The 57,671-nt window shown below is 69.5% G+C and carries 46 protein-coding genes and 1 pseudogene (1 of these 47 running past the window's edge); 28 read left to right on the forward strand and 19 right to left on the reverse strand.

Translation table 11 applies throughout. The features are described 5' to 3' along the window. Positions 1-31 precede the first annotated feature (31 nt). The 3 genes from AB0L65_RS31520 to AB0L65_RS31530 form a co-directional block, all read right to left on the reverse strand. On the reverse strand, positions 32-862 hold the full coding sequence (locus AB0L65_RS31520) for a hypothetical protein (protein WP_364252464.1): 831 nt from the start codon (positions 860-862) through the stop codon (positions 32-34). Between the two features lie 73 nt (positions 863-935). Then, positions 936-2,006: a CU044_5270 family protein gene (locus tag AB0L65_RS31525; RefSeq protein WP_364252467.1), complete on the reverse strand. Its 1,071-nt coding sequence runs from the start codon at positions 2,004-2,006 to the stop codon at positions 936-938. After that, a complete protein-coding gene (locus AB0L65_RS31530) occupies positions 1,999-2,565 on the reverse strand; it encodes an RNA polymerase sigma factor (protein ID WP_364252470.1) in 567 nt (188 codons plus the stop codon). The genes AB0L65_RS31525 and AB0L65_RS31530 overlap by 8 nt, the downstream gene beginning before the upstream one ends. A 222-nt stretch (positions 2,566-2,787) precedes the next feature. On the opposite strand from AB0L65_RS31530, the gene AB0L65_RS31535 reads away from it, so the two are divergent. After that, positions 2,788-3,807, forward strand: coding sequence for a LacI family DNA-binding transcriptional regulator (locus tag AB0L65_RS31535; RefSeq protein ID WP_364252473.1), 1,020 nt, complete (start codon positions 2,788-2,790; stop codon positions 3,805-3,807). A gap of 89 nt (positions 3,808-3,896) precedes the next feature. Here the strand turns inward: AB0L65_RS31535 and AB0L65_RS31540 are convergent, their stop codons facing one another. Then, positions 3,897-5,552, reverse strand: coding sequence for a glycoside hydrolase family 43 protein (locus tag AB0L65_RS31540; RefSeq protein ID WP_364252476.1), 1,656 nt, complete (start codon positions 5,550-5,552; stop codon positions 3,897-3,899). A 125-nt stretch (positions 5,553-5,677) separates the two neighbouring features. Between AB0L65_RS31540 and AB0L65_RS31545 the strand changes: the two genes are divergently transcribed. From AB0L65_RS31545 to yicI, 4 genes are read left to right on the forward strand one after another with little or no spacing between them, the layout of a single operon-like run. Next, complete coding sequence (locus AB0L65_RS31545; protein ID WP_364252479.1) at positions 5,678-7,027, forward strand: extracellular solute-binding protein; 1,350 nt, start codon at positions 5,678-5,680, stop codon at positions 7,025-7,027. 51 nt (positions 7,028-7,078) lie between these two features. After that, the gene (locus tag AB0L65_RS31550) at positions 7,079-8,005 is read left to right on the forward strand and encodes a sugar ABC transporter permease (protein ID WP_364252482.1); all 927 of its coding nucleotides are present in this window, start codon (positions 7,079-7,081) and stop codon (positions 8,003-8,005) included. Next, positions 8,002-8,886, forward strand: coding sequence for a carbohydrate ABC transporter permease (locus tag AB0L65_RS31555; protein WP_350732938.1), 885 nt, complete (start codon positions 8,002-8,004; stop codon positions 8,884-8,886). The genes AB0L65_RS31550 and AB0L65_RS31555 overlap by 4 nt, the downstream gene beginning before the upstream one ends. A 7-nt stretch (positions 8,887-8,893) precedes the next feature. Then, positions 8,894-11,131, forward strand: a complete 2,238-nt coding sequence (gene yicI, locus AB0L65_RS31560) for an alpha-xylosidase (RefSeq protein WP_364252486.1) — start codon at positions 8,894-8,896, stop codon at positions 11,129-11,131. 8 nt (positions 11,132-11,139) lie between these two features. Here yicI and AB0L65_RS31565 read toward each other — a convergent pair whose 3' ends face one another. Further along, positions 11,140-12,756, reverse strand: a complete 1,617-nt coding sequence (locus AB0L65_RS31565; RefSeq protein ID WP_364252489.1) for a CocE/NonD family hydrolase — start codon at positions 12,754-12,756, stop codon at positions 11,140-11,142. Then, positions 12,753-13,331: a helix-turn-helix domain-containing protein gene (locus tag AB0L65_RS31570; protein ID WP_363982583.1), complete on the reverse strand. Its 579-nt coding sequence runs from the start codon at positions 13,329-13,331 to the stop codon at positions 12,753-12,755. The genes AB0L65_RS31565 and AB0L65_RS31570 overlap by 4 nt, the downstream gene beginning before the upstream one ends. Before the next feature lie 71 nt (positions 13,332-13,402). On the opposite strand from AB0L65_RS31570, the gene AB0L65_RS31575 reads away from it, so the two are divergent. Further along, a complete protein-coding gene (locus AB0L65_RS31575; protein WP_364252492.1) occupies positions 13,403-14,929 on the forward strand; it encodes a carboxylesterase family protein in 1,527 nt (508 codons plus the stop codon). 407 nt (positions 14,930-15,336) lie between these two features. On the opposite strand, the gene AB0L65_RS31580 is transcribed toward AB0L65_RS31575, so the two are convergent. After that, positions 15,337-16,353, reverse strand: coding sequence for a LacI family DNA-binding transcriptional regulator (locus AB0L65_RS31580; protein WP_364252495.1), 1,017 nt, complete (start codon positions 16,351-16,353; stop codon positions 15,337-15,339). Positions 16,354-16,550: 197 nt separating this feature from the next. On the opposite strand from AB0L65_RS31580, the gene AB0L65_RS31585 reads away from it, so the two are divergent. From AB0L65_RS31585 to AB0L65_RS31600, 4 genes are read left to right on the forward strand one after another with little or no spacing between them, the layout of a single operon-like run. Next, positions 16,551-17,819: an extracellular solute-binding protein gene (locus tag AB0L65_RS31585; protein WP_364252498.1), complete on the forward strand. Its 1,269-nt coding sequence runs from the start codon at positions 16,551-16,553 to the stop codon at positions 17,817-17,819. A gap of 29 nt (positions 17,820-17,848) precedes the next feature. After that, on the forward strand, positions 17,849-18,775 hold the full coding sequence (locus AB0L65_RS31590) for a sugar ABC transporter permease (RefSeq protein ID WP_364252501.1): 927 nt from the start codon (positions 17,849-17,851) through the stop codon (positions 18,773-18,775). Then, complete coding sequence (locus AB0L65_RS31595) at positions 18,772-19,578, forward strand: carbohydrate ABC transporter permease (protein ID WP_364252504.1); 807 nt, start codon at positions 18,772-18,774, stop codon at positions 19,576-19,578. The genes AB0L65_RS31590 and AB0L65_RS31595 overlap by 4 nt, the downstream gene beginning before the upstream one ends. 17 nt (positions 19,579-19,595) lie before the next feature. Beyond that, positions 19,596-21,263: a hypothetical protein gene (locus AB0L65_RS31600; RefSeq protein ID WP_364252507.1), complete on the forward strand. Its 1,668-nt coding sequence runs from the start codon at positions 19,596-19,598 to the stop codon at positions 21,261-21,263. A gap of 3 nt (positions 21,264-21,266) precedes the next feature. Here the strand turns inward: AB0L65_RS31600 and AB0L65_RS31605 are convergent, their stop codons facing one another. The 5 genes from AB0L65_RS31605 to AB0L65_RS31625 all read right to left on the reverse strand — a co-directional run bounded on the left by AB0L65_RS31605 (position 21,267) and on the right by AB0L65_RS31625 (position 26,624). Further along, on the reverse strand, positions 21,267-23,072 hold the full coding sequence (locus AB0L65_RS31605) for an RICIN domain-containing protein (RefSeq protein WP_364252510.1): 1,806 nt from the start codon (positions 23,070-23,072) through the stop codon (positions 21,267-21,269). Positions 23,073-23,237: 165 nt separating this feature from the next. Continuing rightward, positions 23,238-24,473: an MFS transporter gene (locus tag AB0L65_RS31610; protein ID WP_364252513.1), complete on the reverse strand. Its 1,236-nt coding sequence runs from the start codon at positions 24,471-24,473 to the stop codon at positions 23,238-23,240. Positions 24,474-24,507: 34 nt separating this feature from the next. Then, a complete protein-coding gene (locus AB0L65_RS31615; RefSeq protein WP_364252516.1) occupies positions 24,508-25,068 on the reverse strand; it encodes a TetR family transcriptional regulator in 561 nt (186 codons plus the stop codon). Further along, on the reverse strand, positions 25,065-25,649 hold the full coding sequence (locus AB0L65_RS31620) for a sugar O-acetyltransferase (protein ID WP_364252796.1): 585 nt from the start codon (positions 25,647-25,649) through the stop codon (positions 25,065-25,067). Before AB0L65_RS31620 ends, AB0L65_RS31615 begins: the two co-directional genes overlap by 4 nt. A gap of 195 nt (positions 25,650-25,844) precedes the next feature. Then, a complete protein-coding gene (locus AB0L65_RS31625; RefSeq protein WP_364252519.1) occupies positions 25,845-26,624 on the reverse strand; it encodes a TetR/AcrR family transcriptional regulator in 780 nt (259 codons plus the stop codon). Positions 26,625-26,709: 85 nt separating this feature from the next. Between AB0L65_RS31625 and AB0L65_RS31630 the strand changes: the two genes are divergently transcribed. The 8 genes from AB0L65_RS31630 (at position 26,710) to AB0L65_RS31665 (ending at position 35,383) form a co-directional block, all read left to right on the forward strand. Continuing rightward, on the forward strand, positions 26,710-27,654 hold the full coding sequence (locus tag AB0L65_RS31630) for an ATP-binding cassette domain-containing protein (protein WP_364252522.1): 945 nt from the start codon (positions 26,710-26,712) through the stop codon (positions 27,652-27,654). Further along, positions 27,651-28,469: an ABC transporter permease gene (locus AB0L65_RS31635; RefSeq protein ID WP_364252525.1), complete on the forward strand. Its 819-nt coding sequence runs from the start codon at positions 27,651-27,653 to the stop codon at positions 28,467-28,469. Before AB0L65_RS31630 ends, AB0L65_RS31635 begins: the two co-directional genes overlap by 4 nt. A 376-nt stretch (positions 28,470-28,845) precedes the next feature. Then, positions 28,846-28,977, forward strand: coding sequence for a hypothetical protein (locus tag AB0L65_RS31640; RefSeq protein WP_364252528.1), 132 nt, complete (start codon positions 28,846-28,848; stop codon positions 28,975-28,977). Further along, complete coding sequence (locus AB0L65_RS31645) at positions 28,977-29,873, forward strand: EamA family transporter (RefSeq protein WP_364252531.1); 897 nt, start codon at positions 28,977-28,979, stop codon at positions 29,871-29,873. Before AB0L65_RS31640 ends, AB0L65_RS31645 begins: the two co-directional genes overlap by 1 nt. 26 nt (positions 29,874-29,899) lie before the next feature. Beyond that, a complete protein-coding gene (locus AB0L65_RS31650; RefSeq protein WP_364252799.1) occupies positions 29,900-31,321 on the forward strand; it encodes a PLP-dependent aminotransferase family protein in 1,422 nt (473 codons plus the stop codon). A gap of 295 nt (positions 31,322-31,616) precedes the next feature. Next, positions 31,617-33,791 (forward strand): beta-L-arabinofuranosidase domain-containing protein, encoded by a 2,175-nt coding sequence (locus AB0L65_RS31655; protein ID WP_364252534.1) that lies wholly within the window; start codon positions 31,617-31,619, stop codon positions 33,789-33,791. A gap of 77 nt (positions 33,792-33,868) precedes the next feature. Next, positions 33,869-34,003 (forward strand): hypothetical protein, encoded by a 135-nt coding sequence (locus AB0L65_RS31660; protein ID WP_364252537.1) that lies wholly within the window; start codon positions 33,869-33,871, stop codon positions 34,001-34,003. A gap of 75 nt (positions 34,004-34,078) precedes the next feature. Next, positions 34,079-35,383 (forward strand): family 43 glycosylhydrolase, encoded by a 1,305-nt coding sequence (locus tag AB0L65_RS31665; RefSeq protein ID WP_364252540.1) that lies wholly within the window; start codon positions 34,079-34,081, stop codon positions 35,381-35,383. Positions 35,384-35,526: 143 nt separating this feature from the next. On the opposite strand, the gene AB0L65_RS31670 is transcribed toward AB0L65_RS31665, so the two are convergent. After that, on the reverse strand, positions 35,527-36,372 hold the full coding sequence (locus AB0L65_RS31670) for a DeoR/GlpR family DNA-binding transcription regulator (protein WP_364252542.1): 846 nt from the start codon (positions 36,370-36,372) through the stop codon (positions 35,527-35,529). A gap of 295 nt (positions 36,373-36,667) precedes the next feature. Between AB0L65_RS31670 and AB0L65_RS31675 the strand changes: the two genes are divergently transcribed. From AB0L65_RS31675 to AB0L65_RS31695, 5 genes are read left to right on the forward strand one after another with little or no spacing between them, the layout of a single operon-like run. Then, positions 36,668-37,975 (forward strand): sugar ABC transporter substrate-binding protein, encoded by a 1,308-nt coding sequence (locus AB0L65_RS31675; protein ID WP_364252545.1) that lies wholly within the window; start codon positions 36,668-36,670, stop codon positions 37,973-37,975. Between the two features lie 29 nt (positions 37,976-38,004). Continuing rightward, positions 38,005-39,000: a sugar ABC transporter permease gene (locus tag AB0L65_RS31680; RefSeq protein ID WP_364252548.1), complete on the forward strand. Its 996-nt coding sequence runs from the start codon at positions 38,005-38,007 to the stop codon at positions 38,998-39,000. After that, positions 38,997-39,848, forward strand: a complete 852-nt coding sequence (locus tag AB0L65_RS31685) for a carbohydrate ABC transporter permease (RefSeq protein WP_350732893.1) — start codon at positions 38,997-38,999, stop codon at positions 39,846-39,848. The genes AB0L65_RS31680 and AB0L65_RS31685 overlap by 4 nt, the downstream gene beginning before the upstream one ends. A 54-nt stretch (positions 39,849-39,902) precedes the next feature. Beyond that, on the forward strand, positions 39,903-40,763 hold the full coding sequence (locus AB0L65_RS31690; RefSeq protein ID WP_364252551.1) for a ketose-bisphosphate aldolase: 861 nt from the start codon (positions 39,903-39,905) through the stop codon (positions 40,761-40,763). 1 nt (position 40,764) lies between these two features. After that, a complete protein-coding gene (locus AB0L65_RS31695; RefSeq protein WP_364252554.1) occupies positions 40,765-42,003 on the forward strand; it encodes an ADP-dependent glucokinase/phosphofructokinase in 1,239 nt (412 codons plus the stop codon). Between the two features lie 220 nt (positions 42,004-42,223). On the opposite strand, the pseudogene AB0L65_RS31700 reads toward AB0L65_RS31695, so the two are convergent. Continuing rightward, a pseudogene (locus tag AB0L65_RS31700) lies at positions 42,224-42,646 on the reverse strand (MEKHLA domain-containing protein); the annotation flags it as partial. Between the two features lie 256 nt (positions 42,647-42,902). Here AB0L65_RS31700 and AB0L65_RS31705 point away from each other — a divergent pair. After that, positions 42,903-43,463, forward strand: coding sequence for a CHRD domain-containing protein (locus tag AB0L65_RS31705; RefSeq protein ID WP_364252557.1), 561 nt, complete (start codon positions 42,903-42,905; stop codon positions 43,461-43,463). A gap of 74 nt (positions 43,464-43,537) precedes the next feature. Here AB0L65_RS31705 and AB0L65_RS31710 read toward each other — a convergent pair whose 3' ends face one another. Further along, the gene (locus tag AB0L65_RS31710; RefSeq protein ID WP_364252560.1) at positions 43,538-43,837 is read right to left on the reverse strand and encodes a hypothetical protein; all 300 of its coding nucleotides are present in this window, start codon (positions 43,835-43,837) and stop codon (positions 43,538-43,540) included. A gap of 262 nt (positions 43,838-44,099) precedes the next feature. Between AB0L65_RS31710 and AB0L65_RS31715 the strand changes: the two genes are divergently transcribed. Then, positions 44,100-45,350, forward strand: a complete 1,251-nt coding sequence (locus tag AB0L65_RS31715) for an MFS transporter (RefSeq protein ID WP_364252563.1) — start codon at positions 44,100-44,102, stop codon at positions 45,348-45,350. A gap of 366 nt (positions 45,351-45,716) precedes the next feature. On the opposite strand, the gene AB0L65_RS31720 is transcribed toward AB0L65_RS31715, so the two are convergent. Continuing rightward, positions 45,717-46,115 (reverse strand): hypothetical protein, encoded by a 399-nt coding sequence (locus AB0L65_RS31720; RefSeq protein WP_364252566.1) that lies wholly within the window; start codon positions 46,113-46,115, stop codon positions 45,717-45,719. On the opposite strand from AB0L65_RS31720, the gene AB0L65_RS31725 reads away from it, so the two are divergent. Then, complete coding sequence (locus AB0L65_RS31725) at positions 46,093-47,865, forward strand: right-handed parallel beta-helix repeat-containing protein (protein ID WP_364252569.1); 1,773 nt, start codon at positions 46,093-46,095, stop codon at positions 47,863-47,865. The genes AB0L65_RS31720 and AB0L65_RS31725 overlap by 23 nt on opposite strands. Positions 47,866-49,581: 1,716 nt before the next feature. Here the strand turns inward: AB0L65_RS31725 and AB0L65_RS31730 are convergent. The 3 genes from AB0L65_RS31730 to AB0L65_RS31740 form a co-directional block, all read right to left on the reverse strand. Further along, positions 49,582-53,670, reverse strand: a complete 4,089-nt coding sequence (locus AB0L65_RS31730; protein WP_364252572.1) for a DddA-like double-stranded DNA deaminase toxin — start codon at positions 53,668-53,670, stop codon at positions 49,582-49,584. 89 nt (positions 53,671-53,759) lie between these two features. Then, the gene (locus tag AB0L65_RS31735; protein WP_364252575.1) at positions 53,760-56,132 is read right to left on the reverse strand and encodes a trypsin-like serine protease; all 2,373 of its coding nucleotides are present in this window, start codon (positions 56,130-56,132) and stop codon (positions 53,760-53,762) included. 92 nt (positions 56,133-56,224) lie between these two features. Continuing rightward, positions 56,225-56,377, reverse strand: a complete 153-nt coding sequence (locus AB0L65_RS31740) for a hypothetical protein (protein ID WP_364252578.1) — start codon at positions 56,375-56,377, stop codon at positions 56,225-56,227. A 190-nt stretch (positions 56,378-56,567) separates the two neighbouring features. Here AB0L65_RS31740 and AB0L65_RS31745 point away from each other — a divergent pair, with 190 nt between their 5' ends. Both AB0L65_RS31745 and AB0L65_RS31750 read left to right on the forward strand, forming a co-directional pair. Then, entirely contained in the window at positions 56,568-57,119 is a 552-nt protein-coding gene (locus tag AB0L65_RS31745; RefSeq protein ID WP_364252581.1) for an RNA polymerase sigma factor, read from the forward strand. Further along, positions 57,116-57,671 carry the 5' portion of a hypothetical protein gene (locus AB0L65_RS31750; RefSeq protein WP_364252584.1) on the forward strand. 302 nt of this gene lie beyond the right edge of the window, so 556 of the gene's 858 nt are visible here — the first part of the coding sequence; it begins with the start codon at positions 57,116-57,118; its stop codon lies beyond the right edge, outside the window. The genes AB0L65_RS31745 and AB0L65_RS31750 overlap by 4 nt, the downstream gene beginning before the upstream one ends.

The raw sequence follows: 57,671 nt of genomic DNA on the forward strand, positions 1-57,671 counted from the left end.
GCGGATGGCATGGTCCGCCGGGCAACGACGCTCAGAGCGCGAAGTCCAGCGCGAACTCCTGGTACACCCGCTCCGCGATCGCCCGCGCCCGGGGCGCGTACGCCGGGTAGAAGGCCTTGCCGCACTCAAGGTCGGCCAGCGCCGCCGTCACCTCCTTGTCCAGGTACGGCTTGGCCTGCTCAGGCTTCAGTCGGGGCAGCGCGACGGCCCCCTTCGGCAGCGAGCCCTTGCCCTGGCCCCTGGCGACCTCGGTGGCTTCCTTCGCGAACGCGGCCCGTCCCCGGTCGGCCAGCATCGACGGCCTGGTCTCGGCGACCTTCAGGCAGCCGCCGAACTCCTTGCCCAGCGCGGCCACCTTGGCGTCGGTGTCGAGCTCGCGCTGCCCCTTGGCGAGCGCCGAGTTCACGTCGGCGAGGAAGTCGTCCTGCGAGGTCACCGTCTTGCCCAGCACGGTCTTGACGGCCTTGGCGAAGCACTTGTCGTCCGCCGCCCGCCAGGCCTTGAGGTCCTTGGCCGACAGCGACATGAGGAGCTTGTCGTTCCTGCTCTCCCCCATGTCCCGGTCGACCGCGGGGTCGCCGGGGAAGACGAGCCTGGACCAGACGCCGAAGCCGTACTTGGCGCGGTAGGCCCGCATCGCCTCGTGGTCGCCCGCGAGCCGGGCGCGCTCCTCCTTCGTCCGGTCGCGCTTGACGACCTTCTCAGGCAGGTACGTGAGCCCCTGCTCCTTCATGCAGGCGGCCCGCGCCGATTCGATCCTGGCCTTGTTCTCGTACGCGGTCTCGGTCCCCGGCGTGGCCGTGGCCAGGCCGCCGAACGAGGTCGCGAGCAGGGCGGCGGCGACCGCCTTGGCAACGAACATGATGATTTCCCTTCATTTCCGGACATGCGAAACAGAACTCCCGGCGCAGAAGGCGCCGGATCGGGGGAAGGTCTCAGCAGGGGATGCGCAGCCGCGACGCCTTGGGCGACACCTCCGGCAGGGCGGTGGCCAGGTCGACCGTGAGCACCGCGGTGCCCACCGCCGCCCCCTTCGGCGTGGTGTAGACGCCCCCGGACGTCTTGACCGCCACGTCCCTGGTGTTGACCGTGCGTTCGCCGAGGTAGCGGTAAGTTCGCCGGTCGAAGATCAGCTCGGAGCGGCGGCCGTCGCCCTCGTCCATGGCCACGGCGACGCCCGGCCGGCCCGCCGCGTCCACCGCGTCGCCGATCAGGTGGATTCCGTCGATCTCGGCCGCCACCTGGAAGAGCGCCGCGCTGAGGCTCGGGCGCACCACCGACTCCGCGATCAGTTGCTTGAGCTCGGACCACTGGCGCATCGGATCGCGCCCGGCCTGGGTCGCGAGCTTCGCACGCACCCCTTCGACGTCGGTGGGCCAGGCGCCCAGCCGCACGTAGGCACGATGCCCGGGGCAGGAGGACTCGTACAGGGTGTCCTCGACGCCTTTGTCCCACAGCCACCGGGGCACCGGGTCGCCCGTGGCGGACTCCGCCCGCTCCCGGAGCAGCCAGGGCGCACCCGGGTCCGCGGGCTCCCAGCGCTCCTCGTCCGCCGTCACCAGGGTGGACAGCAGCCGCTTCGTCGACGGGTTCTGCGTGTACAGCATGCCCCGGACCCGCGTCTTGGTGTGCACGTACTGACCGGGCCCGGGCACCAGGTCCCGCTGGTCGGCGGCGGCCTGGGCGGCCCGCTCCAGCACCGCCTGGGCGTTGGCCGGCGGCGTGGCCGACCCGCCCAGGACCACCTGCCCCGCGATGATCACAGTGGTGAGCGCCGTCGCCAGCAGGCCGACGGCGGCCAGCCGGAAGGCGTACCGGCGCCTCGTCGGCGTGCCCGGACGTGTGCCCGGACGTGTGCCCAGAAGTGTGCCCAGAAGTGTGCGCGGTGGCCGGCCCGGCGGGCCCGCTGCCCAGGCCAGCAGCGCGACGCGGGCGGCGGCCAGGTCACGCTCGGTGGCCTCGGGCGTGTCGGCCCACAGGCGGTCGAGCTCCGCCATCTCATCCATGATCGGTTCCCTCCAGGGCCTGGCGGACCTTCTTGCGCGCCCGGTTGAGCCGCGAGCGGACCGTCCCGATCGGGATGTCCAGCGCGACGGCCACTTCCTCGTACGTCAGCCCGACCCACGCCACCAGCAACAACGCGTCCCGGTCCCCGGTGCGCAGCCGGGCCAGCGCCGCGACCAGCGGCCGGTTGACCGCCAGCGTCGCGACGCCGTCCTCGACCAGGCCGCCGCCGATCTCCGCCGGGTCCAGACCGCCACGCGCGTACGCCCGGTACCTGGCCAGCTCCCGGCGGTGCCGCTTGCCGATCACGTTCGAGGCGATCCCGTACAGCCAGGGCCGGGCATCGTCCTGGCCGGGCTGAAAGCGGTGCCGGTGCTCGAAGGCCGCCAGGAACGTCTCCGACACCACGTCCTCGGCCGCGTCGGCGCCCAGCCTGCGGGCGGCGTAGCGGTGCAGCGCGGGGGCATGGCGGTCGAACAGCACGGCGAACACCTCGGGCTCCTGCCGGGATCTGCGGATCAGGTCCGGGTCGGCGGCCTCGGCCGTCGCCGGTTCTGCCATGAAACGGTCAGCTCCTTCATGCGGTGCCTTCCTCGGTGGGCACGGTCGCCTGTACTTACCGCCACGGCGCGAAAGAGTTCACGGACGACTCCGATGCCATGACCGCTTTGGGCGGGAGCGCCCGGCGGATGTGGCACCATCGAATCGGCACCGCGGCGCGCGGCAACCGGACGCTCGGGCATACGGGGCCAGCACGGTGGTGGAGGCCGGGAAGCGAAGGACATGAATCGGGCACCAGGCATGGTGGATGTGGCACGCGAGGCGGGCGTGTCGCACGTGACCGTCTCCCGCGTCCTCAACGACCACCCGTCCGTCCGCCCGGAGACCCGGGCTCGCGTCGAGGCCGCCATCGAGAAGCTCGGCTATCGCCGTAACAGCGTCGCCCGCGCGCTCAAGAGCCGCCGTTCCTCGACGATCGGGGTGGTGCTCGCCGGGGCCGAGCTGTACGAGCTGCCGCGCATCCTGCGGGGCGTGCAGACGGCGGCGCAGCGGGCCGGCTACTGGGTCAATATGGCCAGCTGGCAGGGCGGCACCACCAGAGACCTGGCCGAGACCCTGCAGCGGCTCACCGACCAGGCGGTCGAGGCCATCGCGGTCATCGCCGACCGGCCCATGGTGATGGACGCCCTGGCCGACATCGTGACCGGTGTGCCGATGACGGTGGTCATGTCCGGCAACGTGCCCAACCCGGATGTCGGCTTCGTCGAGCTCGATCAGGAGCTGGGCGCGCGGCTCGCCGTACGGCATCTGGTGGAGCTGGGGCACCGCCACATCGTCCACCTGACCGGTGCGCTGCGTACCTTCGACGCCCGAGCCCGCGTCGAGGGCTGGCGGGCCGCGCTGGACGAGGCGCCGGAGGCCGGCGGCGAGTTCTTCGAGGGCGACTTCACCGGCAACAGCGGCTACCGGCTGGCCCACTACCTCGTCACCCGCCGCGCCGGCGAGCCGCCGACGGCGATCTTCGCCGGCAACGACCAGATGGCCATGGGGGTGCTGGCGGCCTTCGCCGAGCTCGGCGTGAAGGTGCCCGGCGACGTCTCGCTCGTCGGTTTCGACGACATCGCGGGAGCGGCCTACCAGGTGCCCGCGCTGACCACGGTCCGCCAGGACTTCGTCGCTCTCGGCGCGCGCTCCATCGAGCAGGTGCTGCGCATGATGCAGGGCGAGCCGGCCTCGTGCGAGCGGATCGCTCCCGAGCTCGTGATCCGGCGCAGCACGGCGCCCCCCAAGCCGTCCCGCTAGGCACGGCACCGCCCGAGCCGTCCCGCTGAGCGCAGCGCCGCCCGAGCCGCCCAGCCAGGCGCAGCACGGCTCTGCCCAAGCCGCCCCGCTTAGGCGGCCGTTTCGGGGTCGGGCTGGTATTCGAACCAGTGGACCCGCGCCCGTCCGTCGCTCGCCTGGCCGTTGCCGGTGGCGTACAGACCCAGATAGACCCCGACGAAACCGCCCGCGCGTTCGGTGCTGAAGAAGGACCGTTCGATCGTGGCCAGGCTGATCCACTGCGCCGCGGTGAGGTCCCTGACGCGGAAGGTGTAGCCGGCCTCGTCCCCGTCGACCGCCAGCAGCACCTCGCCGGTCGAGACCGGGACCGAGGCCCGGCGGGTGCTCGTGCCCGCCTCCCGGACCGTCAGCACGACCTGCGCCTGCCCGCCGTCGTCCACGGTGAGGGCGAGCGTGGCGTGGTGGTCCTGGTGCTGGAAGACGGCCAGGCCGGCCTCCTCTGACGGGCGCGCCGCGGCGAAGCTGATCCGGGTCCGCGCGCCGAAGCGGACGTGCTGCTGGCGCCGGCCGAGGAAGGCCGGCACGCCGGTGGAGCTGAGGGCCTCGGGGGCGAGGTCGAGGTCGAGCCCGGACCCGTCGGCCGTGGGCCTGACGCGGCCGCCGGCGGGGCCGCGCAGGCTGTTCCACTCCAGCCCGCCGAAATGCGCCCTTCCGGCCGGAACAGCGGTGTCGCCGTCCGGTTGTCCGGTCGGTACGGCGGTGTCGCCGTCCGGTTGTCCGGTCGGTACGGCGGTGTCGCCGTCCGGTTGTCCGGTCGGCACGGCGGTGTCGCCGTCCGGTCGGCCGGAGGCGATCGACGGGAGCCGCTCCGACAGCCGCACGGCTCCCGATTCGGGGGCGAAGACGGGCCCGTGCGCGGTCCAGGTCACGGGCACCAGGAAGACCTCCCTGCCCAGCGTGTGGGTGCCCGCGATCGGCCGCACGCCGAGCGTCACCGCCCACCACTCGCCGACGGGGGTGTCCACCAGGTCGGCGTGGCCGACGTTGTGGATGGGCTCGCCCGGGCCGCGGTGCCGGTGGGTCAGCAGAGGGCTGCGCGGGTCGGTGACGTAGGGTCCGGTGACGGTGCCGGAACGCGCCGCGGTGACGCTGTGGTTGCTCTCGGTGCCGCCTTCCGCGGCGATCAGGTGGTACACGCCGTTGCGCTTGTACAGGTGCGGCGCCTCCACCCACGCCCCGCGCACCGCGCCCTGCCACAGCACGTGCGTGGGGCCGACGAGCTTGAGCCGGTCCAGGTCGAGTTCGCGCATCCACAGCTCACCGGGACCGCCCTGGACCGCGTCGCGGCAGGCGGTGAGCCAGCACCGGCCGTCGTCGTCGAAGAACAGCGACGGGTCGATGCCCTCGGCCTCCAGCGGCACGGGGTCCGACCACGGCCCGGCGGGGTCGTCGGCGGTCACGACGAAGGTGAGGCTGCCCTGCCGGTTCACGGCCAGCGTGGAGACCACGTAGAAGGTGCCGTCGTGGTGGCGGATGGTCGGTGCCCAGAGGCCGTCGGAGACGTCCAGGCCCTCCAGCGTGAGCAGCCCGGGCCGGTCCAGCACATGCGTGAGCTGGCGCCAATGCACCAGGTCACGGCTGTGGAAGAGGGGGAGTCCAGGAAAATAGGTGAATGACGAGGTGACCAGGTAGAAGTCCTCGCCGACCCGGCAGATCGACGCGTCCGGATAGCACCCGGGCAGGACCGGGTTGCGGAAAGCAGGCACGGGGGCTCCGAGAGATCTCACAAAGAGGGGGCTTGACAGGATGACAACGTTAACATCAGGTTAGATCCCAACGCACGACCCGGCATTCCCGCCGAGGCGCACCACCCCTCGCCCAGGAGATCGTCATGACCCCACCGACCCCGCCCCGACGCCGCCGACCCCGGACGAAGCTCGGCGCCGCGGCGCTGGCGCTCGCTCTGGCGGCGTCGCCGGCCGCCTGCTCGTCCGCCGAAACCCCCTCCGCGGAGACGGCGAGCGCAGGCGGGCCGGTCACGCTGGAGTTCTGGACCTGGAGCCTGAAAGGCAGCGATCCGGCGGCCAAGGCGATCGTCGACAAGTACCACCAGGAGCACCCCAACGTCACGATCAAGCTTTCGGAGGTCGGCGGAACCGCCGACACCGCCTCCAAGCTGCTGGCCGCGGACAAGGCCGGCGACACCCCCGACGTGGTGCAGCTGGAGTACCGCGGCCTGCCCGCCCTGGTCGTGGCCGGAGCCGTCAAGGACGTCACCGCCGACGTGGCCGGCGCCAAATCCGGCATCGACCCCAACGTCTGGGCCTTGACCACGTTCAACAAACAGGTCTACGGCGTGCCGCAGGACATCGGGCCGATGATGCTCACCTACCGCAAGGACCTGTTCGACAAGTACGGCGTCAAGGTCCCCACCACCTGGGCCGAGTACGCGAAGGCCGCCGAGCAGATCCACAAGAAGGACTCCGACGCCTACATCGCCGCCTTCGCCGCCACCCAGTTCGAGTTCTTCGCCGCCCAGGCCGCCCAGGCGGGCGCCCGGTGGTGGAGCACCGACGGCAACGCCTGGACGGTCGGCATCGACGGCGAGCCGTCCCTGAAGATCGCCGACTTCTGGGCGGACCTCGTGAAGCGGGACCTGGTCAAGGTCGAGCCGCTGCTCACGCCGGAGTGGAACGCCCAGGTCAACAAGGGCAAGATCCTCAGCTGGGCAGCCGCCTCGTGGGCGCCCAGCGTCATCCACTCCGTGGCACCCGACACCGCCGGCAAGTGGGAGTCCGCGCCGCTGCCGCAGTGGACGCCGGGCCAGACCTCCGTCCCGTTCCTGGGCGGGTCCGCCTACCTGGTGCCGTCCAAGTCCAAGCACGCCAAGGAGGCCGCGGCCTTCGCCGCCTGGCTCGGGGCCTCAGACGAGGGCTCCAAGCTGCTCCTCGGCCTTGACATCTTCCCCGGCGGCAACGCGGGCCGCCAGGCGACGCTGACCCACGAGCCGCCTAAGCTGATGCCGCAGCAGAAGGACTTCTACCAGGTCACCGACCAGGTGATCAAGAACACCACCATCCCGGTGACCTGGGGACCCAACGTGAACGTCGCCCAGAGCGCCTTCGGTGACGCGCTCAACAAGGCCGCGCTCGACAAGACCTCCTTCCGCCCGGTCTTCCAGGCCACGCAGCAAGCCGTCGTCGCCGACCTGCAGAAGTCCGGCTACACCGTCACCAAATAAGACGCCGAGGGCCCGGCCGGGCCCTCGGTTCGACCCCTCCCTGGACATCTCATGCCCGCCAGCTCCACCGGGCGACGCCTGCGCGTCCGCGCCGTCGCCACCCCGTGGCTGTTCGCCATGCCCGCGATCGTCTTCTTCGCCCTGTTCCTGATCATCCCGATCTGCTACGCCGTCTACCTGAGCTTCCGCGGCTTCCGCATCGAAGGCGGCGGCGCGTTCGGGCGGCGGGTGGAAGCCTTCATCGGGTTCGACAACTACGCCGCCGCGCTCTCCGACCCCGAGTACCTCGCCGGGCTCGGCCGGGTCCTGCTCTACGGCGTCATCGCCATCCCCAGCGTGCTGGGCCTGGCCCTGCTGTTCGCGCTGCTGCTCGACACCCCCAGGGTGCGGGCGCGCGGCTTCACCCGCACCGCGATCTTCCTGCCGTACGCGGTGCCCGGCGTGATCGCCAGCCTCCTGTGGGGCTTCCTGTACCTGCCCAGCACCAGCCCGCTCACCTACATCGCCCGGCAACTGCAGGCCGGGCCGCTGGACTTCTTCGGCTTCCCCGCCCTGTACTTCTCGCTGGCCAACATCGCGCTGTGGTCCGGCGTCGGCTTCAACATGATCATCATCTTCACGTCGCTGCGCGCCATCCCCACCTCCATCTACGAGGCGGCCCGCATCGACGGGGCGAGCGAGTGGCAGATCGCCTGGCGCATCAAGATCCCGCTGGTCGCCCCCGCGCTCGTGCTCACCGGCCTGTTCTCCGTGATCGGCACCCTGCAGCTCTACAGCGAACCGGCCACGCTGCGGCCGATGACGACCACGATCAGCGCCACCTGGGTGCCGCTGATGAAGATCTACCAGGAGGCGTTCATGAACGACAACCTCGGCGGAGCCGCCGCCGCCTCCGTCGTGCTGGCCCTGGGCATCCTCGCCATCTCGCTGCTCCTGCTGCGCTTCTTCCAGCGCCGGACCTTCGGGGACAACGCATGACCGCCGTACCCCGCACCGGTGACCGCCAGTTCCACCGCCGCCGCCCGGGTGCGGCGCGGCGGCCACGCCTCCCGCTGGTCGTGCTGCTGCTCGGCGCGCTGTACTGCCTGACCCCGGTGGCCTGGGTGGTCATCGCCTCCTCCAAGACGCCGCGCGAGCTGTTCACCACCTTCTCCTTCGCGCCGGGCACCGGCATCCTCGACAACCTGGCCAACCTGAGCGCCTACGGCGACGGCCAGTTCTGGAAGTGGGGGCTCAACTCGCTGCTCTACGCCGGCGTCGGTGCGATCCTGTCGACGATGGTGTCGGCTATGGCCGGCTACGCGCTGGCCAAGTTCCGCTTCCGCGGGCGTGAGTTCCTGTTCTCGGTGATCCTCGCCGGCGTGCTCGTGCCCGGCATCGTGCTGGCGGTCCCGCAGTATCTGCTGATGGCCGCCGTCGGCCTGGCCGGGACCCACTGGTCAGTGCTGCTGCCGGTCATCATCAACCCGTTCGGCATCTTCCTGTGCCGGGTCTTCGCCGCCGCCTCCGTACCGCAGAGCACGCTGGAGGCCGCGCGCCTGGACGGCGCCGGGGAGACCCGGATCTTCGGCGCCATCGTGCTGCCCATGATGGCGCCAGGGCTCGTCACGGTGCTCCTGCTGCAGTTCGTCGGCATCTGGAACAACTTCCTGCTGCCCTTCATCATGCTCTCCGACCAGGACAAATACCCGATCACCCTGGGCCTGTACACGTTCCTGGGCAAGGGCGCCGGGGACAGCGACCTGTACCCGCTGGTCATCATGGGCTCGGCCGTCTCCGTCATCCCGCTGATCGCCCTCGTTCTGGTGCTGCAGCGGTTCTGGCGCGCCGACCTGCTGGCCGGCGGATTGAAGGGATGACCTGCCGATGAAGTTCACCGACGGGCTCTGGCAGCTGCGCCCCGGCGTCACCGCGCTGTACGCGGCCGAGGCGTACGACATCCAGGCCGGCGAGGACGCGTTCACCGTCACCGCGCCCACCACCGTGATCAACCGCCGGGGCGACACCCTCAACCGGCCGGTCCTCTCGCTGCGGCTGTCGTCACCCCTGGAGAACGTGATCCGCGTCCGCGTCGAGCACCACCTGAGCGACGACCGCGGCTTCGACCTCGTCGGCGCCGAGGACGGGCACGGCATCGTCAAAACGGACGGCGCCACGACGCTCACCAGCGGCGCGCTCAGCGCGACCATGGTCCCAGGAGCCCCCTGGGACCTGTCCTTCCACGCCGACGGGCGCCCGCTGACCTCCAGCGGCCCCAAATCGATCGGCCACTTCCGGCTCGCCGGGGACGCGCAGGTCGATCCGGCGCCGGTCGGCGGCGCCCGCGCCTCCGTCCACCTCGCCCAGCAGCTCGCGCTGGACGTGGGCGAGGTGGTCTACGGGCTGGGGGAGCGCTTCGGGCCGCTGGTCAAGAACGGCCAGACGGTGGAGATCTGGAACGCCGACGGCGGGACCTCCTCGGAGCAGGCCTACAAGAACGTGCCGTTCTACCTCACCAACCGCGGATACGGCGTCTTCGTGAACCACCCGGGGCACGTCTCGTACGAGGTCGGGTCGGAGACGGTGCAACGCGTGCAGTTCTCGGTCGCGGGGGAGAGCCTCGAATACTTCGTGATCTACGGGCCGACCCCCAAGCAGATCCTGGAACGCTACACCGCGCTCACCGGCCGCCCCGCGCGCCTGCCCGCCTGGTCCTACGGCCTGTGGCTGTCGACCTCGTTCACCACCGACTACGACGAGCAGACGGTGACCTCGTTCATCGACGGCATGGCCGAGCGCGACCTGCCGCTGTCGGTCTTCCACTTCGACTGCTTCTGGATGCGCGAGTTCAACTGGTGCGACTTCCAGTGGGACCCGCGGGTCTTCCCCGACCCCGAGGGCATGCTGGCCCGCCTGCACGCCAAGGACCTGCGCGTCTGCGTGTGGATCAATCCGTACATCGCCCAGCGCTCACCGCTGTTCGCCGAGGCCGCCGGGCGGGGTTTCCTCCTGAAGCGCCCGGACGGGTCGGTCTGGCAGTGGGACCTGTGGCAGGCCGGGATGGGACTCGTGGACTTCACCAACCCCGACGCGACGCGCTGGTTCCAGTCGAAGCTGCGCGCGCTGCAGGACCAGGGGGTCGACGCGTTCAAGACCGACTTCGGGGAGCGCATCCCGCTCGACGTCGCCTACTTCGACGGCTCCGCGCCCGAACGCATGCACAACCTCTACACCCACCTCTACAACACGGCGGTGTTCGAGGTGCTCGAAGAGCGCCGCGGCCGGGGCGAGGCGGTGCTGTTCGCGCGGTCGGCGACCGCGGGCGGCCAGCGGCTGCCGGTGCACTGGGGCGGCGACTCGGGATCGACGTACGGGTCCATGGCGGAGAGCCTGCGCGGCGGCCTGTCGCTCGCGTTCTCCGGGTTCTCCTTCTGGAGCCACGACATCGGCGGCTTCGAGGGCACTCCCGACCCCGGCGTGTTCAAGCGCTGGGTCGCCTTCGGGCTGATGTCCTCCCATTCGCGGCTGCACGGCTCCACCTCCTACCGCGTTCCGTGGGCCTTCGACGAGGAGGCCGTGGAGGTGACCCGGCTGTTCACGAAGCTCAAGCTGCGCCTGATGCCGTACCTGTTCCAGGCGGGCGTCCAGGCGCACGAGAGCGGGACACCCCTGATGCGGCCCATGGCGATGGAGTTCCCCGGCGACCGCAACGCCGCCCACCTCGACACCCAGTACATGCTCGGCCCGGACCTGCTCGTCGCGCCCGTCTTCACCCCCGATGGGAAGGTTGAGCTCTACCTGCCCGACGGCACGTGGACGAACTACCTGACCGGGGAGCGCGTCGAGGGCGGGCGCTGGTGCACCGAGCGGCACGGCTTCACCTCGATGCCGATCTACGTGCGCGAAGGCGCCGTCCTGCCCGTCGGCGCCAGGGACGACCGGCCGGACTACGACCATCTCGACGGCCTGACCCTGCGCGTCTACCCGGGACCGGACGGCGAGACCACCCTCACCGTCACCGATCACGCCTCCGGCGAGCCCGCCCGGTTCACCGTCATCCGCTCCGGCGGCGAGGTGCGGGTCTCCTCCTCCCTCGCCTCCGGCTGGACGTACGAACTCGCCTGACGGCGCGGTCAGCGCACCGGGAGGAGCACCGCCGACGGGTGTTGCGGGTCGTGGAAGACCTGCTGGTCGGCGGTGCGGAGGGTGGTGGCGGTGGCCCGGGGCTCGCCGGTGCCGGGGTTGCGGTTGTAGCGGGGGAAGGCGCCGCTGGAGACCTGGACGCGGATGCGGTGGCCGCGCTTGAAGCGGTACGCGGTCGGCCACAGGGTCACCGTGGCGGGGGTGATCTCGTCGGCGCCGGTGAGGCTGATCAGGCCGTCGCAGACGTTGGTGGAGCGGCCGTCGGCGTCGACGTCGCACAGCCGGACGAAGACGTCGGCGTAGGGGAGGCTGGAGCGGAAGAAGATCTCGGCGCTCACCTCGCCGACGACCTCGGCGTCCTCCTCCAGTACGGACGTCGTGTACGTGAGGACGTCGGGCCGGGCCTCCAGAGCGGCGTTGTCGACGCGGCCGGCCTTCTCACCGAAGGCCATGCGGACGCCGCCGAGGGCCGGGGTGGGGTCGGCCGGGTCGTAGCGGTAGCCGTCGGGGGACGAGCCGGCGGGAGCCTCGGTGGACAGGGCGCCGCCCGGCTGGAGGTGGAAGCGCCGGGGCTCGTATCCCGGCGGCGGCCAGGACGGGAAGTCGCGCCACTTCTCCTCGCCCATGACGAACAGGCGGACCGGGGCGCGCTCGGCCGGCTCCGCGCCCCGGGCCAGCGCCAGGCCGAAATCGAGGGCCTCGGCGGCGGCCGTCCGCCCGACGCCCATGGAGACGTGGGCCCAGGGGCCGACGGTGAGGCGGGCGAGGGGGTGTCCGGCGTCCTGCAGGGCCCGGTGATCGCGGATCTGGCCGGGCAGGAAGATGTCGTACCAGCCGCCGACGCTGCTCACCGGCACCCGGATGTCGGAGACCCGGTGCCGGTGGTCCAGGCCCTGCCAGAACGGGCTGCCGGCGTCGTGGACGAGGATGTTCTGGATGTAGCCGTCGTGGTGACCGAGGGCGGCGGTGTCGGCCTGGGCCAGCGGCAGCGTACGCAGGGCACGCTGGACCTTCTTGGCCCGGAGCAGCTGGCGCGGCATCGCGAGCGGGCGTTCCTGGCCGGCGACCTGGACGCCCCAGACGAACGGGGTCTCCAGGGAGAAGGCGTCCCCGCGCAGGAAGTCCAGGGTGAGCGCCGATTCGGAGACCCCGGGGATCATGGCCTTGACCTGGGGCGGTACGGCGTCGGCGACCGCCCACTGGACGAAGCCCAGGTAGCTGGAGCCGTACAGGATCATCGACTCGCCGAACCACGGCTGCCGGATCACCCAGTCGAGGGTGTCGAGCCCGTCCTCGCGCTCGCGGCGCAGCGGGTCGAAGGGGCCCTCGGAGCCGAAGGTCCCGCGGGTGCTCTGGATCAGCACCTGGAAGCCCCGTTCGGCCAGCGGGCGGGCCATCGGGTCCGCGGTCATGCCGGCCCGGCCGTAGGGGACGCGGATGAGCGCGGTCGGCAGGCCGTAGCCGCCAGACTTGGGCGCCCAGCGGTCGGCCAGCAGGACGGCTCCGTCGCGCATCGGGACGCGCAGGTCGCGTTCGACGGTCAGATCCCTGGTGAGGGGCGGGGGCAGGCGCAGCAGGCGCTGGACGAGGTGGCTGTTCAGGTTCATCGCGGGCGACCTCCGGGGGTGCGGGCGAGGGTGGTCGAGAGGCGCAGCAGGCGGTCGGCCAGTTCGCCGGGGTCGAGGGGGTCGTCGGCGTCGATCAGCCAGTCGTTGACGATCGTGCCGGTCCCGCCCGCGATCAGCGCGGCCAGGTCCTGCGCCGTGGCGTCGTCGAGGTCGCCGAACACCTCGCGCAGGCCCGTCACGGTGATGAGCGAGCCGAACAGCCTGTTCAGGTCCCGGGTCATCGGGAACGCGCAGGATCCGGTGAGCATCGCGCGGTAGAAGGGGCGGTGCCGGGCGAAGTGCCGGGCCATCGCCAGCATGCGCGCGCGAGGCGGCGCGCCCTCGTCCCCGGCCTCGGGGAGGAGCTCCCGTTCGACCAGGTCGGTCGCGGCCGCCACGAGGAGCGCGTCACGGTCCCCGAACTGCAGGTACACCAGTTGCCGGCTGACATCCGCGGCGTCGGAGAGCTCGCCGACGGGAAGGGCCGTGGTGCCGCGCTCGGAGACCAGGCGTACGGCGGCGGCCATGAGGGCGGCACGGGAGCGGCGCACCCGGCGGTCTTGTCGATCCTGCACGCCCGCAACTCTAGACATGTGTTAAAAAATGGACAACAGTTAAATCAGTCGATTTAGGCAAAGGAGCCGCCATGTCCGCAGCCGAGGAGCCCGAGGTCCGTACCGCCGCCGGCGTGGTGCGCGGCCGCACGGAGGACGGCCTGGCCGTCTTCCGCGGCATCCCGTACGCCGAGCCCCCGATCGGCCCGGCCCGTTTCCAGGCGCCGCGGCGCGTGCGCGGCTGGGACGGCGTACGGGAGGCGTTCGCCTTCGGCCCGCCGGCCCCGCAGGACGCGAGCATGGCCGGCCGCGGCGGCGGAGACCTCTTCAAGGGCACGGGCGACGACTGGCTGACGGTCAACGTCTGGACGCCCGACCCCGACCCGGCGGCCCGCCGCCCGGTGATGGTGTGGATCCACGGCGGCGCCTACAAGCACGGCCTCTCCGGCAGCCCCGGCTACGACGCCCGGCACATCGCCCGCGACGGCGACGTGGTCTTCGTGTCGCTGAACTACCGCCTCGGCGTCGAGGGCTTCGCCCATATCGACGGCGCGCCCGCCAACCGGGCGCTGCTCGACCAGGTCGCCGCCCTGGAGTGGGTGCGGGAGAACATCACGGCGTTCGGCGGCGACCCCGGCCAGGTGACCGTTCTCGGCGATTCGGCCGGCGCCGGGTCCATCGCCGCGCTGATGGTCATGCCGAGCGCGGCGGGCCTGTTCCGGCGCGCCGTCGGGCAGAGCCTGCCGGGCACGTACTTCTCCGACGCCCTGGCCCGGGACGTCGCGGCGGCGATCGCCGCCGAGGCGGGCCTGCGCCCGACGGCCGGGGACTTGTCAGGCGTGGATCCGCGGGAGCTGCCGGCGATCGGGCACGCTCTGGAGTCGAAGATGCGGCAGTACGAGGACCGCTGGGGCTCGTTCGCGCACACGCTCACCGCCTTCTCGCCCGTCGTCGACGGCGAGGTGCTGCCGGCCGCGCCCTGGCAGGCGCTGGCGGGCGGCGCGGGACGGGACGTGGAGCTGGTCATCGGCCACACCCGCGACGAGTTCCGTACGTTTCTCCTCTTCTCCGGACAGCTCGGCAAGATCACCGAGGAGCAGGCGGGGGAGACGCTGCGCCGCTTCGGCCCCGGCGAGGACGGCGAGCGCGCCTACCGCGCGGCGTTCCCCGGCGCGTCCGCCGAGGAGCTCTACGAACTCGTGCAGACCGACTGGCTGTTCCGCATGCCGACGCTGCGCCTGGCCGAGGCGCAGGCGGCCGGGGGCGGCAGGGCCCACCTGTACGAGCTGGCCTGGCAGTCCCCGGGCAACGGCGGGGTGATGCGCGCCTGCCACGGCCTGGACGGCCCGCTGCTGTTCGGCACCTACGACGCCCACCTGGGCCCGGCGGCCATCGGCCCGGAGCACACCGCCGAGGCCCGCGAGCTGACCGCCCAGATCCGCACGGCCTGGACGTCCTTCGCGACCTCGGGCGACCCGGGCTGGCCCGCGTACGACTCCGAACAGCGCCTGACCCGGGTCTTCGACACGGTGCCGTCGGTCGCGGCGTACCCCGAGGAGACCTCCCGCCGCCTGTGGCAGGACCACGTCTTCGAGGCGCTTCCCCTGCTGAGAGCCTGAGAGACCGGGCGTTCCCGCCCGGTCTCTCAGGGGTCACCTGGCGAGGGGCGTCAGTGCGATCCTGTCCACGATGGGGGCGTACTTCGATCGGAGCAGGATGTCGGGGAACGTGCCGGAGCTGTAGGAGTGCAGACGAGGTTCGGGGCCGCCGCCTGTGCGGCGCCGAGCGCCGGTAAGGCGGCCGCCGGGATCGCGGTCAGCGCGAGCGTGGCGGCGAGTACGGCGTGTGGCACGAGCGTGCGTGCCCGCCGGGATGAGGGTTGAGCCATGCGTCTTTCCCGTTCGGGGAGTGCCGGGGGTGTGGTCGAATCGATTCGACTGGACCATAAGCGTCTCCCGGCGCGGCGGTCAAGAGCCGGAAACGTGGACGACATGCCGCCGTCACGCGGACGGCGGCTCTGGATCGATCAGCCGCGCGGCCGGGCGGGGCCGGTGGTGCCGCGCAGCGAGATGGGCGGGGCCACCAGCAGGTGGCGCTGCGGGGTGCCGGGGTCGGCGACGCGCTGGATGAGCAGCTCGACGGCGCGGGCGCCCAGCTCGTCGGCCGGGACGTCGGCCGCGGTGAGCGGCGGGTGCAGGTTCTCGGCCCAGTGCTGGGCGGCGACGCCGGCGATGGAGAAGTCGCCGGGCACGCTCAGGCCCGCCTCGGCCAGCCCCCGGTACATGCCGGACACCGCCGCCTCGTTGATGGTGGCGATGGCGGTCAGCCCCGGGTGCTCGGCGAGGAGTTGCCGCAGGCAGGCCTGCCCGGCCTGGGCGTCGTCGGCGCAGCAGACCCGCACGCCGCGCAGGCCGCGTTCGGCGATGGCGCGGTCGAAGCCGGCCTGCGCCCGGTGGCCGGGGCCGTAGCCGGCCGCGACCAGCTCGGCGTTGCGGTTGACCAGCGCCAGCTGCCGGTGGCCGAGGTCGGCCAGGTGGTGGACGCATTTGGCGATCAGCGTCTCGTAGTCGATGTCCACCCAGGACATGTCCTCCGGGTGCCGGGTGCGGCCGATGCCGACGAACGGCAGGCCGAGCTCCTGCAGCCGGGCGACCCGGTCGTCCTCCAGCCGGATCTCCATGAGGATGACGCCGTCCACGCGCCGGCCGGTGACGACGCGCTCGAAGGAGCGGTCGTGCTCGCCGCCGGACGGCGACAGCAGGACGTCCAGGTCGGCGCGGGCGGCGGCGTCGACCACGCTGGCCACGAAGCCGAGCTGCATGTCGGTCAGCCGCTGGCTGGCCGGCGGGATGACCAGGCCGATCGTGCGGGTGCGGCCCTCCTTCAGCGCCCTGGCCGAGGCGTTGGGCCGGTAGCCCAGCTCGTCGATGACCGTCAGGATGCGGCGCTTGGTCTCCTCCGACACCGGGCGCTTGCCGGTGAGCGCGTACGAGACGGTGCTGCGCGACACGCCCGCCCGCTTGGCGATCTCTCCGATGTTCACCCGTGCTCCTCATCCGATTCCGCCGGTCGGCGACCATCGTAGGTCGAACCGGTTCATGACGTGGCACTCCGTCGCGACGTCCCAGCCCATTGACGCCTACGGCGAAGCGGGCCTATCTTCGGTCGAACCGATTCGGCGAATCGATTCGACTTCGCTCCGAAACAACCTCGTCACGCGTGTCAGCGGAGGTCAGCTCAATGAGATCAGCGGCAAGGAGCCGGCGTGCGGCCGGCGCGAGTCTGGCGGTCCTGGCCGCCGTGGGCGGGCTGGTCGCCTGCTCGGCATCGTCCGACGGCGGCCCGGCGACCGCCGGTCAGGCCACCGGGGGCGGGACGTACACGATCTGGGACCCGTACCCGCAGTACGACAAGAGCTCGGAGTGGGTGAAGCTGCTGGACAAGTGCGGCACCGACGCCGGGGTCAAGGTCGAGCGCACCGGCTACGACACCAGCGACCTGACGAACAAGGCGCTGCTGGCGGCCCAGCAGGGCAACGCGCCGGACGTGCTGATCGTGGACAACCCGGTGGTCTCGACGCTGGCCGAGGCCGGCATCCTGACGACCACCGAGCAAAACAAGCTCGACGTCTCCGCGATCGCGCCGAACCTGCTGGCCGCAGGTCAGAGCGGCGGCAAGACCTACGGTGTCCCGATCGGCGCCAACACCCTGGCCCTGTACTACAACAAGGACGTCCTGACGAAGGCCGGGGTGGACATCGCCGCGGTGAAGGACTGGCCCTCGCTGACGGCGGCGCTGGAGAAGGTGAAGGCGGCCGGGAAGAAGGGCATCACCTTCTCGGCGACCGGCACCGAGGAGGGCAGCTTCCAGTTCCTGCCCTGGTTCTGGGGCTCCGGCGCCGCTCTCACCAAGCTCGACTCGCCCGAGGGCGTCTCGGCCGTGGCGCTGTGGAGCGACTGGCTGAAGAAGGGGTACGCCCCCAACTCGGTCATCAACAACACCCAGACGACGAGCTGGCAGGAGTTCGCCACCGGCGACTTCGCCTTCGCCGAGAACGGCACCTGGCAGCTCGCCAACGCCAAGAAGACCGGCTTCGAGTACGGCATCATCCCGGTCCCCGGCAAGACAGGCGGCACCGCGCCCGCGCCCACCGGCGGCGAGTTCGTCAGCGTCCCGGTCCAGTCCGACACCGGCCGCTACACCACCTCGCAGAAGCTCGTGACCTGCCTGACCAGCACCGACAACTCGCTCGCCACGACCACCACCCTGTCCTACATCGCGCCCACCGACGCGGTGCAGGCCAAGCAGGTGGCGGCCGACCCCGAGCTGAAGGTGTGGGTGGACGCGGTCAAGGCGGCCAAGGGCCGCACCAGCGACGATCTGGGCACCAAGTATCCGAAGATCTCGGAGCCGATGTGGGGCGCGGTGCAGGCGGCGCTGAGCGGGTCCAAGTCCCCGCAGGAGGCGATGACGGCGGCCCAGGCGGCCGCGGCGAGCGCGACCCGGTAGCCGGCATGAGCCGAGTCACACAGGAACCCGTGCGTTCCGCCCGGACGACGGCCCACGGTCACCGGGCGGCACGCGCGCGGTCGGGCCAGTGGGCGGCCTGGGCCTTCCTCGCCCCGGTCGTGCTCTACCTGCTGGCCTTCTACGCCTATCCGCTCTACCGCAACGCCGAGCTGAGCCTGCGTAATTACACGGTGCGCTCGTTCGTGCAGGGCGACGCCCCGTTCGCCGGGTTCGCCAACTACGCCAAGGTCTTCGCGGACGCGACCTTCGGGCCCGCGCTGTGGCACACGGTGGTGTTCACGCTGGTCTCGCTGGCCTTCCAGTTCGTCATCGGGCTCGCGCTGGCGCTGTTCTTCCTGAAGAACTTCCGGCTGTCCGCCACGCTCAGAGGGCTGTTCCTGGTGCCGTGGCTGCTGCCGCTGATCGTGTCGGCCTCGACGTGGTCGTGGATGCTCAACAGCGACTCCGGCGTGGTCAACGCCGTCCGGGACTGGTTCGGGATCGGGCCGGTCAACTGGCTGACCTCGCCGGACTGGTCGCTCTGGTCCGTCATCATCGCCAACATCTGGATCGGCATCCCGTTCAACCTCGTCGTCCTCTACTCCGGGCTGCAGGCGATCCCGCCGGCCATCTACGAGGCCGCCGCGCTGGACGGGGCGGGCGGGTGGCAGCGGTTCTGGAAGGTGACGTTCCCGCTGCTGCGGCCGGTGTCGGCGATCACGCTGCTGCTCGGCCTGGTCTACACGCTGAAGGTGTTCGACATCATCTGGATCATGACCAAGGGCGGGCCGAGCGGGGCCTCGACCACGTTCGCGACCTGGTCCTACCGGCTCGGGTTCGGCAACCTGGTGCCCGCCTTCGGACCCGGCGCCGCCGTGGGCAACCTGCTCATCCTGACGGCGCTGGTCTTCGGGCTGGTCTACATCCGCGCGCAGCGCAGGCAGGCCCTGGCATGAGGCGCCTCAAGACCGCGATCGGGCTGGTGCTGACCGCCGTGATGCTGTTCCCGGTCTACTGGATGATCAACGTGTCGTTCACCCGTGACCAGGACATGCGCAAGAGCCCGCCGAACTGGTTCCCGGTCGACGGCACCCTGGACGGCTACCGGACGGTGCTGGACCGGCAGTTGCCCTATCTGGGGGTGAGCCTGGTCGTCGGGCTGGGGACGGTGGCGCTGACCCTGCTGCTCGCGGCGCCGGCGGCGTACTCGCTGGCCAAGCTGCGCCCGCGCGGCGGCGGAGCGCTGAGCTTCGTGCTGCTCGTCGCGCAGATGATCCCCGGGATCATCATGGCGATGGGCTTCTACGCCGTCTTCCTGTCCACCGGCGTGCTCAACACCGTTCCCGGGCTGATCGTGGCCGACTCCACCCTCGCCGTGCCGTTCGCGGTGCTGATCCTGACCACGTTCATGTCCGGCATCCCCGAGGAGCTGCTGCAGGCCGCCCGCACCGACGGCGCCGGGGTGGTGCGTACGTTCGTCTCGATCGTGCTGCCCGTCAGCCGCAACTCGCTCATCACGGTGTCGCTGTTCGCCTTCCTGTGGGCGTGGTCGGACTTCATCTTCGCCTCCACCCTCGACCAGGGCGGCGACCACCAGCCCATCACCCTCGGCATCTACCACTACATCGGCAACAACAACCAGGAGTGGAACGCCATCATGGCCACCGCCGTGATCGCCTCCGTCCCGGCCACGATCCTGCTCGTCGTCGCCCAGCGCTACGTCGCCGCCGGCGTCACCGCGGGCGCCGTCAAAGATTGAGAAGGGACCCTCGCTTCATGACCGTCGCCGCTTCAGGCCCGGTGTTCTCCCTGCGGGAAATCCCGTTCAGCTACCGCGGATCCTGGTTCGGCTTCTCGCCCGTGGTGGCGGAGAAGACCTACGCCGAGGACGTGCACCTGGTCTCGCACCAGACCGGCATGCACGCGATCCTGCGGCTGATCCCCACCGCCGAGGCCGCCGTCACCGCCACTCCGCACCAGCTCACCTGGAGCGGTGGCGGCGGCCGGATCGACCTCGCCTACGAGAGTGCCGACACCGCACGCGTGCGCGGCCGCGGCCTCGGGCTCCGCCTGCTGGCCGCCGACCCGGTCCTGACGCCGTTCAGCGGCCCGTACTTCTACCGGGACCCCGTCGACGGATCGTACGTCTTCACCGTCTACCAGACCGGCCGCCGCTACCGGATCACCGTCCTCGGCGGCCAGGCCGAACACCTCGGCGCGCAGACGCTGGGCAGCGCCGAACGCGGTCTCGTCCTCGGCGGCGAATGGGAGATCGCCATCGAGGAGTACGAGACCGCCCGCGCCCCCTACCTGAGCGGCCACGCCTTCGAGCAGGTGGTGAAGGCCGCGCGGGCCGAGTTCGACGCGTTCGCCGCGACGGTCGCGCCCTGGCGCGGCGATCGCACGCCCGCCGCCGAACTGGCCGCCTACGTGCTGTGGTCGGCCACCGTACGCCCCGCCGGGTTCGTCACCCGGCCCGCCGTGCTCATGTCCAAGCACTGGATGGACAAGGTCTGGAGCTGGGACCACTGCTTCAACGCCATCGCCCTCGGCGAAGGGTTGCCCGACCTGGCCTGGGACCAGTACCACCTGCCCTTCGACCACCAGGACGCCGCCGGCGCGCTGCCCGACTCCGTCACCCACTCCGAGATCCTCTACAACTTCGTCAAACCCCCCATCCACGGCTGGGCCCTGCGCCACCTCCCTCTACCTCCCGACCCGGCCGAGACCTACCGGCTGCTGGAACGCTGGACCACGTTCTGGCTCGACGCCCGGCGCGCCCCGGGCCGGACGCTGCCGCACTACCAGCACGGCAACGACAGCGGCTGGGACAACGCCACCACCTTCGACCCCGAGCGCGTCGTCGAGACCGCCGACCTGGCCGCGTTCCTCGTGCTGCAGCTGCGCGAGCTGGCCCGCCTGGCCCCCGATCCGGGCGCGTCCGCCCGGTGGACTACGCAGGCCGACCGGATGCGCGACGCGCTCCTGGCCGAGCTGTGGGACGGCGAGAAGTTCGTCGCCCGGGGCGCGCTCTCGGGGCGTACCTGGTCCAGCTCCAGCCTGCTCGACCTCATGCCGATCGTGCTGGGGGAGGAGCTGCCGCACCCCGTCCGGGCGGCGCTGGCCGCCCGGATCGAGCGGCACCTGACCGCGTTCGGGCCCGCCACCGAGCTGCCCGGCTCGCCGCGCTACCTGGACGACGGCTACTGGCGCGGCCCCATCTGGGCGCCCTCGACCGTACTGATCGAGGATGGGCTGCGCCGCGCCGGTTACCCGGACCTGGCCGATGAGATCAGCGCCCGCTTCCGCGCGTTGTGCGAGGCGTCGGGGTTCGCCGAGAACTTCGACGCCCGCACCGGCGAGGGACTGCGCGATCGCGCCTACACCTGGACGGCCAGTGCCTACCTCCACCTGGCCGCCGCCCACGAGAGGCGCGGGACGTGACGCTCAGCGGCCCCAGAGCCGCCAGGTCTGGTTGAGCGGACTGGCCTGGCCCACCGGGTTGCACGTCCACTGATGGACGGGCGCGCGGGGCGCGGTGGAGATGGTGCTCACGTCGACGCACTTACCGCTGTGGCGGGCGACGAGCTGGTAGTCATGGGGGTCGTTGCCTCCGTAGGTGACTTTGCGCAGCGTGAACTGCTGGTTCTGCGCTCCGCCCGCGCACGTCCACTGGCGCACCGGCGCGCCGTCGGCCGTGGCGGACGCGCTCACGTCGAGGCACTTCCCGCTCTGCTGGTTGACCAGCGTGTAGGTGTTCGCCACGCCGGCGACCGGCCGGAAGTTCCACAGCTGCTGGTCGCCGCCTTCGCAGTAGAACTGCTGCTGCACGTTGCCGTCGGCCGTGCCGAGGTCGGTGTTGTCCAGGCACTGCTGGGAGTGCTGCGCGACGGCGACGGACTGGAAGCCGGCCTCCGACGGCGGCAGCAGGGTGACGGTGAACGTGTCGTCGGCGTTGGTGTGCGGCAGGTTCAGCGTGGCGGCGTTGCCGGACAGCGTCAGGACCGTGTCCTGAACGGTGATCGGCCCCTGGACCGCGCCGCCGCCGTTGAACGGGATGCGCTGGACGACCGCGCGGACCTGGTTGTTCTGCACGATGCCGCTGGTGGCGTCGAGCCGCCGGAGACCGACGGCGACGTTGCCGGTCGTCCCGCCGCCGCCCACGAGGACCTTGGCCGCGCCGGTCGTCCTGGTGGCGAAGGCGTCGTAGGACGTGCTCGGGGTCACCGAGACGATCTGGCCGGTCTGTGAGGCGTAGAAGCGGTAGACCCACCATTCGCCCTTGGGCAGGTGCTGGCCCGCGCTGTTGCGGACGAGCAGGCTCGCCAGATCGTTGTGCAGGTTGCCGGCGTCGGCCCAGTTCGCGCGCAGCCCGTCGGCGCCCGCCCGTTCCAGCCGGGCGATGTACCACGCGCCGTCTCCCGGGTTCTGCTCGTTGGCCGCGGCGTACTCGTTGACCTGGTATGGCCGCGGATGCGGGATGCCGCGCGCGTCGAGCGTGGCGTTGGCGGCCGCCACGTTGGCCACCGGGTCGCCGGGCAGGGAGTGCCAGCTGACGATGTCGGGGACGACGTTGCCGGCGCGGACGAAGTCGAGGTAGGCGTTCCAGAAGGGGTGCGTGGTGGAGGGCACGCAGGCGCAGCTGGGGCCGACGATCAGGTGACCGGGGAAGGCGGCGCGGATGCGCTGGTAGCTGCGGCGCCACAGCTCGAAGTACTGGGCCTGCGGGCGGTTCCAGAACAGGGAGAGGTTGGGCTCGTTCCAGATGTCCCACTGCACGGTGATCCCGGCGGCCCGCACGTCGTTGATCAGGCGGGTGAGGAAGGCGTCGTAGTCGGACCAGTCGCCGTTGTCGCCGGGGAAGCGCGAGATCGGATACCCGTCGGCTCCCCACAGGTCGTGCGGGAGGATGATGAACTGGCCGCCGAGCGCGATCGTCCGGCGGGCCTGGGCCAGCGTCGCGTTCCACCTGCGGTCGTAGGCGCCCGACACCCAGCCGCCCGGCGAGCCGAGTTGCGCGCCGCCGGCCCGCATGTACCGGAACTTCACGTCGCGGAAGAAGTGGTCCGCCGGTCCTGACGCGTTCTCCGTCATGCCGTAGATCCAGCCGGACGCGCGGTAGGCCGGGGCGCCGCCGGCCACGGAGAAGTCGACGCTGATGGATTCGTCCGCGGCCTGCGCCGGCGCCGGGACGGCCTGGAGGGTGACGGCGATGAGCATCGCGGCCAATGCGCGGCGTGGGGTGGTCGTCATCGTGGGTGGCTCCTTCGAGGGATGGGGGGGAGGGCCACGAAGGGAATCGATTCGGCGTACAGAGGTGCAGGCACAGCTGGGTACGTCCAAGGAGATTAGCGAATCGATTCGATCGGATCGTAGATCTCCTTTCCGAGACGTGTCAACGGCGGCGGGCGTGGCGGTTCAGGCGGGGGTGCGGTTCACCAGGACGCGGGCCAGGACGAACGTGACGGCGCCGGCCAGGACGACGGAGAGCAGGCCGACGCGCAGGCTGGTGAGGTCGGCGACGAACCCGACGAGGGGAGGCGACAGCAGGAACCCTCCGCGCAGCAGCCAGCTGACGATGGTCAGGCCGGCGCCGGCGGGCAGACCGGGCAGTTCGTCGGCGGTGTGCATGGCGGCCGGGACGAGGGTGGCGACGCCGAGCCCGGCGAGGGCGAAGCCGGCCAGCGCGGTCGGAACCGACGGCATGGCCAGGGCGGCGCCCATGCCGACCGCGGCCAGCGCCCCTCCTGAACGCACGACCGTACGCTGCCCGAAGCGGTCCACGACGCGGTCGCCGGTGAGGCGGCCGACGGTCATGGCGACCTGGAGGGCCACGACGGCCAGACCGGCGGTGGCGGCGTCGGTGCGCAGGTCGCCGCTCAGGTAGAGGGCGCCCCAGGACGCGCCGGCGTCCTCGACGAGGGTGCCGCACGCGGCCAGCACGCCGAGTGCGGCAAGCATCCGTATGGCGGCGCCGGTGAACGAGCGCCGACCGGTACTGCGGGCCGGGTGGCCGGCCTGGGCCTCGGCCGGGTGGCCGTCCTGGGCTTCGGCCGGGCGTTCGGCGTCTTCCGGGCCGGGGAGCAGGAAGCGGTAGGCGACGAGGGCGGTCGCGCTGAACAGCGTCGCGGAGATGCCCAGGTGGACCGCGAGGGGCATGTCGAGGCCGGCGGCGGCCGAGCCCATCAGGCCGCCCAGGACCGCGCCGATGCTCCACACGCCGTGCAGCGAGTTGACGATGGACCGGCCGTACAGACGTTGCACCCGCAGGCCGTGGGCGTTCTGCGCGACGTCGACGACCGCGTCGAGAGCGCCCACGACGAACAGCACGCCGCCGAACGCGACCCAGTTCGGCACAAGGGGGATGAACAGCGTCGCGACAGTGGTCACCACGATCCCCAGCGACGCCACGCGCGCGGAGCGGAAGCGGCGGATGGCGGCTCCGGCGAGCAGCCCGGCCAGCAGCGCGCCGATCGGGTGCGCGGCCAGCGCGGTGCCGAAGACGGCGTTGCTCAGGCCGAGCTCGGCCTTGATCTGCGGGTATCGCGGGACGATGTTGAAGAACACGGCGCCGTTCGTGAGGAACAGCGCGGCGACGGCGGCGCGGGCCAGGCGGGCCTGGCGGGTGGGCGTGGTGGGAGGGGCAGCGGACATCGGCGTTCCGATCGCGTAGGCGCGGTGGAGGGGATCAGCGCAGGTACCGGTGGATGGCGTGGCAAATCTGCTCCAGCGTCATCGGGTCGGTCGACAGGGCGCTGTGCAGCACGAGCCCTTCGATGAGCGCGTCGAGCTCCCGGGCGGTGGTGGCGTCGAAGTGGCGCTCCAGCGCCCGGCGGCTGCGCGCCATCCAAGCCTGGGTGACGACCCGCAGGGCCGGGTTGCGCGCGGCGGCCACATACAGCTCCACGGTGAGGACGAGGTCGTGCCGCGAGCCGAGCAGGTCGTCCGAGACGAGCGTGATGACGGCCTCGGCCGCCGCGTCGCGGTCCCTTGCGGCGCTCAGGCGCTCGTCGAAGACGCGGGCCACCGAGTCGGCGTGCCGGGTGAACGCCTCGGCGAGCACCTCGTCCAGCGACGTGAAGTGGTAGGTCATCGAGCCCAGCGGCACGTCCGCGGCGCGGGCGATCTCCCGGTGCGTCGTCCCGGCGACGCCGCGCTCGGCGATGACGGTGAGCGCCGCGTCGATCAGCCGGTCCCGCCGCCCGGGGTCGTGCCGGCGAGGCCGCCGCGGGGTGGCGGGGCCGCTCACGGCCTGCCCGGCTCGATCGTGCGGATCACGCGGGCGGGATTGCCCACCGCGACGACGTTCGCCGGGAGATCCCGGGTGACCACCGCGCCGGCGCCGACCACGGTGTTCTCCCCGATCGTGACACCGCCCAGGACGATCGCCCCGCTGCCCAGCCACACGTTGTCGCCGATGGTGATCGGCTCGGCGGCCTCCCACTTCGCCCGGCGGAGCTCCGGGTCGAGCGGGTGCGTCGGCGTCATGAGCTGCACGTAGGAGCCGATCTGCACGTCGTCGCCGATGACGATCGGCGCGACGTCCAGGGCGACGAGGCCGAAGTTGGCGAACGACCGGGCGCCGATGTGGAGGTGGCTGCCGTAGTCGACCCGCAGCGGCGGCCGGATCTCCGTGCCCTCGCCGATCGCGCCCAGCAGCTCGGTGAGCAGCCGGCGTCGTTCCCGCGGATCGCGGGCCGATGTCGCGTTGTAGGCGTCCATCAGGTCCATGGCGCGCAGGTTGTGCTCGGCCAGCTCGGGGTCGTCGGCGATGTAGAGGTCGCCGGCGAGCATCCGTTCGCGCATCGAGCGGTCATCGAAGTCGGACATCATACGTACAAGCGTACACATCCAATGTACACACGTACATATCGGCCCACTCTTCCCGTCGACCCGGACGAGATCGACCGCCTGTTCGCCCCCAACGCCGTCCAACTCGTCCGCGCAGCCCTCCCCGGCATGCCGGCCGTCGGCGACGGCGCCGCCTCGCTCCTGGCCGCCGAAGCCGCCCTCTCGGATGGTCGACTACGAGCCTGGCCCGTCCTGTTCTTCCCGCCCCTCCCGGTGCGCCGGCATCGGAGACCCGGCCGTGGACGGGAGGGCCGCGGCGATGCAGTCGAGGACGCGCTGGAGCCCGTAGCGGAGCTGGTCGTCGCGGCTCAGGTGCGGTTGGCGCGCCTCCATCACGATCTTGGTGAAGATCGGGTACTCCCCGCTCTTCACCAGCCGGTCGATGTACGGGTAGCTCCGCGCCATCCACTCCGACTCGCTGAGCCCGCTGCGGCGGAATTCCCTGGCCGAGCTGATCTCCTCGCGGACGGTGCCCTCGATGTAGCCGTTCAGCATGGCGATGAGGCCGAGGTTCTCGTCGATGGAGACGAAGGCGTCGAGCACTCCCATCAGCCGTTCGATCAAGAGCAGCTGGTTGGGGCCGAAGCTGGGGAGTGACCGTTGCACGGTGGAGATCCACGGGTGCCTCAGCCACATGGCCCGCAGTCCGTCGGCGTAGCGGGTCAGGTCGGCGCGCCAGTCGCCCGAGGTCATGCCCGTGACGTCGATCTCGCCCATCACCCGGTCGGCCATGAGCTCGACCAGGTCGTCGCGGCTCGGGACGTACCGGTAGAGGGACATCGCGCCGGCGCCGATCTCGGCGGCGATCCGCCGCATGGTGGCGGCCTCCAGCCCCTCGGCGTCGGCGATCCGGACGGCCGCCTCGGTGATCTGCGCGCGGCTGTAGACCGGTTTCGGCCCGCGGGCGGGGCGCTCGGGCCGCATCCAGATGCTCACGTACTCGGCGTCGGTCACCGTTCAACCTCCTTGTTGCGTACATAGTACCCAGTGCTTTAGCGTGACCGCCGTAACCGCGTACAAAGTACCCAGTGGAGGGGTCATGCCCGATCCGATCGTGGTCGCCGAAGGGCTGCACAAGTCCTTCGGCGACACCCATGCCCTGCGGGGTTTGAACCTGAGCGTCCCGAGAGGAACGGTCTGCGGCGTGCTGGGGCCGAACGGCGCGGGGAAGACGACCGCCGTGCGCATCCTGGCGACCTTGTCCGATCCCGACGCCGGGCACGCCCGCATCGCCGGATACGACGTCGTCCGCGAGGCCGGCAAGGTGCGCGCCAGGATCGGGCTCGCGGGCCAGTACGCCGCCGTGGACGAGCAGCTCTCCGGCCGTGGCAACCTGCGCATGTTCGGGCGCCTGTCCCATCTGTCCCGGCGCGAGGCGCACCGGCGGGCCGACGAGCTGCTCGAACGCTTCGGCCTGATGGACGCCGCCGATCGGCAGGTCGCCGGCTACTCCGGCGGCATGCGGCGCCGCCTCGACCTGATCACCAGTCTCATCCTGCGCCCCGAGGTGCTCTTCCTGGACGAGCCGACCACCGGCCTGGACCCGCGCAGCCGCGGCGAGATCTGGGACAACGTCCGCGAGCTGGTGGCGGACGGCACCACGGTGCTGCTCACCACGCAGTACCTGGACGAGGCCGACCAGCTGGCCGACGACATCGCCGTCGTCGACCACGGACAGGTGATCGCCACGGGCACACCCGACGAGCTGAAGTCCACGATCGGCGACCGCCTCGACGTCACCCTCGAAGACCCCGCCGCGATGCCCGCGGCGATGACCGTCCTGAACACCCTCACCGGCACCGATCCGACGACGACGGGCGCCGATCGGCTCAGCGTGGCCCTGCCCGGCGGCGGCCTCCGGCTCGCCGACATCGTGCGCGAACTCGACCGCGCCGGAGTCGCCGCCGCCGACGTGAGCCTGCGCCGTCCCACCCTCGACGAGGTGTTCCTGCGCCTCACCGACCGCAAGGAGTCCGTCCGATGACCGCACTCACCTCACCGCTCGGTCGCCTGCGCTGGACCCTCCTCGACGGGCTCACCCTGGTCGGCCGCGAGCTGGGACGGCTGCGGCAAGAACCCGGACAGATCATCGCCGCGCTGGTCTTCCCGGTCATCATGGTGGTGCTGTTCGGGTACGTCTTCGGCAGCGCGATCCAGGTGCCGGACGGCGGCGACTACCGCGAGTACCTCATGCCCGGCCTGTTCGCGATGGTGACCTTCCCCGCGTGGTTGGGGGTCATGACGCGGATGGCCGGCGACGCCTCCCGCGGTGTGATGGACCGGTTCCGCTCCATGCCGATGGCGCGCCTGGCGGTGCCGTTCGGGCAGACCGGCGCCGACCTGCTGACCGGCCTGCTGATGCTGGCCATCATGGTGGGCACGGGCCTGCTGGTGGGCTGGCAGCCGCACCGCGGCCTGATCCCCACGGCCCAGGCGTTCCTGCTGATGATCGTGCTGCGGTACGCGCTGAGCTGGGCGGGCGTCTATGTGGGCCTGGCGGTGAAGAACGACCAGGTCGCCGACGCGATGGTGCCGCTGGGCCTGCCGTTCACGATGCTGTCGAACGCGTTCGTGCCGACCGACGGCATGCCGGGCTGGCTGCGCTTCCTGTCCGACTGGAACCCGGTGAGCGCGCTCACCGCCGCGTCACGGGAGCTGTTCGGCAACCCGGGCGCCCCGTCCGGAAACGTGGCCTGGCCACTCGCGCATCCGGTGACCGCCGTCCTGCTCTGGTCGGCCGCGCTGCTGGTGATCTTCGTCCCGCTGTCGCTCCGCGCCTACATGCGCAGAGGACGCTGAACGCTCCAGGCATCTGCGGACCGCGTGTCCTCCTCGACCGGGGCCGGGGCCACCCGGGTCGGTTATGCCCGGTGCGGACAGCGGCGGAAGCCCATTACAGAAGGGCTTCCGCCGCCGTTGCCGAACGCTATTTCTTGAAGGCGTCCTTCGCCTTCCGGGACATATTCATCTCCTCCTGTGCGTACGAACGCACACGGTTTTCCGCTATCCAGGAACGAGTTCTTCCACTGCCCGGGCGTCAGGCGAATACACGCTTCGCAGGCCCAGGCCCTGCGAAATCGGACCTCCCTCACAGACCGAAATCGGTCCTGTCACTCCGTCCAATCCGCCAGCAGCATGGGCAACGCACGCGATAGCCCTGAGAGAGGACAAGATTGTGGGACGGACCTTCGCGGACATCAGCCCGCCGCCGGCCGGCACCGGCGTCGGTGTGGAGTCGCCCTTGAGCCTGGCTGGGCAGCGGCTGATCTCCTGGAACGACGCCATCACGTCGGGTGGTGAGCACTGATGCCGACGGCGATCCTGCTCGCCCTGGCCGCCGCCGCCCTGTACGGCGCCTCGGACTTTCTCGGTGGGCTGCTGTCGCGCCGCAGCCACTACGCGCTGGTCGGGCTTGTCGGGCAGTCCGCCGCCGCGATCGGCGGGCTGGCCGCGGCGCTTGCTGTCAGCGTCCGCCCCGACATGGGCACGATCGAATGGGGGACCGGCGGGGCGATCGGATGGGGGATCGGTGCCGGGCTCGGCGGGGCGGTCGGCACGCTGGCTCTCTACCGCGGGCTGTCCCGGGGGCGGATGAACGTGGCCGGGCCGCTGTCGGCCGTCGGCGCGGCCGGTCTGCCCATCCCGGTCCACCTGCTGTCCGGCGGTGAGTTCACCTCGCTCGCGGTTGTCGGCGTCGGCCTGGCCATCCCCGGGATCTGGCTGGTCGCCGCACAGCCGGGCCGGCGCGGCGGCGGTGGGGTGGTCGAGGGGCTGCTGGCCGGGCTCGGGTTCGCCGCCCTGTTCGTCTGCCTCGACCGGGCCGGGGACACCGCGGGCCTGTGGCCGGTGGCCGCGAGCCAACTGTCCGCCGTCGCCGTCCTGGCCGTCTTCGTGCTGGCCGGCCGCCGGAACACAGCCCGGACCATCGAATTCGGCCGGACCGTTGACGTCGACCGGCCCGCTGGAGCGGCGCGGGTCCCGTGGGCGGCGGTCTGGCCCGGCGTCCTGGGTGTGTGCTCGACCGTGCTGTACGCCTTGTCCACCCGCGAGGCGACACTCGCCGTCTCAGCCGTGATCACCTCCCTCTACCCCGCCTTCACGGTCGCCCTGGCCGCCCTGGTGCTGCGGGAGCGGACCAGCCTGACGCACGCCGCCGGGCTGCTGTTGTGCGCGGCCTCCGTCGGCGCCTTCGCCGCCGGCTGAGCCTCGCTACGCTGCGACGCGTGAGCATGGTGAACTCGACCCTGGCGCACGATCTGCTGGTGGAGCTCGACCGGACCGGCGCCACGCCGCTGCACCGGCAGATCGAGGCGGTCCTGCGCGACGGCATCCGCACGGGCCGCCTGCGCCACGGCGCCTCGCTGCCCTCCTCGCGCCGGCTCGCCACCGAGATCGGCGTCTCCCGCGGCGTCGTGGTCGAGGCCTACAACCAGCTCCTCGCCGAGGGCTACCTCACCAGTACGCCTGGCTCCTACACGCGGGTGGCCGCCGTAGGCGGGCAGTCCGCCGCCACGACCTCGCCGCCGCGGAGCGCCGCCCCGTACATCGACTTCGGGTACGGTCGCATCGACCCGGCCAGCTTCCCCCGCGAGGCCTGGCTGCGCTCGCTCAGGCGGGTGCTGACCAGCGCGCCGCACAGCCGGCTCAACTACCTCGACGGGTACGGTCTGCCCGAGCTGCGCACAGCTGTGGCCGACTACCTCAACCGCGTCCGCGGCACTTCCGCCGATCCCTCCCAGGTGCTCATCACCAGCGGATACGGGCAGGCGGCGGCGCTGATCATCGGCGTGCTCGCCGGCCGCGGCGCGCGCCGGATCGCCGTGGAGGACCCGTCGACCGACGACATCCGGCTGCTCGCGGGCCTGCACGGGCTCGACGTCGTCCCCCTGCCGGTGACCGGCGACGGCATCGAACCATCCGCTCTGGAGCGCGCGGACGCCGATCTCGTCGTCCTCACCCCTTCGCACCAGTGGCCGCTCGGCGGCGTGCTGCCGGCCCGGACGCGTACGGAGGTGGTCCGGTGGGCCCGGACCCGCGGCGCGCTCGTCCTGGAGGACGACTACGACGCCGAGTACCGCTATGACCGCGCCCCCATCGGAGCCATGCAGGGCCTCGCCGCCGACGTCGTGCTCTACGCCGGCTCGCTCAGCAAGATCCTCGCTCCTGGGCTCCGCCTGGGCTGGCTCGTGGTGCCGGCGCACCTGTCGGGCGCGATCGCCGAGGCCAAGCTGCTGGCCGATCGCGGCTCACCGGCCATCGAACAGCTCGCCTTCGCCGACTTCCTCGTACGCGGCGAACTCGACCGCCACCTGCGCCGGATGCGCCCCGTCTACCGGCGCCGCCGCGACGTCCTGCTCGCCCGGCTCGCCGAGTCCCTTCCCGGCTTCGAACCCACCGGGGTGGCGGCCGGGCTGCACCTCGTGGTCTGGCTCCCGGACGGCATGGGGGAGGAGGACGTGGTGGCGGCCGCCGCCGATCACGGCGTACGCGTCGCCGGCGTCGGGCCGTACCGGCTGGCCGGACCGGGACGCCAGGGACTGATCCTCGGCTACGGCGACCTGACCGAAGGCCGGATCACCGAAGGGGTGGAGGCACTGGCGAGCGCGGTACGCAGCCTCGGCGCCGCGTCGTTCGAGCGCTCCAGCCGCTGATCTCCGCCACCCACCCCTGGCCCATACCCACTCGCCGCGGCAACGGGCGAGCACGACAGAAGATGACCGCTTTCGGCAGGCGCAATGTCGCTCACGGTCTCTTGACGAGCCCGATGAGGTCGTTAACACTCCCGAAATGTGGGCCTGGAAAGAAGCGCGACCCCTTCGACCTGAGCCGACGTAACAGCCCCCATCGACCACGCGGACCAGCTCCAGAGGCGCAAATGTTAGCGCTACCATTCCGCGGCTCACATGCCCTCCCCATCGGATCCCGAGCGACGAAGAGGACAGTGCGATGTCAGAAATGGTGCCCAGGCGCGAGGCCCTTCGACTGGCGGTGTTGGCGGTTGCCACCCCGTCCGCGCTCGCGTTCGCGACGTCCACCGGAACGGCCCGGGCCGCGTCCCGCATGATGGCCCCGCTGCAGCAGAACGACCCCCCGGTGCCCGGCAGCTGGATCGTGAAGCCGTTCGCGAACAGCCAGGTCACGCTGGGCGCGAGCCTGTTCACCGCCAACCGGGATCGCATCCTGACCTTCCTGCGGTCCTATTCGGCCGACCGCATGCTGGCCAATTTCCGGGCCAACGCCGGTCTGGACACGCTGGGCGCGCAGCCGCCCGGCGGCTGGGACGACGCGACCGGCAATCTGCGCGGTCACTACAGCGGGCACTTCCTCAGCGCCCTCGCTCTGGCCTACGCGGGCTCGGGTGACGCCTTCTACAAGAACAAGGTCGACTACATGGTCACCGCGCTGGGCGAGTGCCAGAACGCGCTGGCCGCGAAGGTCGGGCAACCCGGCGGGCCGAGCCACCCCGGCTTCCTGGCCGCCTACCCCGAGACGCAGTTCATCCAGCTGGAGCAGTACGCGACCTATCCCACGATCTGGGCGCCGTACTACACCTGTCACATGATCATGAGAGGGCTGCTCGACGCCTACCAGTACGCCGGCAACGAGCAGGCGCTCGAGATCGTGCTGAAGATGGGCGACTGGGTTCACAGCAGGCTGGGCCACCTTCCGCGGGCCCAGCTCGACCGCATGTGGGGCATCTACATCGCCGGCGAGTACAACGGCATGAACATCGTGATGGCCGACCTCTACGCCCTCAGCGGCAAGGCGGAGTACCTCGCGACGGCCAAGTGCTTCGACAACACCGCCCTCCTCGCGGCCACCGTCGACAAGCAGGACACGCTCAACCGGAAACACGCCAACCAGCACATCCCCCAGTTCATCGGATACCTGTCCGTCTTCGACCAGAACCAGGAACGCCGTTACTTCGACGCGGCCGCGAACTTCTGGGACATGGTCGTCCCGCACCGCACGTTCACCGACGGCGGCCTGGCAGGTCCGTCCGACAACGGCGAGCTCTTCGGCGCACGCGACGTCATCGTCGGCACCCTGGGCGCCAACAACGCCGAGACCTGCTGCAACTACAACATGCTCAAGCTGAGCCGGGCCCTGTTCTTCCACACCGCCGACCCGAAATACATGCAGTATTACGAACGGGCACTCTGCGGCCAGATCCTCGCCTCCCGCCGCAACACCGACAGCACCACCAATCCGCTGCTGACCTACTTCATCCCGATGCGGGCGGGTTCGGCGCGCAGTTACGGCAACCTCGGCACCTGCTGCGGCGGCACCGGACTGGAGAGCCACACCAAGTTCCAGGACTCGATCTACTTCCGGTCCGCCGACGATTCGACGCTCTACGTGAACCTCTACATGGCCTCGGAGCTCAACTGGGCCGAGAGGGGCTTCGTGATCAGGCAGGTCACGAACTACCCGGCCGACCCCGCGGGGGTGACGACGCTGACGGTTACGGGCAACGGCCGGCTGGTGGTGAAGCTGCGGGTGCCGTACTGGGTGGAAAAGGGTTTCACGGTCCTGGTCAACGGGACCGACCAGCAGCTCGACGCCAAGCCCGGCGAGTACGTCACGCTCGACCGGCAGTGGCGGAGCGGCGACACGGTGAGGATCACGATGCCGTTCTCGTTGCGGATCGAGAAGGCGCTGGACATCCCGACCATCCAGAGCATCGCCTACGGGCCGGTGCCGATGGTGGCCAAGAGCAGCCAGACCACCTACCGCCAATTCTCCTTCTACCGGGACTTCACCCTGTCCGGGGACCTCGCGCGCGCCGTCACGTCCACCGGGCCGATGAGCTTCACGGCGAACGGCCTGCCGCTCGTCCCCCTCTACATCAACAACACCGACCGCTACCACGCCTACTTCCGGCGCGTCGAGGCGACCATCGTCTTCGGCAGGATCGACTCCGGCGTGCCCAACCGCGAGCGGGCGGATTCGGTGACGTTCCTCGACGCGGTCTGGAAGAACGCGCCCTTCGCGAGCCAGGGAGCGTTCGTGTCCACCGTGACCCGCACCGCGGAGGAGTGGGTCACGGCCGGCCTGATGACCTCGGCCCAGAAGGACACGGTGGTCTCCACGGCCACCCAGGCCAGGCTCCCCAGCTAGCGGCCGCGGGCCGCCGACGGCGAGGCGCGCACGCACGGGCAGCCGGCTCGTGAGCATCAGCCATGAACGTGTCCGGCATGCCCGATGATCTCGCGCGCGATCTTCCCGGGGACGGCGGCCGGCGCCATGTGACCGACGCCGCGCCCGGCACCGGCGCGCTCCCCATCGCGGAGGCGGTGGACATCTTGACAGCGGCGCTCAGAATCTCCTGACTGAAATGCCAAAAATCTCTTCTCCGCGGCTCCGGAATGGCCTATACCCGTGAGTACGGATGATCGGAGGTCCCCATGCGGCTGCCCGGCCGGCTCTTCCTCGTGTTCACCGCGACCGCGGTCTGCCTACCCGCGACCGGCCCGGAGCCGGCGGCGGCCGCCGTGGCCCCGACGGCCGTGATTCGCGCCGACTTCCCCGATCCGGACATCATCCAAGCCGGCTCCACCTTCTACGCCTACTCCACCAGCAGCTCGGCCGGGCGCATCCAGGTCGCCAGTGCCTCGTCCGCCACCGGCCCGTGGACCGTGCGCGGGGACGCGCTGCCCGCCAAACCGTCCTGGGCGGGAAACGGCGGGTTCTGGGCGCCCGACGTCTCCCAGCTTCCCGACGGCCGCTACCTGATGTACTTCACCGGCCCCAGCACCGCTACCGGGCGCATGTGCATCGGCGCCGCGACCTCGGCGAACCCCCTCGGCCCCTTCCAGCCGACCAGCGGTTCACCGCTCGTCTGCAACGCGGGCGAGGGCGGCGACATCGATCCGTCGAGCTTCGTCGACACCGACGGCAAGCGGTACCTGGTCTACAAGAACGACGGCAACGCCGTCGGCCGGCCCACCGTTCTGTGGCTGCAGCAGGTCGGCGCGGACGGCGTCACCTTCGTCGGCGGCCGCACCGAGCTCATCCGCAACGACCGGCCCGAGGAGGCCGGGGTGATCGAGGCTCCCGTGCTCGTCAAGCGGCCCTCCCAGTACGTGCTCTTCTACTCGGCCGGCTCCTACGCGGGGAACAGCTACTTCACCGGCTACGCCGTGTCCCGGACTCTCACGGGGCCCTACACCAAGGCGTACCGGCCGCTGATGACGACGGCCACCTTCGACGGCGCCGTTCAGGGCCCCGGCGGGACCGACGTGCTCGGGAGCCGCGTCTTCTTCCACGGCTGGGTGGGCAACGCGCGCCACATGTACACCGCGGAGCTGGGCTGGGCCAACGACTACCCGGTCGTGCGCGGCAGCCGGGTACGGTACGAGGCCGAGCGCGGCACGCTCAACCATGCCGAAGTGCGTACCGGCGCGGCCGGGGCCTCGCAGGGTGCCGTCGTGGCAAAGATCGACTATGCGGACAGCTGGGTCGACGTGCAGGTGTTCGCACCGGTCGCCGGGGCCTACACCGCGTACGTGGCCTATGCCGCCGGGTACGGCGACGCGCAGCACCTGGTGACGGTGAACGGGGGCACGCGGTTCACGCTGAGCTATCCCGACCGCGGCTGGGACAACTGGACGCAGGTGCCGGCCCAGCTCACACTGAACGCCGGGTGGAACACCCTGCGCTTCCAGTACCAGGCGCGTTGGGCGGAGCTGGACCACATCGAGATCGCCTGATCCATGCGGCCATCCGCTCATGGCTCCGCCCATCAGCCGGCGCCCATTACCGGCCCACGTACCGGTAATGGGCGTCGGGACCGCCGACCGGCGTTCTCGAGAGGCCATGACGCGAATCGGCCGCCACCCGCTCGTCGCCCGATCTACTGGGGATCTTGACCGGCTTCGGGGGCGTGTTCGAGGGTTTCCGGCGTGATCAGCTCTACCCCGTTCTCCGTCAGCGCGTCCAGAAGATCAGGCGGCGGCGTGGAGTCCGTGACGAGGAAGTCGGCGCCCCCGAGCTCGGACACCTGGGCGAAGAGCCGGCGATCGAACTTGGACGAGTCGGCCAGGATCGCCACGCGCGTCGCCCGCGAGATCATCTCTCGCATCATCGCCGCCTCGGCGAGGTTGCTCGTCGTGTATCCGGCCGCTGAAACGGCGCCGACCCCGATCAACGCCAGATCGCAGCTGATGTCCAGCTCGCTTCCGTCGGACGCCCGGAAGCTGACGGGGCCGATGGTGGCCAGCGTGAGAGTGCGGACCGCGCCGCCGAAGACGTACACGTCGCGGACGGCTGAGGGCGGCAGCGCCGGGGGCACGAGCAGACTGTTCGTCACCACGGTCAGGTCCCGATGGTTGCGCAGGTTCCGGGCCACGGCGAGAGTGGTCGTACCGCCGTTGATCATGATGATCGAACCATCTTTGACCAGCGATGCGGCAAGTACCGCGATCTTCTCCTTCTCGCGTTCTTCCATCTTGAGCCGCACGTCCACGGCCCGGTCGACCCGAGATAGAGTGGCCTGACTGACCGCTCCGCCATAGGTGCGGACCAGGACACCGTCGGCGCTGAGCTGGTCCAGGTCCCGCCGGATCGTGTCGATGGAGACGCCGAAGCGCTCTGCGAGTGCGCTGACCGTGACCTGCCCGGCCTCCGTGACGTATGCCGCCAGCTGGGCCTTACGTCCTGCGGGTAGACGACGCTGCCGGTCGTCTTCGTCAAGGGTCACTGACCCTCCCATCTCTGCGGTAGTTGCGTTACTGATCAACGCAACAGAGGGGTGATACAGGCCTAGAACTGCAGACTACCGCATAACGCTGCTCTTATCAGGCGAGATGCCGTCAGCTTCGAGCGTTCCGGCGCTGGAAGTCTCACGCATCAGCACGCTCCTTCCGCTTGTGTGCCGGACTGTGCGGTTTCTAGCGTGTTTTTGCGTTACTAGGTCTTGTGAGGTGGCGACACGCGTTGTTAATGTGGCGGAAACCGGCAGAGACCGGTAACACCTGTACAGCAAGGAGGTCGCGATGACCGGAGGCAGCACCCGGTTGCAGGGCCGGACGAGGCGACTACTCGGGGTGATGGCGGTGGCGATGATCGGCGCCACGGCCGTGGGATGCGGTTCCGGCTCGGGAGCGAGCGCGGGATCGAGCGGTGACGGGACCGTCACTCTGGAGTTTGCGCAGTGGTGGGCGCCGGAGCTGCCGGCGGGATCGTTCGACAAGCTTATGTCGGAATTCACGGCGCAGAACCCGAAGATCAAGGTCAAGCTGTTGAGCGGCCCGTACGCGTCCACGAAGCAGCAGTTGGTGGCCGGAGCGGCGTCGAGGACGCTGCCTGACGTCGTCGGCCTCGACGGCGCATGGGTGAGCGACTTCGCCAAGCAGGGCGCCATCGCCGACCTGTCCGCGCTCATGGCGGCCGCGAAGTACGACTCGAGCCAGCTCGCGAGCCAGATCCAGATCAAGGGGAAGACCTACATGATCCCCGTGGTCAACTTCGTCTACCCCCTGTTCGTCAACAACGATCTGCTCGCGAAGGCGGGGGTCAAGACGCCTCCGAGCACGCGCACGGAGTTCTTGGAGGCGGCCAAGAAGGTCAGCGCGCTCGGCGGCAACGTCAAGGGCTGGGCCCTGCCGCTCGACACCGCCGTTCCCAACGGCGTCCAGAACGACGTGATGTCATGGCTGTGGGCATCGGGCGGCAGCATGCTCACCAAGGACGGGAAGCCCGACCTGACCGGCCCCGGCGTCAAGAGCACCGTGGAGTACGTCAAGAGCCTGAACGACGCCGGCGTCATCGCGCCCGGAGCGCTGACCATGAAAGAGCAGGACAAGGTCGAGAAGTTCTCCACCGGCCAGGTCGGCATGGTGATCGATTCCTTGGCGCACATCGGGCTGATCAAGAAGAACAATCCGAAGCTGGACTTCACGGTGGTGCCGATCCCGGCCGAGGACGCCTACACCGGCAAGCGCGGCATCCCGTACGCGTCCTGGGGCATCGGCGTCGCCGAGTCCTCGGAGCACAAGGCCGAGGCGTTCAAGCTGGTCCAGTTCTTGATGGACAAGAAGGCGAACGCGCAGCTGAGCACGTTGGCGAACGGCTTCCCCGGCAACAAGACGGCCGAGCCTGACTTCAGCACGAGTGACCCGCTGTTCAAGACGGCCTTCGACATCTACAAGGCGGGCTATCCCGCCAACGAGTTCGTGGGGCTGCCGAAGTCCGAAGACCTCATGCGCAGCTTCGATGAGCAGCTGCAGCTCGCGCTCACCGGCAAGCAGAGCGTCGACGACGCCCTCAACAAGGCGCAACAGGCCTGGGCACCGGTGCTCTGACCTTCCGTACTTCGTGGGCCGCGCCGACCGTGCGGCGCGGCCCCCGAACCAAGGAGACATCGATGGAAACCGCGAAACTCGATCCGGCGGCCTCCCCGGGAGCCGCAAAATCGGCATCGGAATCCTCTGCGGGCCGACGGAGAAGGACGCGGCCTTTCCCCGTGCAGGGTGTCGTCCCGTACGGCTACCTCTCGCCGACGCTGATATTGATCTTTGTACTGATGATCATCCCCATCGCGATGGTGGTCAGCTACTCGTTCAAGGACAACGTGATCGTCGAGCAGAATCCGGTCTTCGCCGGGCTCGCCAACTACACCACGGTGCTCACCGATCCCGACTTCCTGGCGGCGCTGAAGAACACGTTCATCTTCATCACCGTGAGCACCGTCGCTCACCTCGGCCTGGGACTGGCCTTCGCGACGATGCTCAACACCCCGTTGCTGGGCGGAGTGACGAAAGCCATCTTCCGCATCGTCTACATCCTGCCCTGGCTGTTCACGGTCGCCGTGATCGCGGTCATCTGGCGGCTCATGCTGGACCCGTCCGGGGTGGTCAACTACATCCTGACCACGATCGGCGTGATGCGCGAGGAAGTGACCTGGCTCTCCGAGCCGAACACAGCGCTCTGGGCGTTGACATTCATCAACATCTGGGCCGGCTTCCCGTTCTTCATGATCAGCATCCTCGCCGGGTTGCAGGGAATCTCGCCGGTTCTGTACGAGGCGGCCTCCGTCGACGGCGCGAGCACGTTCCGCCAGTTTCGCAACGTGACGCTTCCACAGCTGAAACCGGTGCTCCTCAGCATGGCCGTGCTCGATCTCATCTGGACCTCCCAGCAGTTCGCCCTCATCTGGATGACCACCGGTGGTGGCCCGCTGAATGCCACCGAGATGCTCAGCACGTACACCTACAAGCAGGCCTTCAGCAGCTACGAGTTCGCCACCGCGTCCGCCGCCGCCGTCATAGTCCTGCTGCTCACGATGATTCTGGCCTTCTTCTACGTTCGCCTGCAAAAGGAGAGGTGATCACCGTGCTCACCCGCAAAAGGCGGCGCCTCGGCGCGAAGATCGCCGTGCTCGCAGGCTTGTGCGTCGGCGCGGCCTTCGCCGGCCTTCCGGTCGTGTGGATGCTGTCGACGTCGTTCAAGACCAACGGGGAAGTCTTCCAGGTTCCGCCACGGCTGATCACCGAGAACTTCTCGTTCGACGCCTACAAAGTGATCCTGGCCGACGCGACCCAGTTGAGGTTTTTCATCAACAGTTACATCGTCGCGCTGTCGGTGACCGTGCTGACATTGTTCGTGGCGATTCTCGCGGCGTATGGATTCAGTCGCTACAACTTCCCGCTGAAGCGATCCGTCAACGCCGTGATCGTCACCGTCCAGGCTGTGCCGCCCATCACCCTCGTCATTCCCTACTTCGGTCTCGTGGTGGCGCTCGGTCTGTACAATACTTATCCGGGGCTCATCCTCACGCATATGGTGTTCACCTTGCCCTATGCGATTATCATGATGACCGCGTACTTCAACACCCTGCCGCGAGAACTGGATGAATCCGTCAAGGTGGACGGGGCGTCGAGCTGGACGGCTCTCTGGCGGATCCTGGTGCCCATTTCGGTGCCCGGGCTGGTCGCCGTCGGCGTCTACACCTTCATGATCTCGTGGAACGAATACCTGTTCGCGTTGACCCTCACCCGTACCGACGACATGCGAACCGTTCCCATCGGCATCCAGCTCCTGATGGGCCAGCACTCCTACGAGTGGAACCAGATGATGGCCATGAGCATCCTGGGGTCCATCCCGGTGCTCGTGTTGTTCCTCCTCTTCCAGCGGCGATTCATCGGCGGCCTCACCTCCGGCGCGGTCAAGTCCTGAAACGTCGTCCCCGTCCCGAGTGACAATCAACCAATCAGAAGGAGAAATACCGCAATGCTGACGACCGGCAAGGTGCTCTTGGCTGTCGCGAATGAAAGAAACTTCGCCGTGCCCGCCTTCAACATCAGTGACTACGCCATGTTCAACGGCATCGTGGACATCAGCGAGGAGAAGAACGCGCCGCTTTTCATCGGGATCCACCCCGACGAGGTGCGGCACATCGGTGTGGACGTGATCGCCGCGATGACCCAGCGGGCCCATCGCTCGTCCGTCCCGATCGCGATTCACTGGGACCACGGCGCGACCTATCAGGAGATGCTGACCGCGATCCGGATCGGCTTCACCTCGGTGATGATCGACGCCTCGATGAAGTCGTTCGAGGAGAACATCGCGATCTCCAAGAAGGTCACGGAAACCGCGCACGCCGTCGGCCTGTCGGTCGAGGCGGAGCTGGGGACGATCGGCAAGACCGACAGCGAGGCCGAAGACGGCAGCGACGCGATCATCTACACCGACCCGGCGGACGCCGTGACCTTCGTGCAGGCGACGGGGGTGGACAGCCTCGCGGTGGCCATCGGCACCTATCACGGCCTCTACCCGAAGACCCTGAAGCCGGAGCTCAAGCTCGACCTGCTGAAGGAGATCAAGGACCGGGTCAAGATCCCCCTCGTGCTGCACGGCGGCTCGGGCAATCCCGACGACGAGATCGCGGAGTCGGTCAAGCTCGGCATCAACAAGATCAATATCTCCAGTGACATCAAGGCCGCCTACCACATGAAGATGCGCGAGGTCCTGGCCGATGAGGGCCTGCGCGAGCCCAACTCCATCCAGCCGCCGTGCATCGATGCGATGAAGGTGGTGGCCGGGCAGAAGATCGACCTCTTCGAAGCGGCCGGCAAGGCGTCTCTCTACTGACATGACCAGCCGTGTGGTCCTGGGCTTGGGGGGATGCGTCGACTACGAACTCAAGCTGTCCTCGTCGACCTTGGAGCAACTGGTCGGCGAGTATCAGATCCGCGATGCCGAGCTGACGTCGTCGGTCACCGTGACCAACGAGCGTGAGCTGGTCATCTCGATTCTCACCTACCTCAAAAAGGGCGGAGGAGGCGAGCACTTCGTCGCCTCCTCCGAATGCCTGAACGCGTTCGCCGGGCGGTTCCCCAAACGAACGACTCTGGGCGGGACCTCCGTTCGAGCGGCGATGGAGATGAGCCGGCTCGGCGTACCGTCCACCCTGCACCTGGTCAGCCTCAACGACATCGTCCGCCGCCTGCTGCCGGCAAGCTGCGACTACATCTGTAGCGGCGACCAGGACACCCTTTATCCGCACCTGATCGTGCAGTACGACCAGGGCATGCGGGTTCGGGCAGGTGACATCGACATCCGTGCGCCGTTTCCGAACAGATTGATCTACGTCAACGACCCGGACAACGAGTCCATGCTGCTGAGTGATGAGCTGGGCTCGTTGCTCGGCGACGCACGGGTCTTTCTGATCTCGGGCTTCAACGCGATACGGGACCGGCGAACTCTCGACCGGCGTCTTTCCGCGCTGCGAAGCCACATGCGGCAACTGCCGGCCGAGGCGGTCGTCTACTACGAGGATGCCGGCTTCCACGAGCCGGGCCTCAACCAACGGGTCCGCGACGCGCTTCTGGACGTCATCGACGTTTACGGACTGAACGAAGACGAGATGCAGTCGCACCTGGGCTACGCCGTCAACCTGCTCTCCGTGACGGAGGTGGCGCGTGCCCTCGAATCGCTGCAGGCTCTCATCCCCGTGAAGACTCTGGTGGTGCACACCAAGTACTGGTCGGCGGCATTCGGCGAGAGAGCCGGCGAGTACGCGGAGCCACTGAACGAGGGCATCGTGATCGCCAGCACCCGCTACAGCCACGGCGATGCGTACACGGATCACCAGTACGAACTCATGCAGAACCGGCCGAGGCGAACGGAGGCGGTGGAGTTCGCCGCGGCTCTGGAACGCCGAATGGGCGGGGTTGTTCGTTGCCTGCCCGGCTTCGAGCTTGACGTCGCCGCGCCCACGACCATCGGGCTCGGCGACGCGTTCGTCGGCGGTTTCCTCGCCGCGGTCTCCCTGGGCGGTTCAAGCGGTCGGAGCATGTCCGCGTCAAGCGTCAGACGCCGACGGCCATGACCTCCAGCTGAACGTTGTCGATGTCCCGGAAGGCGATCCGGTGGTCGTGGATCCGGCCTGGGGCGACGGAGCCTGCCGGCAGTGCCATGAGGGCAACGAGCAACTCTGCACAGGGGGAAGGCTCGGAGGGGGCCGCACGGTCGTCGTCAGCGGGCTCGGCGGCTACGGCGTGCAGTACGCGAAGCCGCTCGGCGGCGTCCGGCGGGCGTCGGAAGGTCGCCGCCTGGCCCACGAGCAGGCCGTCGCCGTCCACCAGGTTCCACACCGTCACGTCCTCGATCCAGAACCGGCGGCCGGACTTGGCGATGCGCCGTCCCCGGTAACCGGTCGCGAAGCCGTCCCGGCGCACGGCGTCCAGGAGCGCCTGGCGGTCCTCCCGCCGGTCCGGCTCCGCCGAGAGCCGGGAGGGCAGGCCGACGAACTCCGCCCGGTCGTACTCGAAGCATCGCTGGGCGGTGACGTTCGCGTAGGTGAAGCGGGGGTCGTCCGCCCCGTCGTGCGCCAGCACGCCGAAGGGTGCCTCCTCCAGCCACTGCGCCGTGGCCTCGGGGCCTACCGGCGGGGTGCCGACGAAGCGCAGGTGGGAGCGCGCCGGCAGGTCGTTCTTTTGCCGCGTCGGAGAGGATCTTGCGCCCAATGTCACCCGGGCGTACTTGACAAGAACTGGACGGAAAGTGGAATCCCGCGCTTTCCATTCAGTGGCACGGAAATGAGAGAAGAGTTTGTTGACGGCGACTGGACTTTTAATGAATTCGCCGCTGATTCCGTAGGCGTGACCGGCCGTGTGTCATTCATCACAGGTCTAATGTGAATTTGTACGCAGAGGGCCCACTATCGTCATCCCTACCGTCTGTGGAGGTGAAAGTGCCGCACGGGGCTACCAAGAAAGAAGAGTCGCAATGAACGAATTAACGAAGGTGGGCAGAGGTCGAATGTCGTGGCCGCGCGTGCTCGCGGGCGCGACGGCGGCAGGGGCGGTAGCCGTGGTGGTCGCCGGCTCGGTGGTCGCCACCCCCGCGGCCGCCGCGTCCCAGACCGCCGGGGTGACCGCGCACAGCCAGACGACCAGCTCGCCCAAGTACTACTTCGCCGCCGGACTCCTCGGCCGGAACGAGGTGCCCGAACGGGGCAAGAAGGTCAACGACCCCAACGGCGTGGCCGTCGCCAAGTTCCGCATCAGCGGCGACCGCTTCTCCTTCTTCGTCCAGTGGAGGAACACCGGCAGGCCGACCGCCTTCCACATCCACCGGGGCAAGGCGGGCGTGAACGGCCCCGTCGTCATCGACCTGCTGTCCAACGGCCGCGTTCGCGGCAACACCGCTTCCGGCTCCGTTCGCGTCAAGAGCAGCCTGCTCAGGGACATCAAGAACAAGCCCAAGAACTGGTACGCCAACCTGCACACTTCCCAGTTCCCCGATGGCGCGGTCCGCGGCCAGCTCCACAAGGGCGGCCGCTGGTAGACCGATCTCCGCGAGGTGAAGCCCGTGTGGGCCGGCGTCCTGAGGGCTCGGGAAGGCCGGCTCGCACCCACGTTTCAGACGTCGATGGCGACGACTTCGAGCCGGATGTTGTCGATGTCGCGGAAGACGATCGTCGAGCAGACGAACGGCTTCGTCTGCCGCTGAATGCCGGAATGCGAGACTCTGATGCAGTCGAGCCAGTTCGCCCAGGCCTCCAACCCCGCGCGTCCTTCGACCCGCAGGGAGATGTGGTCGAGACCGGTGTGGACCTCGTCGAACTCCTCGTCCTGGTCGGCCTCGTGGTGATGCGGCCCGATGACCAGGTGCGCGTATCCGGTCCATACACGGCCGTAGTGCGGCAGGTCGCCGTCCACCAACGTGGCCTTGCGAAGGTAGGCAGGGCCTCTTGACGACGAGTGGATACGCGTGCGTGGGAAACGGGGGTCGATGATCCGCCTTGGACCGGCTCGGGAACGGATCCAGTGAACCTTCAGTCTTCATCAAGTGATCCTGCGTAACTTCACGGGAACAGCGCTGATCCGCTATGACGAGGCGCGCGAGGGGCCACAGAGCCTGACCAACCTGTGACATATCGCCGCACGGAACCACCACACTCGCCCGAAAGGAGGGCTCCCTGTGCTCAACAGTGCCTATCGAGCGCAGTGCGAAGCCGAGGAAGCGCGCCACACGCGGGACTGCGACAGCAGGAACACGAAGCTCACTCTGCTCGCTCTCGCGCTCGGCACCTTCGCCATCGGCACGGGTGAATTCGGCAGCAACGGCATCATCCAGCTCTTCGCCGCGGACATGGGCATCTCGATCCCGCAGGCGACGTACGCCGTGACCGCCTACGCGGTCGGCGTCATGATCGGGTCCCCTGTCATCACGATCGTGGCCGCCCGGCTGAACCGCAAGCAGTTACTCCTGGCACTCATCCTTCTCTTCATCGTCGGGAACCTGCTGTCGGCGCTGTCCGCGAACGTCGGCATGCTGATCGTGGCCCGGTTCATCACCGGCACGGTGCAAGGCGCCTACTTCGGTGCCGGCGCCGTCGTCGCCGCCTACGTCTATGGTCCGGGCAAGGGCGGAAAGGCGTTCGCGACCGTCATGGCCGGCCTGACCATCGCGACGATCGTCGGCTCGCCCCTCGGCACCTTCGTCGGACAGCAGGCCGGCTGGCAGGCGCTGTACGTCGTGGTCGCGGTGATCGGCCTGGCCGCCGGTGCCGCCATCCTCCTCTGGGTGCCCACCACCTCCGACCTCGACGGCGGGCCCATCGCGCAAGAGCTGGGCGCCCTGCGCCGCCCGATGGTCTGGGTGATCATGGCCGTCGCCGCGCTCGGCATTTCCAGCATCTTCGCCGTCTACACCTTCATCGGTCCCTATGTCACGGACGCGGCACGGGCCGATGAATCGCTGATCCCCGTGGCGCTCGCCGTGTTCGGCGTCGGCATGGCGGTGGGTAACCAGGTCGGTGGCCGCCTTGCTGACCGCTATGCGTACCGGGGCCTCGTCCTGGGCTACGGGAGCGTCCTGCTGTTCCTCATCGCGATCGCCGCAACAGGCGAAACGATCTGGCTGCTCATGCCTGCCCTTTTCGGAGTCGGCGCGACCATGATGCTCGCCATCCCGACGATTCAGGTGCTGCTCACCAAGAACGCCCCCGAGGCGCCCACCTTGATGGGGGCGCTCAACCTCGCATCGCTCAACCTGGCCAACGCGCTGGGAGCCGTCGGTGGCTCGATCACGCTCGGCGCGGGCCTCGGCACCCTCTCGACGGCATGGGCGGGCCTGGTGCTGACAGTCGCCGGTCTCCTCCTGTTCGCCGTCACTGTCCGTCATGCGGTGCCGCCGCGGCGCGTCGAGACGACTGCGGCGGCGGCCTGAACCGCTCGAACGTCCCTGTGTGTCTTGCCCACGTGCACGCGATGCAGGTGAAGCCTCTGCGTGCCTGATCAGCGCTTTTGCTCAGAGATGCGGCATAGTTCCTGCGGCGCGGCGTGGCACGGCACTGTCGGCTCCTGGGGCAGCCGCGATGGCATACCGCTTCGCGAGGACGGGTGTACCTCTGCTTCGGAAGTCTTCGCGGGGCGCTGGACCTGCCGGGCGCGAGACCTGATCCGGCGGCACGACCTATGCCACGGAGCAGTCGCGAAAGTGCTGGCGTCGCGTACCGAATCCAAGGTGATGCAACGTGACCGGCCTTCGACGCGTCGTCCACGCCTGACATGCGGATGTGTGCGCCACCGGATCTCAGGGACAGTGATGTCTGTCGCTGTCCCTGATCAGCAGGACGCCGTTATCGGCCCTGCAGTACTCTCTCAGCGTTTGATCTTGAGGGTAGGCGCGAGCGCCGTCTACAGCGGCGACGGCCGGCGGTCGAGTGCGGCCAAGGCTGGTCAAAACCTGGAGGAGAACAGGAATGCGAAGAACCTGGCCAGTGGCGTTGGTGGCCCTAGCCACGGTTGTCATGGGCGGCGCGACGCCGGCGAGTGGCGACGCGGTCGATTCGGCAGCCGATTCGACGACGGCAACGGCAACGGCAGCGGTCTGCGGCAGCTCGTCGCTGAACGGCCCGACCACACCGCCCTCCGGCGCGGTCGTGGTCCCTGCGGGCGACAACAGCGGCGTGAACTTACGCCAGGCGAACACCACGTACTACTTCGAGACCGGCACACACACGCTGGGCACCGACCAGTACGCCCAGATCATGCCCGGCAACGGCGCGACGTTCATCGGCGCGCCCGGCGCGGTACTGGACGGGCAGCGGCTGAACCGGTACGCGTTCACTCAGCAGGCGACCGGCGTCACGATCCGGTACCTGACCATCACCGGATTCGTCGCGCCGCGCGATCAGGGTGTGGTCAACCACGACTCCGGCGACGGCTGGGTCGTGGAGCACAACACGATCCGCGACAACTCCGGCGCGGGGCTGATGGCCGGGGCCACGAACAAGATCCGTGGCAACTGCCTCAAGGACAACGGGCAGTACGGCCTGAACGCGTACAAGGCCGGCAACACCATCACCGGCCTGGTTGTGGCGGACAACGAGTTCACCGGCAACAACACCGAGGACTGGGAGCACCAGGAACCTGGGTGCGGATGTACCGGTGGCATGAAGTTCTGGGCGGTGAACGGTGCCGACGTGACCGGCAACTGGGTTCACGGCAACCACGGGCCGGGGGTCTGGGCGGACACCAACAACAACGACTTCCTCATCGAGGACAACCTCATCGAGGACAACGAGTCGCTCGCGATCTTCTACGAGATCAGCTACAACGTCGTGATCCGGAACAACACCATCCGCCGCAACGCCTGGGCCTCCGGTGCCGAGCGGGCAGCGAAGGGCGACCCGTTCCCCGAAGCGGCGATCTACCTGTCCGAGGCGGATGGTGAGCCCCGCGTGCCAGCGCGGACCAGCAAGATCGAGATCACCGGCAACCGGCTCGAGAACAACTGGGGCGGGATCACCGCGTGGGCGAACGCCGACCGGTTCTGCAACAGCCCGGCCTCGACGACCGGCGACTGCACGCTGATCGTCGGACCGACCAACACCTCACAGTGCTCGGCTCCCGCCATCGCCAGCGAGCCGCTCTACACCAACTGCCGCTGGTGGACGAAGAACGTCGACATCCACCACAACACGTTCGCCTTCGACCCCAGTGCCGTCAACGGCGGCTGCCCGACGCAGTACTGCGGGCACATGGCCCTGCTGTCCAACTGGGGTACGTACCCGGACTGGTCGCCGTACAAGGGCGCCGTGATCCAGCAGTCGATCGTCCACGACTCGCACAACTCCTGGCACGACAACACCTACACAGGACCGTGGCAGTTCAGGGTCACCGACATGGGCAATCGCATCGTGCCCGGGCTGTGGGTCGGCCCCCAGTACGGCCAGGACGCCGGCAGCACGTTCGACGGCGGCACGCCCGTCCCGCCGGCGATCGCCGAGCAGGACTTCGAGTCCGGCTCGACGACCTCGCCCTACGCCCCGTGGTACGGGGCCAGCCTGGCGCACCAGACCGGCGGCGCGCATGGTGGCACGGGCTCGCTCCAGATGACCAGCGCCCAGGCGTCCGGCAGCGCGGTGGCGCTTGACAACTTCCCCGGATACAGCGGTGTGGTCGCCGGTACGAGCTACCAGGTGTCGCTGTGGTACCGGGAGGCCGTGGCGACCATGCCTGCCGTCACGTGGAATGTGCGGTGGCGCGACGAGTCCGGCACGGTGCTGCGTACCGACGCCATCTCCCTGGCCCAGAAGACCGCCTGGACCGAAGCAGCCGGCACGTTCACCGCGCCCGCGGGCACGACCCGCGTCGACTGGACCTTTGTCTGGAACGCGAGCACCGCCGGACCCGCGTTCCAGATCGATGATGTGGCAATCCGTCCCGGGAAGCTTTAGCAAAAGACCCGGTGACGGCGCTCCGCCCGCCTTCCTGGGAAAGAGCGGCTGTAATACGGAACCCTGTGTTACAGCCGCTCTGATGGGAGAATCCAGGATGTGGGCATCGGCGCATCCAGGCCTCGGTCTTGGATACAAGCCGGGGGAGGGGACGGTCCGCCGGGTCCTGGCGGCGGCGGGGTTTGGGCCTGCGCCGCGCCGGGCCTCACCGACGTGGCGCCGGTTCCTCATTTCCCAAGCCAGGCCGCAGACGGCGCTTCGCCTCTCTGTTCGAGCCGTGATATCGACCGCCTCGGCCGGATTTCCGGAATCCTGGCGTGCGACTTTCTCCATGTCGACGAACCGCTCGGCTACGCGTTCGCCCGTGGCGAGCGCCGCGGAGTCTTCAGGACGCGCACGTCCCGCGCCGGCGAGCACCTCGTCGAATTCAATACGTACAGGCGCTCGAGGACATACGAAACCGAAGGCCAGCGCTACGCGGCGGGCGGGCGTCGTTCAGTAATTCGTTCAGCAGACCGGAAGGGGATCTGTCTCGCTGGAGATCCAGCTGTCCATCACGTATCCCCATCGGCCGGTGACATCGCCATTGGTCCACTCCCACCGGTTGGGGTGAGGGCCGTTGTTGTTGCGGTTGCCTTCGGCCCGGCAGGCGAAGACGCTGGGGTTGCTCCGGAGGTAATCGATGATGTTGGTGGTGCCGGCCTCGTAGATAGGCGCTGACGTTCTATTGCTGCACCACCATCTGTTCTCTCTGTTCCAGCACAGGTCGGCCAGAGTCGTTGAGGAATCGGTGGACGGACCGCTGGTCGCTGGAGTGGACACGCGCGTCGGGGCAGGGGGTGCGACCGGGGACCGGGGGTCAGCAGAGGCGGGGAAAGTGCTGAGCAACAGACCAGCCGCTGCCAGGGCTGACACGGCGATGATGCGACGTGGACGCATGGCGTTCTCCTTTGGAAAGAGTGGTCGTGAAACCGTCTGAGAGGTCACGAACCGCGTAGGCCCCTGTATCTTCCGTTCAGGCTGAGGTGTTCACGATCAGCGGGAATTTGCCGAACGCTCCGCCTCCTTGCTTTCTCGCCTTTCTGTCGTGAACTCTCAGCAGTAAAGTTAGGGCAGACCCCTTTCTTGCCCCTGTCGTATCCCTGTCGCGTCACTTTTATGAAGCAGTCCGATCGATGAATGCCGCCCAAAATTTCGGGCACCGTCACCCGCCAATCCGGCCGCGTTCTGCCGGTGGCTGTCCGATCTGTTCGGCGCATGTGGGTGCCCGAAAGTTGGGGGTTCGGCGTTCCGGTTGCCGGCGGGCATGATCGCTTATCACCGCGCTGCGGTTGCTCTATCTGATCTTCGTCCGGCTCGCGGGTCGGGCGGTGCGTGGCTGCCGTCTTCAGCGGGTCGTCGGTGGTTGTTCGTGCGGCCGGGCACGCTGCTGCGCCGGCACGCCGATCTGGTCTGGCGGCGCTGAATCTTCAAGCGCCGCAGCCAGGGTCGGCCTCTCACCCGCGCCTCCATCCGGGCCTTGGCGCTTCGTCTGGCCCGGGAGAGTCCGCTCAGGCCCGCGATCTCCTGCTCGGCCTCGGCGGACGAGCGGAGACCTTCCGCTTCCTCATCCGTGATCGGGACGCCAAGTTCACCGCCGTCTTCGATGAGGTGTTCGCCGCTGTGGGCATCATGGTGCTGAAGACTCCGCCGCGGACCCCGAGGGCGGTGACGGGCTCAGTCCAGCCAGCGGCCGACGCCACGCACGGTGACCTCAAGCAGCTCTGCCGGATTCGCCGGATCGGGATAGTAGATGATCATGGTCGTGCCGGCCGGAAGCAACATCTTGATGGCTTGGACGCACCCGGCCACGACCTGTCGCTGCTGGTCGAGTGCGGTGCCGTTGATCGGCACCGCGTCACAGACACCGCCACGGTTGTTCATGACCAGCCGGAGCGTGTTCTCGCGTAGCTTCACCTCCCGCGTGGCGACGCGATAGGCGAGCTGTGTCTCGAGGTGCCATGCCGGTGGCGCCATGGGCAGCCCGAACTCCTGCCTGTACAGCAGGCCGAGACGGTCTTCGAGGGCCGCCAGGTCGTCGTGCAGCCCGCTTTCGACCGTATAGTTCGCCCATTTCTGGAGATCATCGATCGGTGGCAGGCTCGCGATCGGCAGTCCGCTCGCATCGAGCACCCGCCCGGACTCGTCGACGATGTAGCCCTGGTTGTTCAGCAGCTTGATCGACTCGCTCACGTTCTTCAGCTGTTGCGCGGTATCCGCGTACGGGCACTGCCCGCCGTCCTGAACGCATCCGATCGGAAGGATGCGCAGGAGTGACGTCGCCAGGTCGGACTCGTGAATCGCCGAGAGAATGGTCCGGTCGGACAGGTGCTCGCGCAGGTACATCGTTCCCCATTCCGAGTTGTACTCGGCGAACCGAAGCTCCTCCGGGACGAGCGACTCCACGAAGGTGCCCTTCCACTCGCTCGCATACTTGTTCCAGTCGGGATCTTCGGACAGGTCCAGGGCGCCGGTGATGCAGTCCGAGAACTTCTTCCCCCCGGTCACGACGCCTCCCTTGGCGGCGTTCTTGCACTTGTTCGCCAACGACCATTGGGAGGCGCCGTTGAGCAGGTCCAGTCCGGTCAGGGCCATGTACTCCTCGGCGAGGCGATGGGTTTCGGTCTCCCGGTCGGAGATCCCCCTTGCCGCGAAGGTGAAGAGCGGGCTCAGGACGACGGACATGCAGGCGTCCAGGGCCTTGCCGACGAACTGGTTCCTGCAGTGCTGGATCCGTTCCTGGGCGTAGCCGTCCGGGTCGTGGAGTGGCCCCTTGGGATCGTTGAGAATCTTTTCGACGTAGGCGTTGCAGTCGTTGTATCCGGGCAGGCCGTCCTCGGGCCCCCACTTGCAGTGTCCGTACCACTCGGCCTTGAGTTCGTTCAGCCGGGCCTTGGCCTCTTCCCGATAGTCTTCGAAGACCTCGGCAGCGATGCGAGCCGCTTCTGACGCGCTCTGGCCGGCCAGGATCTGCGCCTTGTACGCGGTGTCGTAGGCGGCGAAGGCGCTTGCCGCGTCCTTTGCCGCCGAAGCAGCCGAGGCGCGTGCCCAGCGGGCCGAGAGGGACGCCTTCCCGGCCGACTGCTGGGCCTGCTTGGTCGCGGCGGCGGCGGTGCGAACGGCCTGCGCGGCTCGTTCGGCGGACGCGGCGGCGTCGCGGGCTTGGGCGACGGCCTCGGTCGCGTACGTCCGCGCCTGGTCGGCGGCCTTGCCGGCGTCGTCCGCGTAACCGATGGCCTCCTCCGCCGCACCGCGGGCCTCTGCCGCCGCGGCCTGCGCGGTGCGCGCGAACTCGACGGCGCGCTCCGCGATCTGCGAGGTCTCGATCATCAAGGAGGTGGCGATGTAGTTGTGCGTGGCCGTCGCGTAGTCGCGTTCGGCCGCACGGTGCCGATCCACCTCCAGGAACTCGACCTGCATCGCCGTCGTGCCGGCGAGCGCGATCTGGGCGCCGTTCCGCACCTCGGTGCCGTAGGAGTCATCCCCGGCGATCGCGCCGACCCTCGACCGGATGTCGATCGTGTACGTGGTGTTGTGCGTCACCTCCAGGAACTTCTCGAGCGCGTCCGGATCGTCCGAGCGCAGGGCGGTGTTCGCCGCTTTCTCGGTCTCGGTGTTGCCGGCGCTGCGGGCGTCGGCGAGGATCCGCCCGACCTGCTCCCGCTGTTCGGCGGCTCGCTCGGGGTAGTCCGGGTCGTTGAGGAACGCGATGACGCCGGGCCACCCGCCGTCGAGAGTGTGCTGGGCGGCGGCTCTCATGGCCGGGGTGCCGGTGACCATGAGACCGGTCAGCGTTGTGCGGTCGTCCTGCTCCTCGGCGGCTGCGAGCCCGCTCCTGACGAACTGGAGGACGAGGACGTCATCGTCCTCGCCGAGAGCGGACATGGCCGCCGAACTGCTCCACGTACCGGGCACGGTCGCGAAGTACCGGGCCACTTCCCGCGCCTTGCCGACCGCCAGTGCGGGATCGGTCCGCGTGTCGGCGGCCTCGGCGATCAGCGCATCGATCTGCGGAGTGTGATAGCGGCCCATCGGCACTCCGAAGCCGCGAGCGTCCTGCAACTTGGCCTTGGCGGCTTCCGCACTGATGTGCCGGGCGAAGGACAACTCGAGCTCGAGCTCGTTCTTGAGCCGTTCGGCGTCTGCCTCGCGCGCCGACTTGTAGACGGCTTGGGCCGTCTCGGCCGCCTGCAACGCGTCCTCCGCCGCACGGTAGGCATTGTTCGCGTGCTGCGTCGCCAGCTCGGCCGCGTTGACGGCGCTGCCCGCATGCTGGGCCGCGCTTGCCGCGGCGCTGGCCGCCGCCTCCGCATAGGACACCGCTCGCGTCGCGGCATCTCGCGCCTTGCCGGCCGCGTCCTGGGCGATGTCCGCTTGACGCACCGTTTCCGCGGTGGCGCGCTTCGCCCGTTCCGCGCTCGCTCCCGCCCGCGCGGCCGCGGCGAACGCGGCCCGCGCCTCGGCGCTGGCTGCCCCCGCATAACGGCCGGCGGCCTCGGCCGCGCGTCCGGCGGCCTCGGTGTTCGCCCGCGCCGAATCGGCGGCGGCGACCGCGGCGTATGCCTGCTGCGTCACGGCGGTGATCTGGTTGATGGGCGAGATCCAGGCGGAGATCTGCGGGCCGATCTGCTGCATGACGCGGTTGTGCATCTCCGCCGTGGCGGCGGCGGCCGCGTTCAGCTCCGCCGCCGACGCGGCCGCCCACGCCTCGTCGGACTTCGTATGCGCCCGCGCCGCCGCGGTCGCCGCGCGTCCGGCGGCTCCGGCGGCCGCGCGCGCGGCGTCCGCCGCCGCCCGCGCGGCTTGTACGGCGACGCTGGATGCCACCGCGGCGCGGTCGGCCGCCTCAGCCGCACGCTGGGCCTGACGCTTGGCCTCCGCCGACTCCTGTCCGGCCAGCGAGGCGAGGCGTTGCGCCTCCAGCGCGTCGTTCTTGGCCGCCAGGGACTCGGCCTTCGCGCGCTCCGCCTGCGCGACCGCGGAGATCGTCTCGAATGCCGCACGGCGAGTCGCCTCTGTGGCGCTCGCCCGGAGATCGCCCAAGGTCTGGTTCTCGTTGTCCCGGGCCTGGGCCACCCCCCAGTCGATCTGGACGAATCGTTCCTGCATCTCCAGGCTGCCGTCCTGGAGCGCCCGGTTCGCCGCGGCCTGCACCTCCGGGCCGCCGTCAGCCATCGCACGATTGACGACCGCCCGCAGGTCCAGCCGGTACGGCAGCCGCCATCCCGACTCGATGAACTGCCCCAAGGCCGTACGCGACCCGTTGCGCAGCACCGCGTTCGCGGCAGCCTTGACCTCCGGTCCGCCGGCCGCCTTCATCTCGTTCACGCTGGCGCGCAGGTCGATCTCCCGAGCGGTCTCCCAGCCGCCGTCGAGAAACGCCACCACGGCACCGGAGTTGTCCGAGACCAGGGCGGCGTTGGCAGCGGCGGACACCTCGGGGCCTCCGTGGGCCTTGATGCGGCCGACCTGCTCACGATCGTCCTGCGTCGCGAGCCGGGGAAGCTGGGCGAGGAAGGCGCAGATCTCCGCCTGCCCTCCGAGCAGCGCATCCTCCGCGGCCGGACGGACGTTCACACCGCCCGTGACCCAGGCATCCAGGACCACCTGGCGTTCGCATGCCGGCGCGCGAGGTGGGTCCGCCTCCGCCGCCGCGGCCCGTGCTTCGACGATCGGGCTGCTCACGAGAAGCAGCGAGAGCACGGCGCCGACGACACTCGTCATCTGCCATAAAGCCCTGCCGCGCCACGCGCGAATCGCCTTCATCGCAGTCTCTCCACCTGTTCGGTCGATGCTTCCACAGGAATGGGCTGGACGGCCGACCGGCTGTCACCTGCCGGTCGGCCGTTCCGTTCTCAGCTGACGACCCGCAGTTCCAGGAGGGTCTCTCGGCAGTTGTCCGGATAATCCGGGTGGTTCTCGTCGCAGGTGGTGTCCGTACGTCCGAACTGCTCGCTCTCGTCCCGCTCGACGCGCTTGGTGCGCTCCGCGCCGGACGTCACGTTCACAACGGTCGCGTCCACGTCATGGCCGGCTCCCGGTGAGCGGCTGTCCCCCTGGACCTCGTAGACGTTCGGGATCCGGAGCTTCACGTATCCCGCGGGTTCGATGACCTTGAAGCACACCGCCGTCACGCCGAGGTGCGGCTCGCCGACCTCGGTCTGGCCGTTCAACAGGCCCGGGAACACCTTGATCACGCCGACCCCGTTCTCCGGGGACGCGGTGCACGAGACCCAGATGATCCCGCCGTTGCCGGAGAGTAGCTGGAAGTTCTTCGCCTCGGCCTCGTCCGTACCCCAGTCGTCCTGACCGGACGTACCTGCGAACTCGTGATGGAAGTCCACGGGATAGGCGAAGTTCTCCACGATGGAGTCCGGGCGGATGACGGGCCACACGGTTTCCAGGATCGGCCGCCCGGGCGGATAGGCCCGGCTCACGACCCACGCGATCCCGTCCATCGGTCGGTAGAGGAGCAGATGGCTCTGCCCGCCCGACCCCTGGAAATCGAAGGCGATGATCCGGTCCCTCGTGCTCTTCAGGTCATAGCCACCGATGCCGGTCGAGCTGTGGAACACCGCTCTGAACGTGTTGCCCGCGCCGTGTTGGAGGACCCAGGCCGTCTGCGAGCCCGGACGGTAGAGCAGCAGATGATCCAGCTTCCCCGAATTCTCGTAATCGAAGGCGATGATCTGATCCGCCGTGCCCTTCAGGTCGTAACCACCGATCCCGCCGGCGGCCGAGGAGTAGACCGGCGCGTACGTGCCGTCCGCGCCTCGCTTGAGGATGGAGACCATCCCGGCCCCGGGCCGGTACAACACCAGATGATCCAGCTTCCCCGAGCCCTCGTAATCGAAGGCGGTGATCCGGTCCGCCGTGTTGAGCAGGTCATAGCCACCGATGCCGGTCGAGCTGTGGAACACCGCTCTGAACGTGTTGCCCGCGCCGTGCTCGAGGATCCAGGCCGTGTGCCCGCCCGGACGGTAGAGCAGCAGATGATCGAGCTTCCCCGAGCCCTCGTAATCGAAGGCGATGATCTGATCCGCCGCGCTCTTCAGGTCATAGCCACCGATCCCACTGTCGGCCGAGGAGTAGACCGGCGTGAACGTGGCGCCACTGCCGTGCTTGAGAATGTGCACCATCCCGGTCGCCGGCCGGTACAACACCAGATGATCGAGCTTCCCCGAGCCGTCGTAATCGAAGGCAGTGATCCGGTCCGCCGGGTTCTTCAGGTCATAGCCGCCGATCCCACCGTCGGCCGAGGAGTACACCGGTGCGTAGGTGCCGTCCGAGCCCCGCTTGAGGATGGAGACCATCCCAGCTCCCGGCCGGTACAGCAGCAGGTGATCCAGCTTCCCCGAATGTGCATAGTCGAACGCCACCACCTGGTCTCGGGCGTCCTTCAGGTCATAGCCGCCGAGCCCGGTCGAACTGGGGCCGTACGTCCGGAAGGTGGTGGTGGGCTCGGCCGCGACCAGGCTGATCCAGCTCGCCAGGTCGTCCACCCGCACCGCGTCGGCGCCGCGCGGCCCGTCGCCAGCCGCACCGAGGCAGCCCCCTTGCCCCGCGCCGATGCTGAGCCCGACGAGCTCCGGACGGCTCCCGCCCGTACGGAACACCGGGGCACCCGCGTCGCCCTGACAGGCGCTCGTGTCGCCGCCGCTCGCTCCGGTCCAGCCGAACGAGCCGGCGGCCACGGCCCCGGCGGTGACCGGCGCGGCATGCAGCCGGTTGGGCGCCCACTCCTCAGCGGTCCGGCCATAGCCGGCGACCTGTAGCGCGTCCCCCGCGGCAGGAACGGTGGAGCTGACCGCGACAGGTGTCACGTCGAGTACCCGCAACGACAACCGGACCAGCACGACATCCCGGTCATGGTGCGGGTGGATCCACTCCACGGGCAGCACCCGCCCGCCCGAGCCGAACAGGTCCGTCCTGCCGACCGTCACCGTCGTCGCCTCCGTCGGCGCCCCGCTCTTGACGGGCTGCCCCTCCGCGGCGAAACAACTGGTGGCCGTGATCACCCACTGCGGGCTGACCAGGGCTCCCGTGCATGCGTGCTTCTCACCGACGTTCACCTTCGCCACGAAACCCCACGTACCGTCGGCGACCGGGCTCCCGCCCCGCACCGCATACGCCGGCGTCGCCCCCGCCCAGAGCACGGTCGAGGAGATGGCCATCAAGAACGAGAGGGCTGTGATGTGTAATAACCGGATCATTCGCTGGAGGTTCACGGCACGATTGTGGGACTCGCGATCTAGGCGAACCAGGGCATCTACCGGACATAAGGCGGCCATTTGCCCAGCGGAGAGCTCCTTTGCACTCGTCATGTGTGGAGGCGCCGCGGCACCTCACGTTGCTGATCCGCCCTGACATGATCCTGCGCCGGCATCGTGATCTGCTGCGGTGCCGGCAGCATGGCCGCCGCCACCAAGCCTGCGACGGCTGCGGCGGGATCGCCTGATGTCGCGATCAGCACCAGGAGCGGGATCGGGCCCGGCCATCGGCCGTGGGAACGGGCTTGGCCTGCGGTGATCGTGTCTTCTCCCTCGACCGTCTGGGAAGTCGCTTCCGCGGTTCGTCCCCGCGAGCCGGGCGGCCGCTGTCACACCCGTAAAGTGCCGGACATTTACCGGCATGTGACATTCCTGTACCGGAAGGACGACGACGTGGGACCAGCGGAGCCCCGGCGGCGCTTCGAGGAGATCTACACCGAGCATTACGCGGCCGTCTCCAGTTACGTACGCCGCCGTGCCGAAGACCCCGACGACGCCGCCGACGTGCTGGCCGAGACGTTCACCACGGCGTGGCGGCGGCTGGCCGACGTGCCGTACGGCGAGGAGGCCCGGCTGTGGCTCTACGGCGTGGCCAGGCGCACCCTGGCCAACCACCGGCGCGGCCAGTCTCGCAGGGCGGCGCTGACCGTACGCCTGCGCGAAGAGTTCGCCGACTGGACCGGCACCGTCGTGAACACGGCCTCCGACGCGGCCCGGGAGGCGTTCGCCCGCCTGCCCGGCGACGACAGGGAGTTGCTGTCCCTGGTCGGCTGGGAGGGGCTCGACACGCCGCAGATCGCCAAAGTGCTCGGCTGCTCCTCCACGGCGGCCCGCCAGCGCCTGCACCGCGCCCGCAAGCGGCTGGCCGTCGAACTGGCCCGCGCCGACGCCGACCTGACCGCCTACGGCCCGCGCGCCGTGAACCTCGCCAAGGAGAACGCGTGAACACCGACGTCGACGACATCGTCAAGAGCCTCGCCCCCGACCCCGGACCCGGCCTGACGCCGGGGGCCCGGGAGATGCTGACCCAGATCATGGACGACGCCGCGCCGCTGCAGAAGCCGCTGAAGAAGAGGAGGAGGTGGGCGGTGGCGCTGCCGATCGCGGCGGCGGTCGCCGCCGGGGCGCTGCCCACGTTCCTCGCCGCCTCCCCCGCCGCCGCGCTCGACGTCAAGGAGGAGGGTGACCACTACGTCATCGAGGTCAAGGACCTCTACGCCAAGCCCGAGGTGTACGAGAGCAGGCTGCGTGGGCTGGGGCTCAAGATCTCGCTGAAGGTCGTGCCCGTGAGCCCGAGCCTCGTCGGGGAGATCTCCACCGACACGCTCGGCTGGAAGGCGGGCCCCTTCCCGTACGCGGACAAGATCAAGACGATCGACCGGCCGGAACAGTGCGGGCGCTACCGGCAGTGCCCGATCGGCGTCACCATCGCCAAGGACTTCACCGCCCAGGCGGACATCCTGCTCGGCCGTGCGGGCCGTCCGGGAGAGGAGTACC

Source organism: Nonomuraea sp. NPDC052116, from assembly GCF_040680035.1.
GTDB lineage: Bacteria > Actinomycetota > Actinomycetes > Streptosporangiales > Streptosporangiaceae > Nonomuraea > Nonomuraea angiospora_A.

Coding starts and splice junctions, on each gene's coding strand:
- AB0L65_RS31520 (WP_364252464.1), bottom strand. CDS start 862: ATGTTCGTTGCCAAGGCGGTCGCCGCCGCCCTGCTCGCGACCTCGTTC.
- AB0L65_RS31525 (WP_364252467.1), bottom strand. CDS start 2,006: ATGGATGAGATGGCGGAGCTCGACCGCCTGTGGGCCGACACGCCCGAG.
- AB0L65_RS31530 (WP_364252470.1), bottom strand. CDS start 2,565: ATGGCAGAACCGGCGACGGCCGAGGCCGCCGACCCGGACCTGATCCGC.
- AB0L65_RS31535 (WP_364252473.1), top strand. CDS start 2,788: ATGAATCGGGCACCAGGCATGGTGGATGTGGCACGCGAGGCGGGCGTG.
- AB0L65_RS31545 (WP_364252479.1), top strand. CDS start 5,678: ATGACCCCACCGACCCCGCCCCGACGCCGCCGACCCCGGACGAAGCTC.
- AB0L65_RS31550 (WP_364252482.1), top strand. CDS start 7,079: ATGCCCGCCAGCTCCACCGGGCGACGCCTGCGCGTCCGCGCCGTCGCC.
- AB0L65_RS31555 (WP_350732938.1), top strand. CDS start 8,002: ATGACCGCCGTACCCCGCACCGGTGACCGCCAGTTCCACCGCCGCCGC.
- yicI (WP_364252486.1), top strand. CDS start 8,894: ATGAAGTTCACCGACGGGCTCTGGCAGCTGCGCCCCGGCGTCACCGCG.
- AB0L65_RS31565 (WP_364252489.1), bottom strand. CDS start 12,756: ATGAACCTGAACAGCCACCTCGTCCAGCGCCTGCTGCGCCTGCCCCCG.
- AB0L65_RS31575 (WP_364252492.1), top strand. CDS start 13,403: ATGTCCGCAGCCGAGGAGCCCGAGGTCCGTACCGCCGCCGGCGTGGTG.
- AB0L65_RS31585 (WP_364252498.1), top strand. CDS start 16,551: ATGAGATCAGCGGCAAGGAGCCGGCGTGCGGCCGGCGCGAGTCTGGCG.
- AB0L65_RS31595 (WP_364252504.1), top strand. CDS start 18,772: ATGAGGCGCCTCAAGACCGCGATCGGGCTGGTGCTGACCGCCGTGATG.
- AB0L65_RS31600 (WP_364252507.1), top strand. CDS start 19,596: ATGACCGTCGCCGCTTCAGGCCCGGTGTTCTCCCTGCGGGAAATCCCG.
- AB0L65_RS31605 (WP_364252510.1), bottom strand. CDS start 23,072: ATGACGACCACCCCACGCCGCGCATTGGCCGCGATGCTCATCGCCGTC.
- AB0L65_RS31610 (WP_364252513.1), bottom strand. CDS start 24,473: ATGTCCGCTGCCCCTCCCACCACGCCCACCCGCCAGGCCCGCCTGGCC.
- AB0L65_RS31620 (WP_364252796.1), bottom strand. CDS start 25,649: ATGTCCGACTTCGATGACCGCTCGATGCGCGAACGGATGCTCGCCGGC.
- AB0L65_RS31630 (WP_364252522.1), top strand. CDS start 26,710: ATGCCCGATCCGATCGTGGTCGCCGAAGGGCTGCACAAGTCCTTCGGC.
- AB0L65_RS31635 (WP_364252525.1), top strand. CDS start 27,651: ATGACCGCACTCACCTCACCGCTCGGTCGCCTGCGCTGGACCCTCCTC.
- AB0L65_RS31645 (WP_364252531.1), top strand. CDS start 28,977: ATGCCGACGGCGATCCTGCTCGCCCTGGCCGCCGCCGCCCTGTACGGC.
- AB0L65_RS31650 (WP_364252799.1), top strand. CDS start 29,900: ATGGTGAACTCGACCCTGGCGCACGATCTGCTGGTGGAGCTCGACCGG.
- AB0L65_RS31655 (WP_364252534.1), top strand. CDS start 31,617: ATGTCAGAAATGGTGCCCAGGCGCGAGGCCCTTCGACTGGCGGTGTTG.
- AB0L65_RS31660 (WP_364252537.1), top strand. CDS start 33,869: ATGCCCGATGATCTCGCGCGCGATCTTCCCGGGGACGGCGGCCGGCGC.
- AB0L65_RS31665 (WP_364252540.1), top strand. CDS start 34,079: ATGCGGCTGCCCGGCCGGCTCTTCCTCGTGTTCACCGCGACCGCGGTC.
- AB0L65_RS31675 (WP_364252545.1), top strand. CDS start 36,668: ATGACCGGAGGCAGCACCCGGTTGCAGGGCCGGACGAGGCGACTACTC.
- AB0L65_RS31690 (WP_364252551.1), top strand. CDS start 39,903: ATGCTGACGACCGGCAAGGTGCTCTTGGCTGTCGCGAATGAAAGAAAC.
- AB0L65_RS31695 (WP_364252554.1), top strand. CDS start 40,765: ATGACCAGCCGTGTGGTCCTGGGCTTGGGGGGATGCGTCGACTACGAA.
- AB0L65_RS31705 (WP_364252557.1), top strand. CDS start 42,903: ATGAACGAATTAACGAAGGTGGGCAGAGGTCGAATGTCGTGGCCGCGC.
- AB0L65_RS31730 (WP_364252572.1), bottom strand. CDS start 53,670: ATGAAGGCGATTCGCGCGTGGCGCGGCAGGGCTTTATGGCAGATGACG.